The organism is Neisseria weixii, from assembly GCF_002327085.1.
Taxonomy (GTDB): Bacteria; Pseudomonadota; Gammaproteobacteria; order Burkholderiales; family Neisseriaceae; genus Neisseria; species Neisseria weixii.
This window is the reverse complement of sequence record NZ_CP023429.1, coordinates 403700-461370: the sequence shown is the minus strand read 5'-3', so window position 1 is coordinate 461370 and position 57671 is coordinate 403700. Positions and strand designations below refer to the sequence as shown.

At 48.2% G+C, this 57671-nt stretch carries 52 protein-coding genes, 5 pseudogenes and 2 riboswitches (2 of these 59 running past the window's edge); of the genes and pseudogenes, 22 read left to right on the top strand and 35 right to left on the bottom strand.

The genetic code is table 11. The features are described from left to right. The 4 genes from rpoH to CGZ65_RS02355 all read left to right on the top strand — a co-directional run. Positions 1-802, top strand: the 3' portion of a protein-coding gene (gene rpoH / locus CGZ65_RS02370; RefSeq protein WP_096296070.1) for an RNA polymerase sigma factor RpoH. Its footprint begins 62 nt before the window's first position; the window shows 802 of its 864 coding nt (coding positions 63-864); its start codon lies off the left edge, out of view; it ends in the stop codon at positions 800-802. 186 nt (positions 803-988) lie between these two features. After that, positions 989-2242: a glutamyl-tRNA reductase gene (hemA, locus tag CGZ65_RS02365; RefSeq protein ID WP_096294671.1), complete on the top strand. Its 1254-nt coding sequence runs from the start codon at positions 989-991 to the stop codon at positions 2240-2242. 117 nt (positions 2243-2359) lie between these two features. Next, positions 2360-3481 (top strand): ABC transporter transmembrane domain-containing protein, encoded by a 1122-nt coding sequence (locus tag CGZ65_RS02360; RefSeq protein ID WP_096294670.1) that lies wholly within the window; start codon positions 2360-2362, stop codon positions 3479-3481. Further along, complete coding sequence (locus CGZ65_RS02355; RefSeq protein WP_198345327.1) at positions 3478-4035, top strand: ATP-binding cassette domain-containing protein; 558 nt, start codon at positions 3478-3480, stop codon at positions 4033-4035. The genes CGZ65_RS02360 and CGZ65_RS02355 overlap by 4 nt, the downstream gene beginning before the upstream one ends. A 357-nt stretch (positions 4036-4392) precedes the next feature. On the opposite strand, the gene argF is transcribed toward CGZ65_RS02355, so the two are convergent. From argF to CGZ65_RS02320, 7 genes and pseudogenes are all read right to left on the bottom strand, one after another. Then, a complete protein-coding gene (gene argF / locus CGZ65_RS02350) occupies positions 4393-5388 on the bottom strand; it encodes an ornithine carbamoyltransferase (RefSeq protein ID WP_096294668.1) in 996 nt (331 codons plus the stop codon). 82 nt (positions 5389-5470) lie between these two features. Beyond that, positions 5471-5977, bottom strand: a pseudogene (locus tag CGZ65_RS02345) (methylated-DNA--[protein]-cysteine S-methyltransferase); the annotation flags it as partial. Positions 5978-6056: 79 nt separating this feature from the next. After that, positions 6057-7189: pseudogene (gene dapE / locus CGZ65_RS02340) on the bottom strand (succinyl-diaminopimelate desuccinylase). A gap of 144 nt (positions 7190-7333) precedes the next feature. Beyond that, a complete protein-coding gene (locus tag CGZ65_RS02335) occupies positions 7334-7951 on the bottom strand; it encodes an HI_0552 family protein (RefSeq protein WP_096294666.1) in 618 nt (205 codons plus the stop codon). 101 nt (positions 7952-8052) lie between these two features. Beyond that, positions 8053-8514 carry a hemerythrin domain-containing protein gene (locus CGZ65_RS02330; protein ID WP_096296069.1) on the bottom strand — a complete coding sequence of 154 codons (462 nt, stop codon included), beginning with the start codon at positions 8512-8514 and terminating at the stop codon, positions 8053-8055. Positions 8515-8682: 168 nt separating this feature from the next. Next, positions 8683-9261 (bottom strand): azurin, encoded by a 579-nt coding sequence (azu, locus tag CGZ65_RS02325; protein ID WP_096294665.1) that lies wholly within the window; start codon positions 9259-9261, stop codon positions 8683-8685. A 234-nt stretch (positions 9262-9495) separates the two neighbouring features. Then, positions 9496-9924 (bottom strand): DciA family protein, encoded by a 429-nt coding sequence (locus CGZ65_RS02320; protein ID WP_096294664.1) that lies wholly within the window; start codon positions 9922-9924, stop codon positions 9496-9498. A 153-nt stretch (positions 9925-10077) separates the two neighbouring features. Between CGZ65_RS02320 and secA the strand changes: the two genes are divergently transcribed. From secA to CGZ65_RS02305, 3 genes are all read left to right on the top strand, one after another. Next, positions 10078-12834: a preprotein translocase subunit SecA gene (gene secA, locus CGZ65_RS02315; protein WP_096294663.1), complete on the top strand. Its 2757-nt coding sequence runs from the start codon at positions 10078-10080 to the stop codon at positions 12832-12834. A 233-nt stretch (positions 12835-13067) separates the two neighbouring features. Continuing rightward, a complete protein-coding gene (aroC, locus tag CGZ65_RS02310) occupies positions 13068-14165 on the top strand; it encodes a chorismate synthase (protein ID WP_096294662.1) in 1098 nt (365 codons plus the stop codon). A 155-nt stretch (positions 14166-14320) separates the two neighbouring features. Beyond that, positions 14321-14779, top strand: a complete 459-nt coding sequence (locus tag CGZ65_RS02305) for a ProQ/FINO family protein (RefSeq protein ID WP_096294661.1) — start codon at positions 14321-14323, stop codon at positions 14777-14779. Between the two features lie 96 nt (positions 14780-14875). Here CGZ65_RS02305 and lpxH read toward each other — a convergent pair whose 3' ends face one another. The 5 genes and pseudogenes from lpxH to rpsT form a co-directional block, all read right to left on the bottom strand. Continuing rightward, positions 14876-15583, bottom strand: a complete 708-nt coding sequence (gene lpxH, locus CGZ65_RS02300; protein WP_096296068.1) for a UDP-2,3-diacylglucosamine diphosphatase — start codon at positions 15581-15583, stop codon at positions 14876-14878. 110 nt (positions 15584-15693) lie between these two features. Next, positions 15694-17502: an aspartate--tRNA ligase gene (gene aspS / locus CGZ65_RS02295; RefSeq protein WP_096294660.1), complete on the bottom strand. Its 1809-nt coding sequence runs from the start codon at positions 17500-17502 to the stop codon at positions 15694-15696. A 103-nt stretch (positions 17503-17605) separates the two neighbouring features. Then, entirely contained in the window at positions 17606-18304 is a 699-nt protein-coding gene (locus CGZ65_RS02290) for a DUF502 domain-containing protein (protein WP_096294659.1), read from the bottom strand. Positions 18305-18464: 160 nt separating this feature from the next. Beyond that, positions 18465-19609, bottom strand: a pseudogene (locus CGZ65_RS02285) (phospholipase A). A gap of 244 nt (positions 19610-19853) precedes the next feature. Beyond that, on the bottom strand, positions 19854-20117 hold the full coding sequence (gene rpsT, locus CGZ65_RS02280) for a 30S ribosomal protein S20 (RefSeq protein ID WP_096294658.1): 264 nt from the start codon (positions 20115-20117) through the stop codon (positions 19854-19856). 306 nt (positions 20118-20423) lie between these two features. Between rpsT and CGZ65_RS02275 the strand changes: the two genes are divergently transcribed. Further along, complete coding sequence (locus tag CGZ65_RS02275) at positions 20424-21566, top strand: extracellular solute-binding protein (protein ID WP_096296067.1); 1143 nt, start codon at positions 20424-20426, stop codon at positions 21564-21566. 123 nt (positions 21567-21689) lie between these two features. Here CGZ65_RS02275 and gcvP read toward each other — a convergent pair whose 3' ends face one another. From gcvP to gcvT, 7 genes are all read right to left on the bottom strand, one after another. Next, a complete protein-coding gene (gcvP, locus tag CGZ65_RS02270; protein WP_096294657.1) occupies positions 21690-24539 on the bottom strand; it encodes an aminomethyl-transferring glycine dehydrogenase in 2850 nt (949 codons plus the stop codon). A gap of 102 nt (positions 24540-24641) precedes the next feature. Continuing rightward, entirely contained in the window at positions 24642-25658 is a 1017-nt protein-coding gene (locus CGZ65_RS02265) for an MFS transporter (RefSeq protein WP_232507490.1), read from the bottom strand. Then, a complete protein-coding gene (locus tag CGZ65_RS13680; RefSeq protein WP_232507489.1) occupies positions 25628-25795 on the bottom strand; it encodes a hypothetical protein in 168 nt (55 codons plus the stop codon). The genes CGZ65_RS02265 and CGZ65_RS13680 overlap by 31 nt, the downstream gene beginning before the upstream one ends. A 139-nt stretch (positions 25796-25934) precedes the next feature. Beyond that, positions 25935-26486, bottom strand: a complete 552-nt coding sequence (locus CGZ65_RS02260; RefSeq protein ID WP_096294656.1) for a DNA-3-methyladenine glycosylase I — start codon at positions 26484-26486, stop codon at positions 25935-25937. Positions 26487-26966: 480 nt separating this feature from the next. Beyond that, entirely contained in the window at positions 26967-27350 is a 384-nt protein-coding gene (gcvH, locus tag CGZ65_RS02255; RefSeq protein ID WP_096294655.1) for a glycine cleavage system protein GcvH, read from the bottom strand. 39 nt (positions 27351-27389) lie between these two features. Further along, positions 27390-27518: a hypothetical protein gene (locus CGZ65_RS14545; protein WP_269768620.1), complete on the bottom strand. Its 129-nt coding sequence runs from the start codon at positions 27516-27518 to the stop codon at positions 27390-27392. Between the two features lie 59 nt (positions 27519-27577). Then, the gene (gene gcvT / locus CGZ65_RS02250) at positions 27578-28678 is read right to left on the bottom strand and encodes a glycine cleavage system aminomethyltransferase GcvT (protein ID WP_096294654.1); all 1101 of its coding nucleotides are present in this window, start codon (positions 28676-28678) and stop codon (positions 27578-27580) included. Positions 28679-28735: 57 nt separating this feature from the next. Then, a riboswitch (glycine riboswitch) is annotated at positions 28736-28900 on the bottom strand. Next, positions 28901-28996, bottom strand: a riboswitch (glycine riboswitch). It abuts the riboswitch before it with no gap. Positions 28997-29257: 261 nt separating this feature from the next. On the opposite strand from gcvT, the gene CGZ65_RS02245 reads away from it, so the two are divergent. From CGZ65_RS02245 to CGZ65_RS02230, 5 genes are all read left to right on the top strand, one after another. Beyond that, positions 29258-29740, top strand: coding sequence for an Lrp/AsnC family transcriptional regulator (locus tag CGZ65_RS02245; RefSeq protein ID WP_096294653.1), 483 nt, complete (start codon positions 29258-29260; stop codon positions 29738-29740). Between the two features lie 98 nt (positions 29741-29838). After that, positions 29839-30411 (top strand): DUF1415 domain-containing protein, encoded by a 573-nt coding sequence (locus CGZ65_RS02240; RefSeq protein ID WP_096294652.1) that lies wholly within the window; start codon positions 29839-29841, stop codon positions 30409-30411. Between the two features lie 8 nt (positions 30412-30419). Next, on the top strand, positions 30420-30779 hold the full coding sequence (locus CGZ65_RS02235; RefSeq protein WP_198345366.1) for a YbaN family protein: 360 nt from the start codon (positions 30420-30422) through the stop codon (positions 30777-30779). Between the two features lie 326 nt (positions 30780-31105). Next, entirely contained in the window at positions 31106-31513 is a 408-nt protein-coding gene (locus CGZ65_RS15040) for a sodium:proton antiporter (RefSeq protein WP_415906964.1), read from the top strand. After that, on the top strand, positions 31441-32523 hold the full coding sequence (locus CGZ65_RS02230) for a sodium:proton antiporter (RefSeq protein WP_415906963.1): 1083 nt from the start codon (positions 31441-31443) through the stop codon (positions 32521-32523). The genes CGZ65_RS15040 and CGZ65_RS02230 overlap by 73 nt, the downstream gene beginning before the upstream one ends. Positions 32524-32613: 90 nt before the next feature. On the opposite strand, the gene CGZ65_RS02225 is transcribed toward CGZ65_RS02230, so the two are convergent. From CGZ65_RS02225 to CGZ65_RS13135, 7 genes are all read right to left on the bottom strand, one after another. Next, entirely contained in the window at positions 32614-34227 is a 1614-nt protein-coding gene (locus tag CGZ65_RS02225) for a type I restriction-modification system subunit M (RefSeq protein ID WP_096294650.1), read from the bottom strand. Further along, positions 34224-35366 carry an AAA family ATPase gene (locus CGZ65_RS02220; protein WP_096294649.1) on the bottom strand — a complete coding sequence of 381 codons (1143 nt, stop codon included), beginning with the start codon at positions 35364-35366 and terminating at the stop codon, positions 34224-34226. The genes CGZ65_RS02225 and CGZ65_RS02220 overlap by 4 nt, the downstream gene beginning before the upstream one ends. 48 nt (positions 35367-35414) lie before the next feature. Further along, positions 35415-36749 carry a restriction endonuclease subunit S gene (locus CGZ65_RS14540; protein ID WP_096294648.1) on the bottom strand — a complete coding sequence of 445 codons (1335 nt, stop codon included), beginning with the start codon at positions 36747-36749 and terminating at the stop codon, positions 35415-35417. A 21-nt stretch (positions 36750-36770) separates the two neighbouring features. Then, positions 36771-37409 carry a Fic family protein gene (locus CGZ65_RS13150; RefSeq protein WP_198345393.1) on the bottom strand — a complete coding sequence of 213 codons (639 nt, stop codon included), beginning with the start codon at positions 37407-37409 and terminating at the stop codon, positions 36771-36773. Then, on the bottom strand, positions 37409-37909 hold the full coding sequence (locus CGZ65_RS13145; protein WP_198345326.1) for a Fic/DOC family N-terminal domain-containing protein: 501 nt from the start codon (positions 37907-37909) through the stop codon (positions 37409-37411). Before CGZ65_RS13145 ends, CGZ65_RS13150 begins: the two co-directional genes overlap by 1 nt. A gap of 145 nt (positions 37910-38054) precedes the next feature. Continuing rightward, complete coding sequence (locus tag CGZ65_RS13140) at positions 38055-39125, bottom strand: type I restriction endonuclease subunit R, EcoR124 family (RefSeq protein WP_415906973.1); 1071 nt, start codon at positions 39123-39125, stop codon at positions 38055-38057. Between the two features lie 2 nt (positions 39126-39127). After that, entirely contained in the window at positions 39128-41014 is a 1887-nt protein-coding gene (locus CGZ65_RS13135) for a type I restriction endonuclease subunit R (RefSeq protein ID WP_198345324.1), read from the bottom strand. A gap of 175 nt (positions 41015-41189) precedes the next feature. On the opposite strand from CGZ65_RS13135, the gene CGZ65_RS02200 reads away from it, so the two are divergent. Beyond that, the gene (locus CGZ65_RS02200) at positions 41190-42131 is read left to right on the top strand and encodes a transposase (RefSeq protein WP_096294647.1); all 942 of its coding nucleotides are present in this window, start codon (positions 41190-41192) and stop codon (positions 42129-42131) included. A 169-nt stretch (positions 42132-42300) separates the two neighbouring features. On the opposite strand, the gene CGZ65_RS02195 is transcribed toward CGZ65_RS02200, so the two are convergent. Further along, positions 42301-43212 (bottom strand): LysR family transcriptional regulator, encoded by a 912-nt coding sequence (locus tag CGZ65_RS02195; RefSeq protein WP_096294646.1) that lies wholly within the window; start codon positions 43210-43212, stop codon positions 42301-42303. A gap of 155 nt (positions 43213-43367) precedes the next feature. Between CGZ65_RS02195 and CGZ65_RS02190 the strand changes: the two genes are divergently transcribed. The 6 genes and pseudogenes from CGZ65_RS02190 to CGZ65_RS12650 all read left to right on the top strand — a co-directional run. Next, positions 43368-44492, top strand: coding sequence for an alpha/beta hydrolase (locus CGZ65_RS02190; RefSeq protein WP_096294645.1), 1125 nt, complete (start codon positions 43368-43370; stop codon positions 44490-44492). A gap of 168 nt (positions 44493-44660) precedes the next feature. Beyond that, positions 44661-45002, top strand: coding sequence for a cyclophilin-like fold protein (locus CGZ65_RS02185; RefSeq protein ID WP_096296066.1), 342 nt, complete (start codon positions 44661-44663; stop codon positions 45000-45002). Positions 45003-45090: 88 nt separating this feature from the next. Next, on the top strand, positions 45091-45744 hold the full coding sequence (locus CGZ65_RS02180) for a DNA alkylation repair protein (RefSeq protein WP_096294644.1): 654 nt from the start codon (positions 45091-45093) through the stop codon (positions 45742-45744). A 332-nt stretch (positions 45745-46076) separates the two neighbouring features. Then, positions 46077-46553 carry a hypothetical protein gene (locus CGZ65_RS02175; protein WP_096294643.1) on the top strand — a complete coding sequence of 159 codons (477 nt, stop codon included), beginning with the start codon at positions 46077-46079 and terminating at the stop codon, positions 46551-46553. Beyond that, positions 46550-46984: an IS630 transposase-related protein gene (locus tag CGZ65_RS15035; protein ID WP_096296065.1), complete on the top strand. Its 435-nt coding sequence runs from the start codon at positions 46550-46552 to the stop codon at positions 46982-46984. The genes CGZ65_RS02175 and CGZ65_RS15035 overlap by 4 nt, the downstream gene beginning before the upstream one ends. A 27-nt stretch (positions 46985-47011) precedes the next feature. Further along, a pseudogene (locus CGZ65_RS12650) lies at positions 47012-47416 on the top strand (transposase); the annotation flags it as partial. A 113-nt stretch (positions 47417-47529) separates the two neighbouring features. Here the strand turns inward: CGZ65_RS12650 and CGZ65_RS02160 are convergent. From CGZ65_RS02160 to ccoN, 8 genes and pseudogenes are all read right to left on the bottom strand, one after another. Next, positions 47530-49113 carry an L-lactate permease gene (locus CGZ65_RS02160; RefSeq protein WP_096294641.1) on the bottom strand — a complete coding sequence of 528 codons (1584 nt, stop codon included), beginning with the start codon at positions 49111-49113 and terminating at the stop codon, positions 47530-47532. Between the two features lie 506 nt (positions 49114-49619). Beyond that, positions 49620-50252: a 7-carboxy-7-deazaguanine synthase QueE gene (locus tag CGZ65_RS02155; RefSeq protein WP_378595558.1), complete on the bottom strand. Its 633-nt coding sequence runs from the start codon at positions 50250-50252 to the stop codon at positions 49620-49622. Beyond that, a complete protein-coding gene (gene queD / locus CGZ65_RS02150; RefSeq protein WP_096294639.1) occupies positions 50252-50674 on the bottom strand; it encodes a 6-carboxytetrahydropterin synthase QueD in 423 nt (140 codons plus the stop codon). The genes CGZ65_RS02155 and queD overlap by 1 nt, the downstream gene beginning before the upstream one ends. A 69-nt stretch (positions 50675-50743) precedes the next feature. Continuing rightward, a pseudogene (gene queC / locus CGZ65_RS02145) lies at positions 50744-51402 on the bottom strand (7-cyano-7-deazaguanine synthase QueC). A gap of 215 nt (positions 51403-51617) precedes the next feature. Then, a complete protein-coding gene (ccoP, locus tag CGZ65_RS02140; protein ID WP_096294638.1) occupies positions 51618-53018 on the bottom strand; it encodes a cytochrome-c oxidase, cbb3-type subunit III in 1401 nt (466 codons plus the stop codon). 30 nt (positions 53019-53048) lie between these two features. Then, positions 53049-53213 carry a cbb3-type cytochrome oxidase subunit 3 gene (locus tag CGZ65_RS02135; RefSeq protein WP_096294637.1) on the bottom strand — a complete coding sequence of 55 codons (165 nt, stop codon included), beginning with the start codon at positions 53211-53213 and terminating at the stop codon, positions 53049-53051. A 4-nt stretch (positions 53214-53217) separates the two neighbouring features. Continuing rightward, the gene (gene ccoO, locus CGZ65_RS02130; protein WP_096294636.1) at positions 53218-53829 is read right to left on the bottom strand and encodes a cytochrome-c oxidase, cbb3-type subunit II; all 612 of its coding nucleotides are present in this window, start codon (positions 53827-53829) and stop codon (positions 53218-53220) included. Positions 53830-53852: 23 nt separating this feature from the next. Continuing rightward, positions 53853-55283 (bottom strand): cytochrome-c oxidase, cbb3-type subunit I, encoded by a 1431-nt coding sequence (gene ccoN / locus CGZ65_RS02125; protein WP_198345323.1) that lies wholly within the window; start codon positions 55281-55283, stop codon positions 53853-53855. Between the two features lie 339 nt (positions 55284-55622). Here ccoN and CGZ65_RS02120 point away from each other — a divergent pair, with 339 nt between their 5' ends. Together CGZ65_RS02120 and CGZ65_RS02115 are read left to right on the top strand one after the other, a co-directional pair. Beyond that, a complete protein-coding gene (locus tag CGZ65_RS02120) occupies positions 55623-57374 on the top strand; it encodes a M61 family metallopeptidase (protein WP_096294634.1) in 1752 nt (583 codons plus the stop codon). 55 nt (positions 57375-57429) lie between these two features. Continuing rightward, positions 57430-57671, top strand: the 5' portion of a protein-coding gene (locus CGZ65_RS02115) for a TIGR01244 family sulfur transferase (RefSeq protein ID WP_096294633.1). It continues 199 nt past the right edge of the window; 242 of the gene's 441 nt are visible here — the first part of the coding sequence; the start codon lies at positions 57430-57432; the stop codon falls past the right edge of the window.

Below are 57671 nucleotides of genomic sequence, written 5' to 3'. Positions count from 1 at the left end.
TCATACCGTGAACAATATTCCGATGCTTTCTGCCGAAGAAGAAACCCAACTGGCAGAACGCCAACAAAAAGGCGATTTAAACGCCGCCAAACAATTGATTCTTTCCCACTTGCGCGTGGTGGTCTCCATCGCCCGCGGTTACGACGGCTACGGTCTGAACCAAGCCGACTTGATTCAAGAAGGCAATATAGGCTTGATGAAAGCGGTGAAACGTTACGAACCAAGTCGTGGCGCACGCTTATTCTCATTTGCCGTACATTGGATTAAGGCTGAAATCCATGAATTCATTCTCCGCAACTGGCGCTTGGTTCGTGTTGCCACCACCAAGCCCCAACGCAAACTGTTTTTCAATTTGCGCAGCATGCGTAAAAATCTGAATGCCTTATCGCCAAAAGAAGCACAAGACATCGCCGATGATTTGGGCGTGAAACTTTCCGAAGTCTTGGAAATGGAACAGCGCATGACCGGTCACGACATCGGCATTTTGGCCGACAGCAACGATGACGAAGACAATTTTGCCCCAATCGACTGGCTGGCAGATAATGAAACCGAGCCAACCCAGCAAATCGCCAAGCAAGCCCATTACGCGCTGCAAACCGATGGTCTGCAAAATGCCTTGGCGCAACTGGACGACCGTAGCCGTTACATCGTTGAAAGCCGTTGGCTGCAAGACGATGGTGGTTTGACCTTGCACGAGCTGGCCGCCGAATACGGTGTATCGGCCGAGCGTATCCGCCAAATCGAAGCCAAAGCCATGCAAAAATTGCGCGGTTTCTTAGCTGAAGAAGCCAAAGCAGTTTAAAATCTAAAATCAAAGGCCGTCTGAACATTTCAGACGGCCTTTTCCATCCGTTCAATCAGTTAACCCAATCATTTTCTGCTAAAATTTAATAACCACGCAGATTGCGGAAGCCGCAAAACATTCTTTTCAAAGCCAACTTACGCTATAATAACCCCTTCACGCACACTCCCTATTCTTCACATTCCCATGCAACTTACCGCCGTCGGACTCAACCATCAAACTGCGCCTTTGAGCATACGCGAAAAGCTGGCTTTTGCTGCGGAAAGTCTGCCTGCTGCCGTGCAAAGCTTGGCCGGCAGCAATGCGGCCAAAGAAGCGGTCATTTTGTCTACCTGCAACCGCACCGAGCTTTATTGCGTCGGCAACACCGAAGAAATCATCGAATGGCTGGCGCAATACCACGGCTTACCCGCCGATGAGATCCGCCCTTATCTGTACACCTTCGACAGCAACGAAACCGTGCGCCATGCCTTCCGCGTGGCCTGCGGCTTGGATTCGATGGTATTGGGCGAACCGCAGATTCTCGGCCAAATCAAAGATGCCGTGCGCATCGCGCAAGAACAAGAGAGCATCAACAACAATCTGAATGCCTTGTTCCAAAAAACATTTGCCGTCGCCAAAGAAGTGCGCACTGACACAGCCGTCGGCGAAAACTCAGTGTCGATGGCTTCCGCTTCAGTAAAAATGGCCGAGCAGATTTTTCCGGACATTGCCGATTTAAATGTGCTGTTCATCGGTGCGGGCGAAATGATTGAGTTGGTAGCCACTTACTTTTCCGCTAAGAATCCGCGCCTGATTACCGTGGCCAACCGTACCTTACCGCGCGCGCAGGAATTGTGCGACAAACTCAGCGTCAATGCCGAGCCTTGTTTATTGAGCCAATTGCCCGATATCATGCACGAATACGACGTAATTGTATCGTCCACCGCCAGCCAATTGCCGATTGTCGGCAAAGGCATGGTCGAGCGTGCATTAAAGAAGCGGCACCATATGCCCGTGTTCATGCTCGATTTGGCCGTACCTCGCGATATTGAAGAAGAAGTCGGCGAATTAAACGATGCCTATCTCTACACTGTGGACGACATGCAGGACATCGTACAAAACGGTAAAGAAGCACGCCAAAAAGCTGCTTCTGCCGCCGAAGCCATGGTGGAAGAAAAAGTCGGTGAATTTGTTGAATGGCAGAAAAGCCGCCAAAGCGTGCCGCTGATTCGTGCATTGCGTGACGAAGGTGAGCGCGCCCGTCGCCAAGTGCTGGAAAACGCCATGAAACAATTGGCCAAAGGCACGGCGGCTGAAGAAGTATTGGAACGTTTATCCATACAGCTGACTAACAAACTGCTTCACTCGCCTACCCGCGCGCTCAACAAAGCAGGTTCTTCCGATACCGATCTCATCGATACCGTTACACAAATTTACCATTTGGACAATCACGAATAAATCATTAAGGCCGAAACCTTTGTCCCCAGATTTGAGTGCAGTTCGAAGGTTAGAGCAGCACAGAAAGCGCAGACATCACAAAGATAGGCAAGCTTTCGAGCAGCGTATCACGAAGAAATGTGCCAAAGATGGGAGTTTGCAAAGGTTTCAGGCCGTCTGAACCTTTCAGACGGTCTCAGTATTCCTACCGCTTTACACATGAACATCATTTCCCTCATCTACCGCCAATACCGCAAACCTTTTCTGATTATGTTCGGTCTGACCTTGCTCTCGGGACTGTTCGGCATCGGCGTGTTAATGTTTATCAATACTTATCTGTTGCAAAGCGGAGAGAGCGCACTCGGTGGCTTGATGTGGCCGTTCGGCTTATTACTGCTGGCCTATTTGGTGGTGGCCACTTGGTCGCAAATCCGCTTGTCGCGCATCGGTCATCAGTTTGTATTTGAAATGCGCACGCAGCTTCTGAAGCGGATTATGGATTCGCAAGAAGCGCAAATCCAGCTCACAGGCAAACCGAAACTGCTGGCCAGCCTGTCCAACGACATCCGCTCACTGAGCATGGCGTTTACCCGCTTGCCGGAATTTACACAAGGCGTGTTGTTTACCGTCGGTTGCAGTCTGTATTTGGTGTGGCTGTCGCCCAAGCTTTTTCTGGTTACCGCTGTCGTGTTACTGCTGATGATTGCAGGCACCAATCTGATTGTAAAACACGTGTTCCAAAGCTTCCGCAAAATGCGCGGCTTTGAAGACGAACTCTACACCCATTACGAAACCAGCCTTGACGGTCATAAAGAGCTGACGCTCAACCGTTATCGCGCCGAACGTTTCTACCGTAAAGACTTTACCACCGCTGCACAAAACAACCGCAGCTGGGCGGTGCGTGCCGACAGTCTGCATGCCTTGGCCATTAACTGGGGCAACACCGCCATGCTGGCGGCAGTGGGCATTATTTTTTATCTGTCGGTCTATCATCAATGGGCAAGCTTGGCCGATGCGGCAACCGTCACCATGACTGTCTTATTTATGCGCTCGCCGCTCTCGCAAGCCATAGGGGCATTTCCCATGCTGATGAACAGCAAAGTCGCACTCGAAGCGCTGAATAATCTCGGTTTAACAGAATACCGGCCGGGCTTTCACAGCGGCAATCTCATGCCGTCCGAATGGAAAACCATCCGGTTGGAAAACATCACCTATGCCTACCCGAACAAGGCGGCCAATCGTTTGCGCTGCAGCCGGTGAATCTCACGCTCCGCCGCCATGAAACCGTGTTTCTCATCGGTGGCAACGGTTCGGGAAAATCAACACTGTCGATGATTTTGGCCGGTTTGTACATTCCGACTTCGGGCAAAATATTTGTGGACGACACCGAAATCACCGGACACAACCGCGATGCCTACCGCCAGCTTTTTGCCAGCGTGTTCACTGATTTTCATTTGTTTGACCAATTAGTCGGCAATATGGGCGAAGACGCTTCGGCCGACATGATTGCCCGTTGGCTCGACCGCCTCCAGTTGGGCGACAAGGTAAAACTTGAAAAAAACCGCATTCTCAACAGTAAGTTATCGCAAGGCCAGAAAAAACGTCTCGGCCTGCTGGCTGCAGCGCTTGAAAACCGCAGCATGCTGATTCTCGATGAATGGGCTGCCGACCAAGACCCGCATTTCCGCCGCGTGTTTTACGAAAAACTGCTGCCGCTTTTGCAACAGCAAGGCTGCACCGTCTTCGCAATCAGCCACGACGACAAATACTTCCACCATGCCGAACGGATTATCTCGATGAAACAAGGGTATTGAGCGAGTTTGATGCCGAAGAAGCGGTGAAAGTGGCGGATGAACACAGCCGAGAAGGTTGAGGCTGAGACCTTTGCAAAACCTCAAGAATTACCAATAAAAACCTTAGGCCGTCATTCCCGCGCAGGCAGGAATCCATCACAACATCTAAGAAACCTATTTTATTCAACAATTTGCTATGATCAAAAATGGATCCCCCTTCGCGGGGAAGTGTAGCGGACTTGCGCAACTAATGAAGGTTTTATGGTTTGATTGGTGGTTGATGAGGTTTTTCAAAGGCCTCAGCCCGTCTGAAAGCCAATAAGTAAAAGGCCGTCTGAACAATCATTATTCAGACGGCCTTGAATTCATTCTTAAACCTCACTCACCCAACGCAGCCACCATCACCGCTTTAATCGTGTGCATGCGGTTTTCCGCTTGGTCGAATACGATGCTGGCTTCGCTTTCAAACACGTCTTCGGTCACTTCTACGCCGTTTAAGCCGAAGGTTTCGTAAATCCATTCGCCGACGGTGGTTTCGCGGTTGTGGAAGGCCGGCAGGCAGTGCATGAATTTCACTTGCGTATTGCCTGAAGCGGCCATCAATTCAGGCGTAACACGGTAGGCTTTGAGCAAATTGATGCGCTCCTGCCACACTTCTTTAGGCTCGCCCATGCTCACCCACACATCAGTGTGGATAAAATCCACGCCGTTGACCGCTTCTTCGGCATTTTCGGTCAGCAGGATTTTCGCGCCGCTTTCTGCCGCCACCGCTTTGGCTTGCGCCACAATGTCTTCAGACGGCCACAATGCTTTCGGTGCACCGATACGCACGTCCATGCCCAGTTTCGCACCTAAAATCAGCAAAGAATTGGCCATGTTGTAACGCGCATCACCGACATAAGCATAAGCCACTTGGTGAAGCGGTTTGTCGCTGTGTTCCTGCATGGTCAGCGCGTCGGCCAGCATTTGCGTCGGGTGGAATTCGTTGGTCAAGCCGTTGAACACCGGTACGCCGGCGTATTTGGCCAATTCTTCGACAATTTCCTGCCCGAAACCGCGGTATTCGATACCGTCGTACATACGGCCCAACACGCGTGCGGTGTCTTTAATGCTTTCTTTATGGCCGATTTGGCTGCCGGTCGGCTCGAGATAAGTCACACCCGCGCCTTGGTCGCGTGCCGCCACTTCAAAGGCACAACGTGTGCGGGTGGATGTTTTTTCAAAAATCAGGGCAATGTTTTTGCCTTTCATCCGCTGCACTTCTTTGCCTGCTTTTTTGGTGGCTTTGAGTTCGGCGGCAAGGTTCAAATAATGCAGGATTTCGTCTTGGCTGAAATCAAGCAGCTTCAAAAAATGGCGGTTTTTGAGGTTCATTGCAGTCTCTCTATTGTCAATGTTTTCAAATGATTAAAATCTTTTTCAGACGGCCTGATCGCAAAACAAGGCCGTCTGAAACTTAAAACAGTGTTCCCTGCTCCATGCCGCTTTCCAAATCCAGCAAAAACCGTTTGCGCGCCATGCCGCCGCCGTAACCGACCAGCTTTCCGTCGCTGCCGATCACGCGGTGGCAGGGAATCAGAATCGATACTTTGTTTTGCCCGTTGGCAGCGGCAACCGCACGGATGGCTTTCACATTACCCAACTGCTGCGCCTGCTCCTTGTAGCTCAAGGTCGCGCCGTAGGGAATAGTCAGCAGCACCTGCCAAACCTGCTTTTGAAAATCGGTGCCGACCATGTGCAGCGGTGTGTTGAATGTTTTCAGACGGCCTGCGAAATACTCGGCCAATTCATGTTGAAATTCATCATGATACACACTTTTTTGCCAACTGAAATTGGCTGACAAGGCTTGGTGCAGATGAGTCAATTCGCGCTGCAATTGGTCTTGATCGGCAAATTCGAGCAGACACAAACCTTCGCTGCTGAACACGGCCAGTATTTTGCCGATGGGCGTATCCAGCCGCGCCACGTTTAAAGTGGCGGTGTAATCGTCGCAATGGGCAAAACGCAAATCGGCAGGGTTCATTTCAGACGGCCTTCACTTCCTATTTCAACAATTCCGTCATCATGCCTTCATAAATCGCGGATAACTTTGGAATATCGTCCAGCAATACGTTTTCATTGAGCTGATGAATGGTGGCGTTGCTCGGACCCAATTCAATCAATTCAGCGGCAATGGCTTTAATGAAACGGCCGTCTGAAGTGCCGCCACTGGTCGACAATTCGGCTTCCACGCCGCATATTTGCCGAATCGTGGCTCGTGCTGCGTCGGTCAAACGGCCGGCTTGGGTTAGGAACGGCTGACCGGAACAAGACCATGCTAAATCGTACTGCACGCCGCAACGGTCGAGAATGTCTTGCACGCGCTGCTTCAGGCTCTCTTCGGTGGATTCGGTCGAAAAACGGAAATTGAATTTGACGTTGAGTTCGCCCGGAATCACGTTGGTGGCACCGGTGCCGCCGTTGATGTTGGAAATCTGGAAGCTGGTCGGCGGGAAATAATCGTTGCCCTCGTCCCATACTTCTTTTGTGAGCGCGAGCAAGGCCGGGGCAAAGGTGTGCACGGGATTCACCGCCAAATGCGGATAAGCGATGTGGCCTTGTTTGCCTTTAACGGTCAAATTGCCCGAAAGCGAACCGCGGCGGCCGTTTTTCAGCATATCGCCCAATACTTCCGTCGCGGTCGGTTCGCCGACAATGCAGTAATCAATCAGCTCGCCGCGCGCTTTCAATACATCAACCACTTTGGTGGTGCCGTCGTGCGCGTCGCCTTCTTCATCGGAAGTAATCAGCAGCGCAATGCTGCCCTGATGGTCGGGATGCACCGCCACAAATCGCTCGCAGGCGGTGACGAAACAGGCAATGCTGGTTTTCATATCAGCCGCGCCGCGCCCATACAAACGCCCTTCGCGCTCGGTCGGCTCAAACGGCGGCGAATCCCATTTTTCCAAAGGGCCGGCCGGCACCACGTCGGTGTGTCCGGCAAAACACAACACCGGCGCGGTGTTGCCGCGGCGCGCCCAGATGTTTTTGGTGTCGCCGAAATTCATTTCTTCGATGGTAAAACCGATTTTTTGCAGGCGTTCGGCCAAAAGCTGCTGGCAGTTTTGGTCATCGGGGTGACGGACGTACGGGCAATGAGTTGCTTGGCAAGTTCCAAGGATTGGGTTTCAGTCATTTTATGCTTTATTTTCAATGGCATTTTTGAGATTAAGGCCTTCTGAAAGAAAACGCATTCCGTATTTCAGACGGCCTGAGAATGCTGGTGATGATAACGAGATGCGCTTTATCTGGCAACCCGCAACAGGCCGTCTGAAAACAGTTATTTAAAACAGGCTTCATACAGCGGAGTCAATTCTTCTATCGCATCCACAATCCATCGCTGCACGTCTTGCTTGCCCAAATCCGCGCGCTTGATGTGTTTGCCGATGCAGAAAAAATCGTCTTCATTGTGCAGGCGGATGTTTTCAGACGGCGTGCCGGCTACGGTGGCGTAATCGGCATATTCGTCTTCCGCACCGTGCCAAATATCGAAAGCAGCGTATTTTTGCGCGTTTAATTCATCCAACCATTGGTTGTATTGCAGCAAGGCAATGGGCGACACGCCGGCTTTGTAGCAATGCCAATCAAGGCTGACGGTGAGACGGCGGCGGTTGAGCAACACGGAAATAATCGCGGCGGAATCTTGGTATTGCGCGTATTTGAAATAAGCGAAAAAGTGCGCGCGCACCTGCCAGCCGTTACACCAGCGCTCGATGTGCGGCGGTGCGAAGGATCCGCCCAAGTCATCGGCCACACGCCCGATAAGCTCGCGCCAAATCTGCCAATGGTGTTTATACGCGGCTTTGATCGGCTCAATCATTTCCGGCGCATGTTTTTTCATTTGGGCAAACTGATAAAAAGGGATGTCGAAAAGTTCGCTGCTTTGAGGAGTGAGCATGGTCATTCTCCTTAATTGGATAAATAAACGGTTTGCGCTTTCAGACGGCCTATTAAGGTGATTTGATGCCGTCTGAAATCATAAACGGGGTTTTCAAAGCTTTATTGGCGTCTTCTCGCGGCCATAATTTCTCCGATTTCGGTCAGCTTTTCTTTGGGAATAAAGGTTTTGCCCATTTCAAACAACGGTTCTTCAATGCCTAAATGCACATCGTATCCGGCGGTAAAGCGCTGCAATACTTCGGTGTCTAACTGATGATCTGCGTCGGCCTCCAATCGGGCAAACTCATCCGCCACCGCCGACCAGTTGGCGTGCAGGCTTTCGTGCTGGCGCAATAATTCGTCAATACTCTCCTGCGCTTGCGGGGCGTATTGCAGCAGCAAAGGAAAAAAGTTCTCTTCTTCATCCTCATGATGCAAAGGCGCCGCTACATTGAAATATTGGCTGATTTGACGTATGGCTTGCAGCACCACATCGTTGCGGCCGTTTTCAGCAATATAATCGGGCAACATGTTGACTTGGCTGCAAAAACGGCGCACTTTGTCATGACAGGCATAGAGCATGTCGATGGGTTGGGCAAAAGTCACGCTTGGGTATTGAACAGGTTCATGGCAGGGTTTCCTTATGTTCAGACAGCCTATCGGATTAGGCTACGCTTTTTTGGGGTCTGCGAAAGTAAAACAGCCCGCAACAAGGCAGGCTGTTCGATTCAAATCGGTTACACAGAGATATTAGTCAACCAAAGTGATGGTACCGTTCATCAAAGCACCGTGGCCCGGGAAGGTACAAGCAAATTTGTAGCTGCCGTCCGCCAATTTGGCAGGGTCGATTTTGATGGTGTCTTCTTCACCGCCACCAAGCAGTTTGGTGGCGGCAACAATACGTTCGTCATTTGGTTTTACATATTCAGCGTCAGGACCTGCAGCCACGCCGTCTTTGAATACGCCGTCTTGGTCTTCAGCTTTAGTAATTACCAAGTTGTGACCCATGCTGGCTTTAGGCTGAGTACCAACGTGTTTGAGAGTGATGCTGAATTCAGAACATGCTTTGCTGACTTGGATGTCTTTGATGTTGAACTGCATAGCGTCGTTAGATTCAACCACAACCCCACAGTTACCGGCAGCAGCGTCAGCCGCAGGGGCAGCGGCTTCTGAAGCCGGAGCAGCTTCAGCAGGCATAGCTTCAGCAGGAGCAGATGCTTGAGCAGCAGGCGCAGGCTCGTTAGCAGGTGCAGCCGGAGCGGCAGGTTCTTGTGAGCAGGCAGCCAAACCAATAACGGCGGCAGAAATCAGAGCCAAATAAGCTTTCATGTAATATCTCCTAATGATGAGAATTGAATGATGAGAATGTTTCAGTTATCCAAAATATTTGTGCCGGAAGACGCCATGCCTTCTGTAACAAAAGAGAAGTATGCGACTTTATTCTGCTCCAAACTTTGATTTAAATCAAAGTTCAAATAAAGATTTACACCTACTTACAAAATGAGAATTTATTTTATTTAATTAGGCTATTTTTTCATTCTGAAATTAACTTTCTTTAACAAATTATCCTTGTCCATAATGCTTTTTGGCCAGTTGTTCCAAGCGTTCGGCCAACTTAGGGTGCTGCTCCTGCAACTTGGCTGCGGTGTCTTCAAAACTCTGCAAAGCGGCTTCGCTTAACCGCAAGGTATTTTTGCGCTCGGGTTTGGGCGGCTTAGGCAACACCCTCACCTGCACATCGGCAATATCGGCGCGCAACAGCTTCAATTGCGGCAGCAACGAGGGCAGAATCATTTTCAAGCGCGAAGAAGCCATATTATTGGCCGCCAGCAAAACCAGCCTGCCGTTTTCGACACAGGCCGTCTGAAAATGCGCGCGCAAATTGGCAGGCAGGATATTTTTCACTTCCTGATCCAACCTGTGCCACTGTTGCGCTTGTTGCAACAATGCCTGCAAATGTCGGTCACGCTTGCCCAATTGTTCTAAATTCATGTTTCAGACGGCCTTTTTATCGGTTATTTTGTCAACGAATATTGAAATACGGTAAAACCGTCTTTATTTCAGACGGCATTAACACCTTACACAATCGCTTGTGTTAAAATCCAGCTTTCGCCATTCATTATTTTTAGGCGCAGGAACCAATTCATGCTGACAAACATTGCAAAGAAAATCTTCGGCAGCCGCAACGACCGCTTGCTGAAACAATACCGTAAATCGGTCGCAAAAATCAATGCCCTTGAAACCGACATGCAGGCTTTGAGCGACCAAGCATTACAAGGGAAAACCACAGAATTCAAACAACGCTTGGCCGACGGTGCCACTTTAGACGATATTTTGGTCGAAGCATTTGCCGTCTGCCGCGAAGCCAGCCGCCGCGTATTGGGCATGCGCCACTTTGACGTGCAACTCATCGGCGGCATGGTACTGCACAACGGCAAAATCGCCGAAATGCGCACCGGTGAAGGTAAAACCTTGGTCGCCACTTTGGCGGTTTACCTCAATGCCTTATCCGGAAAAGGCGTACATGTTGTAACCGTCAACGATTATCTGGCCGCGCGCGACGCAGGCATTATGGAGCCTTTATATAATTTCTTAGGCTTGAGCGTGGGCGTGATTGTATCCGACATGGAGCCTTTCTACCGCCAAACTGCTTACGGCTCCGACATCACCTACGGCACCAACAACGAATTCGGTTTCGACTACCTGCGCGACAATATGGTCACTGACCAATACGATAAAGTTCAGCGTGATTTGAATTTTGCCGTAGTCGATGAAGTCGATTCCATCTTGATTGACGAAGCACGTACTCCGCTGATTATTTCCGGCCAAGCCGATGACAATGTGCAGCTTTATCAAGTGATGGACAGCGTTCCGGCACAGTTAATCCGCCAAGAAACCGAAGACGGCGAAGGTGATTACTGGGTTGATGAAAAAGCACACCAAGTGATTTTGAGTGAAGCAGGTCACGAACACGCCGAGCAGATTCTGACTCAAATGGGCTTGCTGGCCGAAAACGACTCGCTCTACTCTGCCGGCAACATCGCACTGATGCACCACCTGATGGCCGCATTGCGCGCGCATACTTTGTTCCACTTGGATCAGCATTATGTGATTCAAGACGGCGAAATCGTGATTGTCGATGAATTCACAGGCCGTCTGATGGCCGGCCGCCGCTGGTCGGAAGGTTTGCACCAAGCCGTTGAAGCCAAAGAAGGCGTGGAAATCAAGCGCGAAAACCAAACCCTGGCTTCCATTACATTCCAAAATTATTTCCGACTCTACGCCAAGCTGTCAGGTATGACCGGTACCGCAGATACTGAAGCTTTCGAATTCCAAAGCATTTACGGCTTGGAAACGGTCATTATTCCGACCAACCGCCCGATTCAGCGTAAAGACTTCAACGACCAAATTTTCCGCTCGACCGACGAAAAATTCGAAGCCGTGGTCAAAGACATTCAGGAATGCTACGCCAAAGGCCAGCCGGTATTGGTGGGCACGACCAGCATCGAAAACTCGGAACTGGTGTCGCGCCTCTTAACCAAAGCCGGCCTGCCGCACAACGTTTTGAACGCCAAAGAACACGAACGCGAAGCCTTAATCGTGGCGCAAGCCGGTAAAGTCGGCGCGATTACGGTGGCCACTAACATGGCCGGCCGTGGTACCGACATTGTGTTGGGCGGCAACTTGAAGCATCAAATCGACGCCATCCAAGCTGACGAAAACTTGAGCGACAAAGACAAAGCCGCACAAATCGCCGCTTTGGAAAACGGCTGGCAAGCCGAACACGACCAAGTGGTCGCTGCGGGCGGTTTGCACATCATCGGCACCGAACGCCATGAAAGCCGCCGTATCGACAATCAATTGCGTGGCCGTGCCGGCCGTCAGGGCGATCCGGGATCGAGCCGTTTCTACCTGTCGTTTGAAGATCCATTGTTGCGACTGTTTGCCCTTGACCGTGCCGCCGCCATTCTCAACCGTTTGGCGCCGGAACGCGGGGTCGCCATCGAACACGGCATGCTGACACGTCAAATCGAAGGTGCGCAACGCAAAGTCGAAGGCCGCAACTTCGATATGCGCAAACAAGTATTAGAATACGATGACGTGGCCAACGACCAGCGTAAAGTGATTTACCACCAACGCAACGAAATCCTGACCAATAAAGACGTTATCGATTTAACCAAAGACATCCGTGCCGAAGTCATCAGCGATTTGGTCGATGCCCACATGCCGCCGGATACCATGGAAGAACAATGGGATTTACCGACGCTGCAAAGCAAATTACTGGCCGATTTCCGCCTGAATGCCGACATCGCCGGCTGGTTACAAGCCGACAATACTTTAGATGGCCAAGATGTGAAAGAGCGTTTGATTGACCACATCGAAACCGAATACGCTGAGAAAGTCGAATTGGTCGGCGAGCAGCAAATGGCCGATTTCGAACGCAATGTCATGTTGCAAGTCATCGACAACCAATGGCGCGAACATTTGGCGGCGATGGATTACCTGCGTCAAGGCATTCACTTGCGCAGCTACGCGCAAAAAAATCCGAAGCAGGAATACAAACGAGAAGCCTTCGCCATGTTTGAAAACCTGTGGAGCGGCATTAAGCACAACATTGCATCGCTGCTGACATCGGTGCAAATCGAGCGCAACGACACCCCTGCCGAAGACTTTGCCGCCCAACCAATCACCGATATGCAGGAAATGCATTCCGATGCGCCTGATATCGAAGAATTGCTCGGCGAATCGAAAAGCGATTTGGCCGCCGGTGCCTTCAATCCGGCCGGCAACGACTTCAGCCCGGAAGCCCTTGCCGCCAAAGGCCAAATCATTCACCGCAACGACCCATGCCCATGTGGTAGTGGCTTGAAATACAAACAATGTCACGGTAAATTGAGCTGATTGATTAAAAATGAATCAAGGCCGTCTGAAAATATTTTGCGTTTTCAGACGGCCTTTTTATCGCGGTAAAGTGTGTTTTATTTTGCTTTAAAGAATCATTATGCTCAAAAACGATATTTTTAATGTATCGTATCAATTTACCCAATCAGGCCGTCTGAAAACAAAATCCGTTTCAGACGGCCTTTATGTTAAAATTCAGCCCATTCGTTTAACAACATTTTTAGAGCAGAATTATGGCAGGCAACACTTTCGGACAACTCTTCACCGTCACCACCTTCGGCGAAAGCCACGGCCCCGCTTTGGGATGCATTATCGACGGCTGTCCGCCCGGATTGCCGCTCACAGAAGCCGACATCCAAGCCGACCTTGACCGCCGCAAACCCGGCACCAGCCGCCATGTAACCCAGCGCCGCGAAGCCGACCAGGTGGAAATCCTATCCGGCGTGTTCGAAGGCAAAACCACCGGCACACCGATTGCCCTGCTGATTCGCAACACCGACCAGCGCAGCAAAGATTATGGCAACATCGCGCAGCAATTCCGTCCCGGCCACGCCGACTACACCTATTGGCACAAATACGGTACGCGCGACTACCGTGGCGGCGGCCGCTCTTCCGCCCGTGAAACCGCTGCCCGCGTAGCCGCCGGTGCGGTGGCAAAAAAATGGCTGAAGGAGCAATTCGGCACCGAAATCACCGGCTATGTGACCCAAGTCGGCGAAAAAGCCATCCGTTTTGAAAACTTAGCCTTCATCAGTCAAAACCCGTTCTTCGCCGCCAACCAAAGCCAAATCGAAGAATTGGAAGACTATATGGACAGCGTGCGTAAATCTCTGGATTCTGTCGGCGCGAAGCTGCACATCGAAGCGAAAAACATTCCGGTCGGCTTAGGCGAACCGGTGTTTGACCGCCTTGATGCCGACATCGCCCACGCTATGATGAACATCAATGCCGTTAAAGGCGTGGAAATCGGTGCCGGTTTTGATTGCGTGACACAACGCGGTAGCGAGCACGGTGACGAACTCACAGCAGAAGGCTTCTTGAGTAACCACGCCGGCGGTATTCTCGGCGGGATTTCCACCGGCCAAGACATCCACGTCAACATCGCCATCAAGCCGACCAGCTCGATTGCCACGCCGCGCCGCAGCATCGACATCGACGGCAAGCCGGTCGAAATCGCCACCCACGGCCGCCACGACCCTTGCGTCGGCTTGCGCGCCGCACCCATTGCCGAAGCTATGTTGGCCTTGGTGCTGATGGATCATGCCTTGCGCCACCGCGCCCAAAATGCCGATGTCAGCGTCAACACGCCCGACATCGCCCGTTTCAAATAATCCACATGTTCAGGCGGCCTAGTAGGATAAATCAGGCCGTCTGAACAAATTCACACACAAAAACTTCGCCTAATCAGCCACTTTATACTACAATGGCAAGCATTTGCCGTGTACTAGGGAGCGCACGGCTTCAGATTGACAGGAATACAGACAACATGACACAAGAAACCGCTTTGGGCGCCGCACTCAAAACCGCCGTCCAAACCATGAGCAAAAAGAAACAAACCGACATGATTGCCGATCATATTTACAGCAAATACGACGTATTCAAGCGCTTCAAACCGCTGGCTGTCGGTATCGACCAAGACTTAGTTGCCGCCCTGCCGCAATACGACGCCAGCCTGATTGCCCGCGTATTGGCAAACCACTGCCGCCGTCCGCGCTATCTGAAAGCATTGGCTCGCGGCGGCAAACGCTTTGATTTGAACAACCGTTTCAAAGGCGAAGTGAGCCCGGAAGAACAAGCGATTGCGCAGCAACACCCTGCCGTGCAGCAAGCCATGGCCGCGCAAGCCGAACGCCAAGCAGCCAAAGCCGCCGAACAAGCCGAAGTGCCTGCCGCTGAAACCGTGGCGGAAGCCGCTCCTGCTGCTGAAAAACAAACCGAAGCTTAATCACGCTTTTTCTAATATATAAAAAGGCCGTCTGAAAATTTTCGATTTTCAGACGGCCTAACATTTGTATTTATAAAGATTAACTGATTCTTCTCATTACTCTCTGACGAATTCAAAGCCTTGTTCATCCACGTTTAATACCGAAGCATAATCGGCTTTCCAATCGCCTAACACAATACGGGTAAGATCCTCATTTACATGGATATTTTCCCGATGGGTATGGCCGTGAATCAACAGCGACACACCATATTGCCTGGCGATTTTCGCAGTAAACTCAGGATTTACGTCCATGATTTCAGCCGATTTTTGCTGTTTGTCCTGCTTGCTGGTGTGGCGGATTTTATGGGCGATTTTCAAGCGTACCGACAACGGCAGCATCAAAAACAGCTTCTGCCGCCATTTCTGATGCACTTTTTTGCGAAACTGCTGATAACGCACATCATCAATACACAAAGTATCGCCATGACACAGCAAAGCTTGTTGCCCGAATAAACCCACCACTTGATAATCAGGTAAGAGCTTCATGCCACATGCCTGCGTAAAACGTTCGCCAATCATAAAATCACGGTTGCCGTGCTGAAAATAACAGGCCACACCTTGATCGCTTACATGGCGAATGGCTCGTTTCACCGAATCAATCAGGGGCGACGTTTCATCATCGCCGACCCAAAAATCAAACAAATCGCCCAAAATATACACCGCCTGCGCCTGCGGTGCTTTCTCCTGCATAAAACGCAGAAACAACGCCGTCAGCTCGGGGCGTGATTCGCTCAAATGTACATCGGCAATAAAATAAATCGGCATGGAAGGGTTCATAAAATCAATTTCAGCCATTATAAATTTTCAGACGGCCTGTGTATATAAAGGCCGTCTGAAAGAATCACTCTTTCAGACGGCCTTCAATCAAGCGGGAATTAAGCTTCTTTGTTGTCGGTGGCTTTTTGACGCAAACGCAGGCTCAATTCGCGCAATTGCTTGTCGTCCACCACGTTTGGCGCGTTGGTCAGCAGACATTGCGCACGTTGGGTTTTCGGGAAGGCAATCACATCGCGAATCGATTCGGCGCCGGTCATCAAGGCCACCAAACGGTCGAGACCGAAAGCCAAACCACCATGCGGCGGCGCGCCGAATTTCAGATTATCCAGCAGGAAGCCGAATTTTTCTTGCTGCTCTTCCGGCGTAATCTTCAGCGCGGCAAACACTTTTTCCTGCACGTCAGCACGATGGATACGGATTGAGCCGCCGCCGATTTCCCAGCCGTTCAACACCATATCGTAGGCGCGTGCCAAGCAGTTTTCCGGTTGGCTTTCCATCAGGTTTTCATGGCCTTCTTTCGGCGCGGTAAACGGATGGTGTACGGCGGTGTAGCGGTCTGCTTCATCATCGTATTCGAACATTGGGAAGTCAACCACCCACAAGGGTTTCCATTCATCGGCAAAATAGCCGTTTTCTTTACCGTGTTCCAAGCCCACTTTGATGCGCAATGCACCGATGGCTTCGTTCACGATTTTGGCTTTGTCGGCACCGAAGAAAATGATGTCGCCGTTTTGTGCTTCGGTTTGGGCGATGATTTGTTTCAAGGCGTTTTCAGACAGGAATTTCACAATCGGTGATTGCAAGCCGCTGTCTTCGCCGTTGCTCAGGTTGGTCACATCGTTTACCTTGATGTAGGCCAAGCCTTTGGCACCGTAAATGCCGACGAATTTGGTGTAATCGTCGATTTCTTTACGGCTCAATTTGGCACCGCCCGGCACGCGCAAAGCCACCACACGGCCGCCTTTCATGTCGGCTGCGCCACGGAAAACTTTAAATTCTTCCGTTTTCATCAAGTCGGTCAATTCGGTGAATTTCAGGCTGATGCGCAAATCCGGTTTATCGGAGCCATAATAGAACATGGCTTCGCTAAACGGCATACGCGGAAAATCAGCCAATTCTACGCCGATGGCGTCTTGGAATACTTTTTTGGCCATCGCTTCGGTGATATCCATGATTTCGTCCTCGTTCAAAAACGAGGTTTCCAAGTCGATTTGGGTAAATTCGGGTTGGCGGTCGGCACGCAAGTCTTCATCGCGGAAGCACTTAGTAATTTGGTAATAACGGTCGAAACCGGCCACCATCAGCAATTGCTTAAACAATTGCGGTGATTGCGGCAATGCAAAAAACTCGCCCGGATGCACGCGGCTCGGCACCAGATAATCGCGCGCACCCTCAGGGGTCGAACGGGTCAACATCGGCGTTTCAATATCGATAAAGCCTTGGTCGTCCAAGAAACGGCGCACGCCCATGGCCACTTTATAGCGCAGTTTGAGGTTGTTTTGCATCACCGGACGGCGCAAATCAATCACACGGTTGGTCAGGCGCACGTTTTCGCTGATGCTTTCATCGTCGATTTGGAACGGCGGCGTGGCAGCAGTATTAAATACTTCGATTTCTTTGGCCAAGATTTCGATTTTGCCGGATACCATTTTGTCGTTGGTCGTACCTTCCGGACGGTTGCGCACGCGGCCGGTAATGCTCAACACGTATTCGTTACGCGCAGAATCGGCGGTTTCAAATGCCTCTTTGGTATCCGGATCAATCACGACCTGAACAATGCCTTCACGGTCGCGCAAGTCGATAAAAATCACGCCGCCGTGGTCGCGACGACGATGCACCCAACCTTTGACGGTTACGGTTTGGTCTAAATATTGCTCGCTGATTAAGCCGCAATAATTGGTACGCATAAAATCACCTTTTTGTGTTTGATTTAATTTGTTTTGAAATGGTTATGCCGTCTGAAAGTTTCAGACGGTCCGAGATCTTTGCAAAGGTTTCGGCCTGTATTACTTACTGTTCAGTAGCTTCTGATAAAGGCTTGCCCGCATCATCCGCCAATACTTTAGGCACATGTTCATCAGGCATTACCATACCCAGCGAAATCACATATTTCAGGGCTTCGTCCACGCTCATATTGAGCTCGCGGATGTCGCTTTTTTTCACCATGATGTAATAGCCGCCGGTCGGGTTGGGCGTGGTCGGCACATACACCGAAATGTATTCATCACCTTGCGGTAGCGATGCTTTTACCGAATCGGGAATATGGCCGGAAACAAACGCCAGCGTCCAAATATTCGGCTGAGGGAAAGGGATTAATACCGGCGTTTTAAACGAGCGGCTGCCGTCGGACAGCAAAGATTCCGATACTTTTTTCACGCTGGAATAAATCGATTTCACCACCGGAATGCGGCCGAGTATGCCGTCCCAAGCGGAAATGATGCGTTTGCCTAAAACGTTGGCACCGAAAAGGCCGGTGACAAACAACACGACAATCGCCACAATCACGCCCAAGCCGGGAATATTAAAACCTAAGAAATGCTGCGGCTGCCAATATACCGGCAAAAGATTAATCAATTGGTCGGCGGCGGTGATGATGTAGGTAATCACCCAAATGGTGACTGCAATCGGCAACCACACCAAAATACCTGTAATCAGGTATCTTTTTAATGATTTAGCAATTGTACCGCTTTCCGCTGGTTGTTCTGCCATGTTTTTCTATCCGTCAAATACGCAATATGACCGCCCAAACGCGCTATTATACGCGCTTGGGCGGTAAGAAACGAGTGTTTTTCATGGTTTGCGGCATAAACGCTTATGCTTGCATGAGTCATGCGCACAAGCCTGCTTAACTGCTGTTGCCAACCGTAGTTTAAATGCCGTCCCAATCGTTGAACATCAAGCCGAAACCGATGCCGTTTTGCTTGTGGTTGTAGTCAATCAAGCTCTCACCATACCCATGAAAACCGCGCACCACACCTTTGAGCTTGCCTTTAAGCGGAAAGGTGTACGCGGCTTCGACCGCACCGTGGCCGGTTTTCGGGTTGTAACGCAATACGGAATAGACGTTTTGCTTGTCGTTGAGACGGTATTGCACTTTTAAATCACCATAGCCCATGTAATCGGAAATATCCGGATTATCGTCTTCACCGCCATTGGCATCGGTGCGTAACCAAACGCGCGGAATCACGGTCAATCTATCCCATTCCATACCGGCCATGGCATAAATACGGTTCCACGAACGCGACTCGGGCGGCTCTGACCATTGGATTGATGGGCAAAGCCGGCGCCAACCATGCGCAATTTACCGCCAAACGGCAAATCGAGCTTCACCGGCTGGGTCAGGAATACTTCCGGCTCGTAATCGGTATTGCGAAACGGCGCCGATTTTCTGCCCTGGTTGTACAGCTGCCAATCAGATTTTTGCGTATAGCCAAACCACAAATCCGCACGCGTTTTAAACACGTCTTCCATCAGCTTGCTTTTGAACGACACTTGCATTTTCGCTTCTAACCGCTTCTGCTCGGTAAACTTTTCTTCCGCGGTTACACCACGTGAAGGCGATTCCGGATAGTAATTCGGGCTGGAATTGTACCAAGCAGGCATCAGATACATCGGATTATGTTCACGAACAGAAAGCAAGCCGCGCGCATCATTAGCATCTAAGTCAAACATCATGCTCAAAGGCGTATAGGCGTCGGCAGCATCTCGCAAAGCCGATTCGGAAAGCAGTTGCTCATCGGTCTTCTCGTCAAAAACAATAGTGGTTTCTTTATTTTCGATGCTGGCATTAACCGTTTGCGCCAAATCCACAGGCTGCTTGGTATCTAAGGTATCTGAGGCTACCATAGGCTGCGATGGCGGCAACTGTGCGGCATAAATTTTATCGTAACAGGCCAAACGCATAGCGTTATCGACTATGGCGGCGCATTGCAACGCAGCCGCATCCAAAGCCCAAGCGGCAGGTGTAGCCAATATGCAGCCCGCTCCTCCCCATAAATAATGTTTCAACATCATGTTCACCGTTTACGTCAATCAGCATAATCTGCCGGCTTTTCGCTTGGCCGAATTATCCGAATCAACCCGATATGTCGCGTTATTTTTCAGACGGCATTCATTTAATTAAGGCCGTCTGAAAAAATAATCACTGTGTGTAAGATGCAGCAATGCCCCTGAAATACCTTTACGGTCAGGGGCAGTCGCTTAGTGCAGGTGTCGCCACCTACAGAGTTGCCGCCTTATGCGGCTGGCTGCAAAAGATTTAAGCCAAGGCTTTCACTTTAGCAGACAAACGACTCTTGTGACGGGCAGCTTTGTTTTTGTGGAACACGCCTTTATCAGCAATGCGGTCAATAATTTTTACTGATTCGCGGTAAGTTGCTTGAGCGGCAGCTTTGTCACCAGCTTCAACAGCTTTCAACACTTTTTTGATTGCAGTGCGGAATGCAGTACGCAAGCTAGCGTTGTGGGCGCGTTGTTTAACCGACTGGCGGGCACGTTTACGGGCTTGTGCGCTGTTTGCCATATTAAATATCTCCTGAATGAAAAATAAATTCTGTAAACGCGCAATTTTAAAGACGATTGCCCCTATATGCAAGTCTTTTCTCTGTAAACTTACCGATTCGCTCCGTGAGTTCGCCCAAAAGCCACACCGCTCCGTGGCCACACTCTTGCCTTTACGAAGCAATCAATAGAATTTTTTGCATAAATTGCCCGATATGGCTTTGATTTTCATCAAGCTTACATTACAATGGCCTTGCAGCTTGCCGGGGTGTTTATGGGCAAGCCTGTTTCTTTTTATTTCAACTCTTTCATCAGGAAACCAACCCGTATGAAAAAATCCGTATTAGCCGTATTGGCCGCATTGTCACTGGCCGCGTGCGGCGGTGGCGAGAAAAAAGCCGAGCAACCTCAAGCAGGCAGCGCGCCTGCTGCCAATGCTGAAGCAGCCGCTACCGACACCTTAAACATCTACAACTGGTCAAACTACGTGGACGAAACCACCGTCGAAGACTTCAAAAAACAAAACAATTTGAAGCTGACCTACGATTTGTATGAAAACAACGAAACCCTAGAAGCCAAAATGCTGACCGGCAAATCAGGCTACGACCTCGTTGTACCGGGTATCGCCTTTTTACCGCGCCAAATCGAAGCCGGCGCCTACCAAAAAGTCAATAAAGACCTGATCCCAAACTACAAAAACATCGACCCTGAGCTGCTGAAAATGCTGGAAACAGCCGACCCGGGCAACGAATACGCCGTGCCTTACTTCTCAGGCGTGAATACTTTGGCCATTACCGCCAAAGGTAAAGAGCTGCTGGGCGGCCAACTGCCTGAAAACGGCTGGGATTTATTGTTCAAACCGGAATACACCAGCAAACTGAAATCATGCGGCATCGCCTTGTGGGATACGCCGTCTGAAATGTTCCCGATTGTATTGAACTACTTGGGCAAAGATCCTAAAGGCACCAGCACCGACGACATCAACGCCGCAGCCGAAGTATTGAAAGCCGTGCGTCCTGACGTGAAACGCTTCAGCCCGTCAGTAATTGACGAATTGGCACGCGGCGACGTGTGCTTGGCAGCCGGTAATGGTGGCGACCTGAACTTGGCTAAGGCCCGTTCGGAAGAAGTCAACAACAATGTCGGCATCGAAGTATTGACCCCTAAAGGCATGGGCTTCTGGATTGAATCTTGGTTGATTCCTGCCGATGCGAAAAACATCGAAAACGCCCACAAATACATCAACTACACGCTGGATGCCGACATTGCAGCGAAGAACGGCATCGCCGTCACCTTCGCCCCTGCCAGCTTGCCTGCACGTGAGAAAATGCCGAAAGAGTTGGTAGAAACCCGTTCGATTTTCCCAACCAAGGAAGACATGCAAAACGGTTTTGTGATGCCGCAAATGAGCGCGGATGCGAAGAAGCTGACCGTAAACCTGTGGCAAAAAATCAAAGTGGGTTCTAATTAATCCGCTTCGTTTTTGCTTAATCCGCTTCGTTTTTGCCAACTAAAAATGCCGTCTGAAAATATTGTTTAAGACGGCATTTTTTATGATTCAACATAAGGCAGGTTCACACCTGCCCTACCCGAATCAATCCTCATACGCTTCCATCGGCGGGCAAGAACACACCAAATGGCGGTCGCCATACACATCGTCCACACGGTTCACGCTCGGCCAGAATTTGTTTTCGCGCACATAAGCCAGTGGGAATACGGCTTCTTCGCGGCTGTATGGATGCGTCCATTCTTCGGCGGCGACGTTAAACGATGTATGCGGCGCGTTGACCAGCGGATTGTCGTCTTTCGGCCAGTCGCCGTTTTGCACTTTCAACACTTCCTGCTTGATGGCTTTGAGTGCGGCGATAAAGCGGTCGAGTTCAGCTTTGCTTTCCGATTCGGTCGGCTCGATCATCAGCGTACCGGCCACAGGGAAGGAAACGGTCGGTGCGTGGAAACCGTAGTCCATCAGGCGTTTGGCGATGTCGGTTTCGGTTATACCGCTTTCAGCTTTGAGCAGGCGTAAATCGACGATACATTCGTGCGCCACGCGGCCGTTTCTGCCGGTGTAGAGAATCGGATAGTCTTCGCTCAAGGCTTGGGCTACGTAGTTGGCATTGAGCAGCGCCCATTCGGTGGCTTGGCGCACACCTTGTTTGCCCATCATGGTGATGTACATCCAAGTAATCGGCAAAATCCCTGCCGAACCATACGGCGCGGCGGATACGGCGCTCATGCCTTCGGTTGCACCTTCTACCGGCGCGACAACGTGGCTCGGGGCAAACGGTGCCAGATGGGCTTTCAAACCGATTGGTCCCATGCCCGGACCGCCGCCGCCATGCGGAATGCAGAAGGTTTTATGTAGATTCATGTGCAACACGTCCGCCCCCACTTCTGCCGGCTGCATGATGCCGACTTGGGCGTTCATGTTCGCGCCGTCCATATACACTTGGCCGCCGTTGTCGTGGATAATGCGGCAGATATCACGGATGCCTTCTTCGTACACGCCGTGGGTGGACGGATAGGTAATCATCAGCGCGCCGAGATGGTCTTTGTTTTGCTCGGCTTTTTGCTGCAAATCGGCCACATCGACGTTGCCGTTTTCATCGGTTTTGACCACGATGATTTTTATACCGAGCATGGCGGCGGTGGCGGGATTGGTGCCGTGCGCCGATTGCGGAATCAGGCAGACATTGCGCTCGGCGTCGCCGTTGGCTTCGTGGTAGCGGCGGATGGCCAGTAAGCCGGTGTATTCGCCTGAAGCGCCGGAATTCGGTTGCAAACTGATGGCATCAAAACCGGTAATCGCTTCGAGCTGGGTTTGCAAACCTTGCAGCAATTCGCGATAGCCTTCAGTTTGTTCGCTCGGGGCAAACGGGTGCAGATTGGCAAATTCCGGCCAGGTAATCGGAATCATCTCGCTGGTGGCATTGAGCTTCATGGTGCAGCTGCCGAGCGAAATCATGCTGCGGTTCATCGCCAAGTCGCGCTCTTCCAGCTTTTTCAGGTAGCGCAGCATTTCGTGTTCGGTGTGGTAGCGGTTGAATACTTCATGCGTGAGGATTTCGTCTTGACGCAACAGGTTTGCTTTCAGACGGCCTGTAACTTCGCCGCGGCAATCAATATCGGTTTTGCCGGTAAACAAAGCAATCAATACCGCCAATTCGCCCACGGTCGATTCTTCGCTAAAGGCCACTGCGATTTGGGTTTCGCCTACTCGACGCAGGTTGTAGCCTGCGTTTAAGGCATTTTGATAAACCTCAGCCGCTTTGTCGCCGCACTCAACCAAAACGGTATCAAAGAAGGTTTCATGCACAACTTGCAGACCGTCTGAAACCAAGGCATCGGCAAACGCGGAAGCCAGCGCATGAATGCGTTGGGCAATTCGTTTCACACCTTCAGGCCCATGATAAACCGCATACATGCCGGCCAAATTCGCCAGCAAAGCTTGCGCGGTACAGATGTTGGAAGTGGCTTTTTCGCGGCGGATGTGCTGCTCGCGGGTCGATAAGGCCATGCGCAAGGCCGGTTTGCCTGAAACGTCTTTCGATACGCCGATAATGCGGCCGGGTGCCGAGCGTTTGAATTCGTCTTTAAAGGCAAAATACGCGGCATGTGGCCCACCGAAACCCATCGGCACGCCGAAACGCTGGGTGTTACCCAAGGCAATATCGGCACCCATTTCAGCAGGCGATTTCAGCAAGACCAAGCTCATCACATCAGCAGCCACCGCCACAATCGCGCCGGTTTCTTTCAGACGGCCGATTACATCGGTCAAATCCACCACATCACCGTCTTTGCCGACATATTGCAACAAAGCACCGAAATATTCGCCCTCTGCCGCTGCGGCAAAATCGCCCACCACCAATTCAAAATCAAAATATTTGGCACGCGTTTTCATTACGTCCAGCGTTTGCGGATAGACGCGTTCATCGACAAAAAAGCGGTTGGATTTAGACTTGGCCACGCGCTTGGCCATCGCCATCGCTTCGGCGGCTGCGGTCGCTTCGTCCAACAAAGACGCGCCGGCCACTTCAAAGCCGCTCAAATCGATACACACCTGCTGGAAATTCAGCAGAGCCTCCAAGCGCCCTTGCGCGATTTCTGCTTGATACGGCGTGTAGGCGGTGTACCAGCCCGGATTTTCCAACACATTACGCACAATCACATTCGGCAAACGGGTCGGATAATAACCTAAGCCGATGTAGGATTTGTTGATTTTGTTTTTCGCTGCAATTGCTTTGATTTTAGCCAAGGCTTCGGCTTCGGTCAGCGCTTCAGGCAAATCAAGTTCAGACGGCATACGGATAGATGGCGGCACGGTATGATCGATAAAATCCGCCATGCTTTTTTCGCCGAGCGCCGCCAACAGCGCTTCTTGGTCGCGAAAGCTGATGTGGCGCGCGGAAAATTCGTTTTTATCGAATAAGTCATTTAAATTCATAGTAATTCCTCTATTGTTAAACGGATTTATACCCCGATGAATGTTGATCACACGGTTTGTCCAGGCCGTCTGAAATCATAATGGCCAAACAAAATTCTTATTTCAGGCGGCCTTCATGCCTTTAAACACAATACCGATGGCGAGCACCTGCACCGCCAATAACGCCCACACCACACCATGCCAATCAGCAGCCTTAAATGCCAAACCGCACAGCCACGCACCGAACGTGCCGCCGCTGTAATACGCCATGTAATACAAGCCTGAAGCCAGCGAGCGCCCCTCTTTTACATTGGCCGCAATGTAATTGATGGTCGCTGCCTGCGTAATGAACACGCCTGACGACATCAACACCAGCCCGACGATAATCAGCGGCAAATCGGTTGCCAAAGTCAGCAGCACACCGGTCATCGATACACCAACCGCCAGCAAAATCGTTTTTACGCTGCCAAAATGCGTCATCAGCCTGGCCGACAAAGGCGTAATCACCATGCCGATAAGATACACGGCAAAAATATTCGCCAACGCGCTGCTGCTCAAACGGTAAGGCGCGTCGGCCAGATGCAGATTGATGTAGGTAAAGCAGCCCACTAAGGAAAACAACACGCAGCCGCCCAGTGAACACGCCGCAAACACATAACGGTTGTGTAAATGCGATTTCAGCATATTCAAGGCCGTCTGAAAATTCGGTTTCGGCACAAAATTCTGCGATTTGGGCAGCTGCCTCCACACAAACACTGCGCAAGCCAAGCTCAACACCGCCATTACATAAAACGCCGTGCGCCAGTCGAACCACTCCGTCAGATAGCCCAATAAGAAACGGCCGAGAAACCCGCCCAATACCGTACCCGACACATACATGGTCATCAACTGCACGACTTCGTTTTGGGTAAACTCTTCGCCGATATAGGCAATCAGCACCACCGTAATCCCCGGCACCGCCAAACCCTGCAAAAAACGCAACAGCGTAAACACTTCGATATTCGGCGACCACGCCAGCAGCATGGTCGGCAAGGCCAGATAAATCAGCGACCCGACCACAAACAGCTTACGCCCGAACGCATCCGACAACATGCCCATAAACGGCGACATCAAAGCCACACCCAACACCGCCGCCCCCACCGACAATCCGCCTGCACCGCCGTAGCGTTCAATTCCGCCATCAACACGGGCAACACCGCCTGCACGGAATACACCTGCAAGAATGCCGACATACCGGTCAGCAAAATAGCCGTTTTCAACAGGCCGTTCAGTTTCATGATGGGTTTCTTCACATGTGTTTTTATGTTTTGATTTTATTCTATTTATTTGAATTATCTTATCTTTTACCAACCTCCGTCTCAATGAAAGCCGGCCAATTTATGGTGGCGGGCCGTCTGAAAGTGTGCGCCGCCCTTTTCAGACGGCCTCTGCCCACTTCGCTCCGGCCGCCAATGTTTGCCGATAAATCGGGCAATGCTCGTCATGCGCGCCTTTTAAATAACCGGTGCTCATCAAAAATTCGCCGACAATTTCGCCGCCGGCAAATTTGAAATGCTGCTTAAACAATTTTACCCACGCCGCTTTATCACGCGGATGATGGGCATCGAGCCAGTTTTTGAATGAACCGTATTCGGCCTGCAAATGCAACACCGCGCGCGCATTGTGAATCACCGCATTGATTTTCAAACGGTTGCGCACAATTCCCGCATCGTTCAACAGCCTTTCGACATCGTGTTCATCAAACGCCGCCACTTTAACAATGTCAAAACCGGCATAGGCCGTATGAAACGCCTGCTGCTTTTTCAGCATCAATGTCCAATTCAAACCAGCTTGATTGATTTCCAAAATCAATCGGCCAAACAAAGCATTGTCATCGCCAACCGGAAAACCGTATTGATGGTCGTGGTAATGTTTGTTCGGGTCGTCGGTATCGGGCGGCAGACTGTTGGCAAAATCGCAGTAGGTCATGGGGATTCTTTAATGCACAAAGGCTGAAGCCTTTGCAAAACTGATGAATCATTAATAAAAACCAAAACCGCCGTCATTCCCGCGCAGGCGGAAATCCATCTCAGAATTTAAGAAACCTATTTTATTCAATAGCTTGTCATGCCCGAAAATGAATTCCCGCCTGCGCGGGAATGACGGCGGTTTTATGTGTGCTGGCTTTTGAAGGAATCTTGCAAAGGTCTCAGGTGTAGAAAATTGTCGGGTTATTGACACTTTTTATGCAAAACAGCTTTTATTTTTTGCCTAAATGATTGTTTTAGGATTGTTGAGCATTATCAAGAACCATGCGGCGTTACCGTGCCTTTCGGCACTCTTGACAACACTCGAAAATCCCAAAATGGGTCTTCAAGCAAAAAAGCAAAAGTGTAAACAACGCTAGGATTTCCTACATCAGGCCGTCTGAAAAAGAAGTTTCGTTTTCAGACGGCCTTTTACAGCGGATTAGTTGACTTCGTTGGCGTATTGCTCGGCAGTCAGCAAGCTGTCGAGATCGGCCGGATTAGCCGGTTTGATTTTAAAGAACCAGCCTTCGCCGTATGGGTCGCTGTTGGCGGTTTCCGGAGCGCTTGGCAAATCATCGTTGACGGCCACGATTTCACCGGCAATCGGTGCGTATACATCAGATGCGGCTTTCACCGATTCCACCACACCGGCTTGCTCTTCAGCCGCCAAATTAGCGCCGACTTCAGGCAACTCGATAAACACTATGTCGCCCAACAATTCTTGCGCGTGATGGGTAATGCCGACCGTCACCGTGCCGTCTGCTTCGGTGCGCAGCCATTCGTGGCTGGCAACATATTTCAATTCTGCTGGGATATTGCTCATTTTGTGTTCTCCAAGAGTAGGTTAGATTAAAATCCGACATTATTTTTTACATTTTCCAGCCGCTTCGCTGTAACTGCCGCCCTGATCCAGGCAGCGATCCTTGGCATCGCAACCGGCCAAATTCAGGAATGCTGAAACATCATTAAAAAAAATAATACTTTGTTCCACTTCATATATACCGTTCATTATCTTTCAGACGGCCTCACGAGGCTAAGCCGTGCGAGCCGTCAGGCAAACTGTTTCTGACCGTTGCGCACAAACGGCAGTTTCAATACGCGCACATCGACTTCCTTACCGCGAATCAACACTTTAGCCACTTCGCCGTCAAAGTCTTTCGGTACGCGGGCGATGGCAATGGATTGTTTCAGGCTTGGGGAAAACACGCCGCTGGTGGTGATGCCGTTGCCTTTGTCGGTCACGACTTCCATACCTGCGCGCAACACGCCGCCTTTATCCAGCAGCAGGCCGACTTGTTTCACCGCCACGCCTTTTTCTTTCAGCGCAACTAAAGCAGCCTTGCCGACAAAATCGCGGGTTTCATCTTTTAAATCAACCGTCCAGCCCATACCGGCTTCAAGCGGGCTGGTGTCGTCGTCCATATCGTTGCCGTAAAGATTCATGCCTGCTTCCATGCGCAAGGTATCGCGTGCGCCCAAACCGCAAGGCTGCACACCTGCCGCCTGCAGGGCTTTGAAAAATTCAGGGGCTTGGTTTACCGGCAAAATCACTTCCACGCCGTCTTCGCCGGTGTAGCCGGTGCGGGCGACAAACCAATCATCGCCGAAATCGTGGCCTTGGAATGGTTTCAGTGCGCTCACCTGCTCCGCCCATTCCGGTTTGACGCTCAATAATTTCTCAACTGCTTTCGGACCTTGCACCGCCAGCATCGCCAAATCGGTGCGCGGCGTTAAGTTTACGCCGAATGCTTGGCCGATTTTTTGGAATTGGGCGCTGTCTTTTTCGCGGGTTGCGCCGTTGGAGACGATGCGGTATTGCGTTTCGGCTTCGTTCATGCGATAGACGATTAAGTCATCAATGACGCCGCCGTGGTCGTTTAACAAGGCAGAATATAAGGCTTTGCCGACAAAGGCTAATTTATCGACATCATTGGCCAATAATTTGCGGAAAAAGGCTTTGGCTTGTTCGCCGGCCACGTCGGTAACCAGCATATGGGATACGTCGAACATACCGGCATCAGTGCGCACGGCTTCGTGTTCGGCGATTTGCGAACCATAATTCACAGGCAATTCCCAGCCGGCAAAATCAACCAGCTTGCCGCCTGCTTCGATGTGGTTTTGATGAAAAGGGGTGATGTTGGGGGCAGTCATATCAAGTTCTCCAGTATATTTTAGCGTCATCGCACGTTGCTGTTTTTATCTGCGCGCATGACCCTATCTGTCCTTGAACCTGAGATTTTCGGCGCCGTGTCGTTCCGACCGCAATCTGCTCATTGCGTGCCATTTGGCAACGGATGTCTGAATGGTGGCTCAGACGGCCTTCTCCCCTTCGGTGGGCATGATGTGACATCGTACCGCTCTCCAGATGTTTTATTTCAACGAGCAGTCCTTTTACCTGAGCGATTTAAGGGCATCTGCGCCTTCGGTGGCTGCCTGTAGTTGTCAGCAGCGCTCTCCTGCACGTTTTTTGATTATGGCGTGATTCTTTTTCCGGGGCAAGCATTCTTTGGGATTATTTTTACACAATCTATCAAAATATGATTATTAATAGGTTTGATAAATTAATTTTCCGAAAGTACGCTGTTTTAACACAGATTATTTTTGAAAAGTTTCTTTTCTTGAACTATTGTATGTTAAGTTTATTTAGCTTAAGATTACAGCAGTCGCTTTGTTTTCTGTTTCAAAACAATCAAGCGGCATCATAATCTAAAGCATAAAGGGAACCAGCTAATGGGTCAAATCACTCTGGATAAAACAGACCTTAAAATTTTGCAGGTTTTGCAGGAAAACGGCCGCTTGACCAATGTCGAGCTTTCCGAACGTGTCGCCCTCTCTCCTTCTCCGTGTTTACGCCGTCTGAAACAATTGGAAGATGCCGGCATCATCCGCAAATACGCCGCATTGTTGTCGCCGGTTTCCGTCGAACTGGGCTTGCAGGCGTTTATCCGCGTCTCCATCAGCAAAGCGGCTGATGCGCGTGACGATTTCTCGCAAGCGGTGCAAAACTGGCCGGAAGTATTGAGCTGCTTTGCGCTGACCGGTGAAACCGATTATCTGTTGCACGCGTTTTTCACCGATATGAATTCTTTCTCGCATTTTGTGCTGGATACATTGTTGTCACACCACGGCGTGCAAGACGCGCAATCGAGCTTTGTGTTGAAAGAAATTAAAAACACCACTGCCCTGCCGCTGTCGCATTTGCAGCAAGATTAATCTTTGCGCCAATATAACAAGGCCGTCTGAAACTCGTTCAGACGGCCTTGTTATTTGCTATAATTGAGAATTACTCTTATAAACACCATCTCCATCTAATGAACACGCCAAGCACCGAAACCGTTATCAAGCACACCAAACAATGGCTGGAAAAAGCCGTGATTGGTTTAAACCTCTGCCCTTTTGCCAAAGCGCCATATGTCAAAGACCGCGTACGTATTGTGGTCAGCGAAGCCAAACATTTAGACGGTTTCTTAGAAGATTTAGACCGTGAATTACAACGTTTGGGCAATACTTCGGCCGAAGAATTGGAAACCACTTTATTGGTGCATCCGGCCTTATTCGGCGATTTTCTGCTGTTTAACGATATGCTCGACATCGCCGATGAAGCAGTCGCGGATAACCGATTGGAAGGCGTGATTCAGATTGCGCCGTTTCACCCTGATTTCCAGTTTGCCGATACCGAAGCCGACGACATCAGCAACTACACCAACCGGTCACCTTACCCGACACTGCATCTGATTCGAGAAGACAGTATCGCTAAAGCAGCCGAAGCCTTTCCCGATGCGACGGCAATTTTTGAGCGTAATATCGCGCTACTGGAAAACATGGGCCAAGAAGGCTGGAATCGATTGGATATTCCGCGCTGCCCGTTTCATCAATCTGAATAAACCTCATGATCATCCGTTATATTTATTGGCTTTGCGGCGCACTGGCTTTGGCCTTGGGCGTGCTCGGTATTTTTCTGCCCGTTTTGCCGACCACGCCTTTTGTCTTACTGGCGGCGGCGTGCTGGGCAAAAGCCTCTCCGCGCTTTCACCGCTGGCTGCACCAGCATCGCTATTTCGGCCCGATGGTACAAAACTGGGAGCGCAACCGCGCAGTGCCGCGTAAAGCAAAAATATTGGCCGTGGGTATGATGACGTTTTCCTGTCTGTTTTTATTTTGGCAGTTTCCTGAACGCTGGTGGATAGGCGCGGCTTCTTCCACCTTTTGCGTCTGCGTGGCCATCTGGATGATTCGCTTGCCGGAAGCATAAAATCAGCCTGTTCTCCGACGGCCTTATTGTCGAATCCTTGCAAAAAAGTGTTAAAAGCAATTTAACAATATTTTCTGATAGTATTTTATTATATAGTTAACATTTCATTAAACTGCTGTTTTAAAGAATTTTTCTCTCTATGCCAAAAGAATTGGGCAATTTCACAAAAAATTTTCGGTATATTTATTTGATTCGCACTAATACTTTAGTCTAGTTTCTGGCACTATTTTCCTTTACAATCGTTTGCAACAAGCTTGAAGCTTAACGTGCAGTGTCGTGATGTTCAGACGGCCTGAAGTTTTACCACGATAAGAAAAAGGAAACATATGCGCCTGCCTCTTTTCTCCCTGCCTATGCTGATGATGCCGGCGTTTGCACAAGCCGCCAACTTCAGCGGCGACTCGCTGAGTCTGCTTTGGGGTTTGCCCTTCGCAGCCATTCTGCTCTCCATCGCTTTAGGTCCTTTAATGATGCCGAAAATTTGGCATCATCATTTCGGTAAAATCACCGCTTTTTGGACGGTACTTTTTTTGGTTCCGTTCGTGCTTTATTTCGGCTTCACCGCCGGTATTCAAGTGGTGGCACATGCCATGGTGGAAGAATACATTCCGTTTATTCTGCTGCTTTTTGCGCTGTACACCATTTCGGGCGGCATTTTAGTATGGGGCAACTTGCACGGTTCGGCCAAACTCAATACCATCCTGCTCGCCATCGCACCGCCTTGGCATCAGTGATGGGTACCACCGGCGCAGCCATGCTGCTGATTCGCCCTCTGTTGAAAGCCAATGACAACCGCAAACATAAAGTACACGTGGTCGTATTCTTTATCTTCTTGGTGGCCAACATCGGCGGCGGCCTGACCCCATTGGGTGACCCGCCTTTGTTCTTGGGCTTCTTGAAGGGCGTTGACTTTATGTGGACGGTCATACACATGTTGCCGCCGGTGCTCATCAGCGTAGTGATTCTGCTGACCGTGTTCTACTTTCTCGACCGCCACCTGTATTTAAAAGATGACGAAATCGTGCCGCATGATCCCTCACCGGACAGCAAGCTGCAAATTTTTGGTAAAGTGAATTTCATTTTGCTGTTGGGCGTAGTGGGTGCCGTTTTGATGTCGGGCATTTGGAAACCGGATCATCCCGGCTTTGAAATCTTCGGCAGCCATTACTTATTGCCAAACTTGGTGCGCGATTTGATTCTGCTGTCTTTAGCAGTGATTTCATTGCTCATCACACCGAAACAAGTGCGTTCCGGTAATGAATTCAACTGGGAACCGATTGCCGAAGTGGGTAAACTGTTTGCGGGCATTTTCATTACCATTGCACCGGTATTGGCGATTTTGAAAGCCAGTGAAAACGGCGCATTGCGCGGCGTGGTATCGATGGTGCACAACGCGGCGGGCGAGCCGCTCAACACCATGTATTTCTGGATGACCGGCCTATTATCGGCCTTCTTGGACAACGCCCCGACCTATCTCGTGTTTTTCAACATGGCCGGCGGCGACGCGCAATCTCTGATGACCGGCCCGCTGTTCCACACCTTGCTCGCGATTTCGATGGGTTCGGTATTCATGGGTGCCCTCACCTACATCGGTAACGCGCCAAACTTCATGGTCAAAGCCATCGCCGAACAACGCGGCGTGAAAATGCCGAGCTTCTTTGGCTACATGTTGTGGTCGTTCGGTATCCTGTCACCATTGTTTATCCTCCACACGCTGATTTTCTTCGTGTACGAAATTTTCTAAAAGTTAATAATCAAGGCCGTCTGAAGTATTTCCTTTCAGACGGCCTTTTTTAATTCGGCAATATACGTTCAGACGTCATATTTAAAGTATTCAAGGCAAAAGCGGCAATCCTAATTCCTTCAAAAACGCATTATGTTTTTCGGTTGCTGTTTTGATTTTTTCGTCCAATGTCATTAGGTTTTGGTGATTGGCGATTAAATCAATTTCAGGTTCGGCGGCAACATTGCTGACATAACGGGCAATATTCAAATTGCCGTCGTTTTCGTCAATTTCCTGTATAGGAACCCGTCTGGCGTAGCCTTGTTCTTCTTTGCGGTATTGGTAGTAATCCACAATTTTATCAATATGTTCATCATTCAAGCGGTTTTGCCGTTTGCCTTTTTCAAAGGCATCAGCGGCATTGATAAACAAGACATCGTCTTCTTTTTTGCATTTTTTCAATACCAAAATACAGACTGGAATGCCTGTGGAATAAAACAGGTTGGCAGGCAGCCCGATGACCGTATCAATATGCCCGTCTTTGAGCAGTTTTTTGCGGATTTTTTCTTCTGCGCCGCTGCGGAACAATACGCCGTGCGGCAGGATAATCGCCATGGTGCCGTTGTCGCTTAAAAAGTGGAAGCCGTGCAGTAAAAAAGCAAAATCCGCTGCTGATTTTGGTGCCAGCCCATAATTTTTAAAGCGGAAATCATTTGCTAACTCTTCCTTGGGTTCCCAGCGGTAGCTGAACGGCGGATTGGCAACCACAGCATCAAAGGTCAATTTATTGGCAGGATTGGTTTCGTTCAATATTTCCCAATCATTGAGCAAAGAATCGCCGTGGTGAATGGTAAATTCCGTATCTTTTACGCCGTGCAGCAGCATATTCATGCGAGCCAAATTGTAAGTGGTGATGTTTTTTTCCTGCCCGTAAATTTTGCCGATATGCCCGTTGTTTTGTGCCATTTGATGGCGTACATTTAACAGCAGCGAACCTGAACCGCAGGCGAAATCCAGCACGTTATCCAGTTTTATTTTGCTGCCGCCGGCTGGGTTTTGGCTGTCCAGCGTAACAATGCGGGATAAAATGGTGGAAACCTGCTGCGGCGTATAAAACTCACCTGCTTTTTTGCCTGAGCCTGACGCAAATTGAGCAATCAAATATTCATAGGCATCGCCCAATGTATCGCTGCCAGTGGAAAATTCGCTGATACCCTCGGCAATACGTTTCACGATTTCAACTAATTTGGTATTTCGTTCGTCATAATTTTTGCCGAGTTTTTCCGAATTGAGATTGATTTCGGAAAACAGTCCGCCAAAAGTGCTTTCAAAAGATTCATTCTCGATATATTTAAAACCCTTTTGCAAAGTATCAAGCAGTTCATTGCTTTGAATGCGTGCCAACTCAGCAATGTTGCCCCATAAAAATTCAGGCTTGATGACATAATGCACTTTGCGGCGCATCTGTTTTTCAAAATCGGCAACAAAATCGGCATTTTCGTCATACCACACGGCAAGCGGCGTGCGTCCATTTTCTTCGACAGACTTTGGATAATCTCTACCCAGCTCTTTTTGAGCAGCAAGTTCGTAATTGTCGGATAAGTAGCGTAAAAATAAAAATGACAGCATATAGTCACGGAAATCATCGGCATTCATCGCACCACGAAGCTGGTCGGCAATTGCCCATAGGGTTTTGCCTAATTGGTTGAGTTGTTCTTGGGTCATTGGTGTGTTTCTCTAAATGAATTGGGTATTAAGTCTGAATGAAAAGGATAAGTTTCCAACAAAGTTTTTAAAACGGTTTTAAATTTTTCTTTATTATCAGGCAACATTTCTTTGGGTTCAAAAACAGAGTAACCTCCGTGATTTAATACTGGGATCAGGCGTTCATAATCAGCATCTTTAAGCTGAATACATTTTTTAAACCCTGCAAAACCGTGAAAATTTGCTGTTTTCTCCATAATATTTCGTAAAATGTTGAAATGATATGGATATATCGGCTCATTATTATCCAATGTATCTTTTAATACTTTCAGCATTGCAACATGATACAGGCTAGCAGTATCACCTTCCAATTTCAGGAAAGTGTATTGGTCAGAATTGTTTTTTGACAACAAATATCTAGGTGCTTTATTCAATTCATTACACAATACATTAAAAAATAAGCCGTGATGAGTTGAAATCACAAACTGAATATCTTTTTTTGCATCGTAATTTTCTGTTTTATAACTTTTCAGCATCGCAGCTAAATTGTGCGCCACTGATACCGCATAATTATCGTCCAGTGATGAAATCGGGTCATCAATATAAACATATTTGACCCATTGATATGGCGATCCTTCTTGTTTATCCAAGCTCAATTGCAAGATTGCCAAGAAAAAACACCAAATAAAAATATGTTCTTCACCACGTGAAACCTTGATATTGTCATCAGGATTTTCAGGACGGAAAAAAGCAACTTCCCAACGCTCTATGTTTTCTTTACGGCTTTCTTTGCTGATTCTAAAATCAAAATCCACATATTTTTGCAACAATGGGCGGATTCGAGTATCCAGTTCCAGCTCCCAAATACCGTCAAAAAAGCGGGATGAATCGTTTAATACCAATACTCGGTCAGTATCGTTTTCCAAATCATTATCCCAAAAGAACAAATCCTCAGTAAATGCATTAAAATACAGAGTATCCCGTTGAACGCTCTGCCTGCCAAGATCTTTAAATGCCATTGATAAGCGGGTTTTTCCCATGCCGTTATGGGCAAAAATCAACTGGCATTTGGATTGTTGTTTTCTCAATCGTGTTGCCAAATCATTTAAATCGGCTAAATCCTTAAACGGATCATCTTTTTGTTCGTTATTCTTAGACATTGCTATTTTTGTGTTTTTGAAAATTTTTCCCCAAATTTCACCGCTTGTTTATTGCAGCGTTGGAAACAACTGCTGCATTAAGCCTTTTTTGTGGGCTTTCAGGCTGCCTATATGCTGGTTTTGTTCGCTGATTAGGCTATCTAATGATGACAGGCAATCAGCGATGGCTTGTTGTTCTTCGGGAGATGGTGTCGGCAACTCTATTGCAAATAATTTATTGGGTGAAATTCTTTTCAATGTATTACTTGTTCCTGTTCTTTCTATCTTAAAGTCAATGTAATTTGCTTCTAACCAATACATAAAGAATGTTGCATTACTTTCTGGCTTAAATGAAAATGCTGGTATATCGGAAGAAGAGCAAAATCCATCTAATTCTTTAGGGATTATTCCAAAAGCTCCATTTAGAAAATCAATTTTTGAAAAAATAAAATCCCCTGCTTTACGATAAAAATAATTAGCTCCGCCAGTCAATGTGTCTGTTCTTTCATTCTTGACAATACCAAGCGTATGTAATTTGACTGTCAAGACTTTATCTTTATTAAAAAAGTCAATTTTTTCATTTTTGATATTTTTATCAAATAAACTACCCAACTCAACAACCTCCCAACCTTTACAATTCTTAAATTGCGGAAATCTCAGTTTCGGATACACTACTGCTTGCTTGCTTGCTTGCTTGCTTGCTTGCTTGCTTGCTTGCTTGCTTGCTTGCTTGCTTGCTTGCTTGCTTGCTTGCAGGTCATTGTGGCTTGGGAACAGCTGCTGCATCAAGCCTTTTTTATGCTGTTTTAAGGCGGCAAGTTTTTGTTCCTGCAATTCAATCAGTTCATCAAGTGAAGACAAGCAATCGGCGATTTTTTGTTGTTCTTCTGGGGAAGTTGGGATTGCTACAACATAGTTTTCCAATAAACTATTTTTTAAATTGTTAATATTTCCCCCACCGATTGAAAGAGATACAAATTTTTCATAGTCATCGGTTTTTAATAAATATTTTGGAAATGTAGAATAAGATCTAAAAATTGAACAAAATGCACCAACTGTTATACTCTCTAAATAATTACCTTTATATTCAGCATTCTTTCCTACTAAAGCCTTACTTCCATTAGACATACATATAACAACATCTCCTGTTTTTAGAAGCAAGTTGGTTTCACATTCCTTTCTTACATACACTAAATCTTTATTTAAAACCAATTGATTATTCTGTATATTACTTGAACGTAAGACTAGCAATCCCTCATTTGAGATATCAGATGCAGAGTAAGTTAATCCTCTGATAAAAATACCTAATGTACCTAATCTTTGCTTTTCCCACCCCGATGCCATCTGAAACTCAGGAAAACGCAATTTGGGCATAATTTTGTGGCTGTCTTCTTGTTTGTTCATTTGTCTATACTCTTTAATTGGTTAGAAAATATCCAAATAACGTGTCATTGCGTACATGCGACTACGTTTGTTACCCGTCATTTCCTGTAAGATGCCTGCTTTTTCAAATTCTTTGAGTAATGTATTTGCCGTAGAGGGTGATATGCCTAAACTTTGCTCTATACTTTGTGCCGTTTGCACAGGTTGGGTATAAAGCAACTTTAACAGATTATCCGCTGTTTCTGCCCGCTTGCCCATTGTCATTACTGCTGCCTGCATTTCTTGTTGCAATGCCAAAATTTGACGGAATGTCTGGCAGCCTTTTTTGGCTGTTTCTTCTACGCCGTTTAAAAAGAACAGCACCCAGTGTAATAAATCATTACGCAGACGTACTGCCATCAAAGCATCGTAATAACTGGCTCGGTTGCGTTCAAAAAAATCAGAAATATAGAAAGAAGGTTTTTCCAGTACGCTATGACTGATTAAATACAATGGAATCAGCAACCGCCCAACACGCCCATTACCATCTAAAAACGGGTGAATTGTTTCAAATTGATAATGGCTAATCGCAATACGGATAAGATGAGGAACAAAAATTTCATCGTTGTGCCAAAATAATTCCAAATCCCCCATCAATTCCGCAACATTGTCATAATGTGGTGGAATGAATGCCGCATCCATCAGGCTAGAACCGCCAATCCAGTTTTGACTGCTGCGAAATTCCCCGGTAATTTTTCTCTGCCTCTTACACCACTCATTAGCGTATGGTGTGTTTCTTTCAGTAAGCGGTTGGATAAGGGAAGTCTTTTCAAGCTGTCTACGGCTTGGTTCATTGCTTTGATGTAGTTTTGCACCTCTCGCCAATCGTCTCTTTTTTCAGGCAAGATCTGTTCTTCTGGCATTAAAGCTTCATCAAGCTGGGTTTGTGTACCTTCAATTTTGCTTGATGTTTGTGCTTCTTTCGTAATATGCATCTGAATAAATAGATCTATATCCGGCACAATCAGAGAAAAGGCATTCAGCTCGCCCAGTGCTTTGGTTGCCCGCTCGAGCATCATGTTGATTTTGGGTTCTTCCCATATCCAAGAGGTGTTGATATGGGTTGGCTCAAAACTTTTGTATTGATAGCGGTTTTGCCATTGCCCAGCGATAAAGTTTTCTATTTTTTGTGTTGATGTCATCGTACTGCCTCAAAACTTTGAGTTTTTCCTAGAATAACACAAGCTCTTATTTTGAGAAAACGCTTTTTCTCAAAATAAGGAAGTTTGTTATTTTGAGAAAATCGCTTTTCTCAAAATAAGCATGTCCGTTATTTTGAGAAAAGTGTTATTCATAGGCTTTCAAGCCTGAAATTTCTTTGCCTTTTGCCATATTTTTAAGCAAAGGGACAAGATCTTCCATCAATGCCAGTTCTTTGACACGGCGGTCTTTCCAGCTTAACTCCAACGGTTCGAGCAGGTCAGTAAGTTTTTCGCCGTCAAAAATCATTCGGGTAAGAATTTCATCAATAAAAGCGGATAGGGCTTCGCCTGCAATGCCGTGTTTTTGTGAAAGAGCGGTTAGTTTTTCATTATTTTTTGCCTGCCTGAATGCCTGATAACCTGCTTTGACTTCTTTTTCACTCAAAGCTTCGCCTACTTTCAAGCTGTCAATATAGGCAATGATGTCATCTTTTTCTTCCATTAAATCGCTGCTGGCAGCAATCAGTTCAACCAGCTGATTACGGCTCATTTGCTGTTTTCTTGGCTTGCTACTGTTGTCGGCAATCAACTTCATAATGTAGTCATAATCAATTATCGTTGATGAAAACAGCACAAATTCAAAATCCAGTTGCTCCAATTCAGGTGCAAGCGGTGCTTTTTGCCCAGCCATTTGCGATTTGATTTGCTGTGCCATATCCAGATACACGCCTTTAAAGGCACGTTGAGTATCATTCGGCAAAATACTTTCAATGATTTGCTGCTGTTTTTCGCTTAAATCGGTGTATTGCCCAAGCTGAGTTTTATAGCGTTGTATGTCCTTGAATAAATTGATAAAACTAGCACGTGCCGTGTCGCCTTTTAAGTTGTAGGCTTCAGATGGCTCACACGCCAAGCTTTGTGAAGACATAAAATTTTGCAGTCGTGTCATTGCATTTTGTAGTTTGTCTATCACGATTTCAGCAGGGTCAACAATCCAGATTTCTTTGGCACGCTCTTGATCTTGCCCCGAAAAGCGTTTGATGGCTTCATCTACTTGTGCTTGCTGTCCACGAAAATCCAAAATATTGCCATAGGGTTTGGCTGAGTTCAAAACACGGTTGGTGCGAGAAAATGCCTGAATCAAACCGTGATATTTCAGGTTTTTATCTACATACAGCGTGTTCAGGTATTTACTGTCAAAGCCTGTCAGCAGCATATCTACCACAATAGTGATATCAATTTTGTCTTGGTGCGGATAATCTTTGTCGGATACTGATGGTCTTTAATTCGTTTTTGAATATCCTGATAATACAAGTCAAATTCATTGATGCTGTGATTGGTGTGGTATTGCCAGTTGTAGTCATCAATAATGGCTTTTAATGCAGCTTTTTTGCCGTTCGGATCGCTTTGGTTGTCCTGCTCTTCCTGTGGTAGATCTGCCTGAATTTGGGCAATATCTTTATTGCCTTCGGCAGGCGGAGAAAAAACGCAAGCGATATTAAGCGGTATAAAATCAGGGTTGTCCGCCTGCCATTTTGCCTGCGTTTGTTTAAAGATACGCTGATATTCCACCGCATCATTGATGGAGGCAGTAGCAAAAAGGGCATTAAAACGGCGACTGTCTGTGGCAGCATCGTGTTTGCTTAAAATGGAATCCACAATTGCTTGCTTAGTTACAGGATGATTCACCGGCACACTCGAATTACCCTCTGCTTTGTAATAATCAATGTGGAATTTCAATACATTACCGTCATCAATGGCGTTGGTAATGGTGTAGGCGTGAAGCTGCTGTTGAAAAATATCTTCGGTGGTTTGATAAAAAGCATCAGTGCCATCAATGCGTTTATAGCTGGCGTTTTCTTCAAAAATCGGCGTTCCCGTAAATCCAAACAGTTGGGCATTAGGGAAAAAGTTTTTAATCGCCTGATGATTTTCACCAAACTGACTGCGGTGACACTCATCAAAAATAAATACCATACGTTTGTTTTTCAGGCTGCCTAATTGGGTTCGGTATGCCCCATTTTCTTTGAGTGCCAAGCCCAATTTCTGAATAGTGGTTACAATCACTTTATCGGCGTAATCATCAGACAACAAGCGGTTTACCAAAGTATGCGTATGGGTGTTTTCTTCTACGCAACCTTGCTGAAAGCGGTTAAATTCTTCCCGGGTTTGACGGTCAAGGTCTTTTCTATCCACCACAAACAGGCATTTGTCAATATCGGGATTATCTTTGAGCAAAGTAGAAGCTTTAAATGAAGTCAATGTTTTACCCGAACCTGTGGTATGCCAAATATAGCCGTTGCCACGATTTTCGCGAATACAGTCCACAATCGCTTTGACGGCATAAATCTGATACGGACGCATCACCAACAGTTTCTGTTCACTTGCCACCAAGACCATATAACGGCTGATCATTCTGCCCAAAGTACATTTTTCCAGAAATTTATCGGCAAAATCGCTCAAATGGTTGATTTTACGGTTGGCTTCATCTGCAAAACGGTACACAGGCAAAAAGCGTTCATCCGCAGCAAAAGCAAAATGTTTGTTTTGATTGTTGGCAAAATAGTAGGTACTGCTTTCATTGCTGACAATAAAAAGCTGCATAAAACACAGCAGGCTGTTGCCGTAGCCGTTGCCTGTATCGTTTTTGTATTCAATGATTTGCTCAATGGCTTTTTTCGGCGGGATTTGCAGGGTTTTGAGTTCAACCTGCACCACAGGAATGCCGTTAATCAGCAAAATCACATCATAACGGTGATGACTGTTCCCGGTATTGATACGCAGTTGGCTGATGACTTCGTAATCGTTTTTGCACCAGTCTTTGATATTGACCAGCGTGTAATTGAGCGGTGTCTCATCTTCACGAATAAAAGTATTGGTTTGACGCAGAATTTTGGCGGCAGCAAAAACATCAGGGGTGATGATTTCCAGCTTCAAGCGTTCAAATTCGCTGTCGGTCAAACGCACGCGGTTGAGCTTTTCAAATTTCTCGCGGAAATTTTGTTCCAATGTTTGTTTATCTTTAATATCGGGGCGGTGCGTATATTTTAAGTCAATCAGTTTTTGGATAAATTTTTGCTCAATCGCAGATTCGGTATAGTTCATGATACATGCTGTAAGGTTAAAAAAACTTGAGTAATCTTAACATGAAGCTAAAGGTTAATAGAAGCAGCAATAACCAAGGCCGTCTGAAAGCATTCCTTTTCAGACGGCTTGAGACCTTTGCAAAAACCCCAAAACTCCCCTAAATTCCCCTAAAGAATTCAGAGGAGTTTTTTTTATGAGCAGCTTCTTCCACCAACAAGCCCGAATCATGACGGGTAAACATACCGACAGCTGCCCGTTGCTCAAAATTAACCGGCTGCCCGATTGGCAGCCCGTCGGACAACTGCCCAACCGGCAAAAGACCCGTTACATCCGCGGCCACCGCGGCCGCCCCGCCTATCCGCTGCCGCCCGTGCTCAAAGCCGTATTGCCCGGCCAATGGCACAGCCTTTCCGATCCGGAATCGGAACGCTGTCTGGCTACCCGTCCGGATTTCTGCTTCTTCTGCGGCTTTGATAAACCCGCCTTACCCGACCACAGCACCCCCTGCCGTTTCCGCAACCGGCCGGCACAGGATGACGCCTTAGCCCGGCTTCCCGAACTGATTAACCGCCGGCTGACCGAAAAAGGCTTAAAAACAGAGAAAGCCCCGGCAGCAGTGATTGACGCCGCCATCATCCAAACTGCCGGCGGCAAACAGCGTCAGGCTGTCGAAACCGATGAAAACGGCATCACTGCCGAAACCCTGCCCGGCAAAGACAAGGATGCGCGCCGGGTGAAGAAAGAGGGCAGATTCACCCCGGCCGACGCCCGTGAGTGCAACCATTTCGAACCGCTGCCGGAAGGCACCGCACCCGGAACAACCGTCTATGCCGATAAGGGGTATGACAGTAAAGCCAACCGGGAGCATCTGCAAAGCAAACGGCTGTCCGGCGGCATGATGCGTAAGGCACAGCGGGGCAAACCTTTAACGGAGCAGGAGAAACAGCGCAATACGCAGCTGTCGGAAGTGCGCTGTGCGGCCGGGCAAACCTTCGGTACGCCGCACCGGAAATCCGGCTGTAAAAGAGCGCGTTATTTCGGTTTACGGAAAGTACCGGCGCAAAGCCATTTGAAAGCGGTGTGCCTGAACCTGCCAAAGGCAGCCGGCAGGCTTCGTGTGCCTGCTGCTGCCTGAAAAGGGCAATGTGCACCCGATAAAGGGGCTGATTGGGGAAATACGGACGGGAAACACGTCTGAAAATGAAAAAACGGTTACCTGATTGTTCAGGTAACCGTTTGGATGGGACGGCCGGTATTTCGCAAAGGTCTCGGCTTTTTTTATTCGGAAAAAAATTTAAACGACCTCAATCACGCTGAAACCTCGCCGCCAAAATTTCTGCCAACATATCAAACACCACACGCACCCGCGTCGGCGTAACGCTGCGTTGCGGCCGGTAAAGATACGCCACCCATTTTTGTTTTGGAATATCGGGCAATAATTCCACCAATTCGCCCTGGCGCAAATAAGGCTCACACAACCAATCGAGCACATAAGCTACCGCCCTGCCCGAGCGCGCCGCCGCCAGCGTGTTGTGTACAGTATTACCGATGCACACCGGTTTGGCCGGAAACAAACTTTGCTGATCGTTGAAATACCATGCCCAATAGCGGCCGTTGTTCAAATCATGCTCGGCATTGAGCGGGTAGCGTTTTTTCAAATCGTCCAAATCTTTCGGCAACCCGTATTCAGCCACCAATTCGGGCGCGGCGACAATCCGTTCCTGAACGCTGCCCAATTGCTTCACAATCAACAAACTGTCTGTCGGTGCTTGGCCTATGCGCACACCAATATCAATTTGCGCCTCCACCGCATTGACCCGCACGGTATTTTTCTGCCAGTCCAACACCAGCTTGGGATAGGCTTTCAGACGGCCTAATAATTCGAGCAACACATTCTCTTCATCAGGCAAATCCGGCACCGTCACCCTGACCATGCCGCCCATCTCTTCTTCTTTCCGTTTTTTGGCGGGGACAAACACACGCTCGCTTTCATCCAAAAGCTGCTGCGCCTGCGGCAGAAATTCTCGCCCGAAATCGGTCAATTTGGTTTGGCGCGTGTTGCGCTGGAAAAGCGGCTCGCCCAAATAATCTTCCAATTCCGCAATGACGCGGGTTACCACCGGCGGCGACACGGCCAAGCGGTTGGCGGCTTCTTTAAATTGCAGCGTTTCGGCGGCGGTGCAGAAAATTCGCAAGGCTTCAAGTTTGTTCAACATGATTTCTATTTTAGAAATTATCAAATCCAGTTTTATGAATATACATGAAATTAACTGCGGCCTACAATTGATTCATCGATAAGGCCACGCTTTTCAGACGGCCTACTGATTATCTTAAAAGGCCGTCTGAAAAACATTATTCCATAAGACAAAACATGAAACGAAACAACCTCAAAACCCTTGCTTCTTCCCTCATCGCAGGCGCATTAATGTTATCCGGTGCAGCTTCGGCTATAACCATCACCTCAATTAAAGGCGTAGAAACTATGCAACTGACACAAGAATGGGACAAAGTTTTCCCCAAATCCAACCAAGTCGAACACCACAAAGTCACCTTCAAAAACCGCTACGGCATTACCTTGGTCGGTGATTTGTATGTACCGAAAAATGCCCAAAGCCGTCTGCCTGCCATTGCCGTGAGCGGCCCGTTCGGCGCAGTAAAAGAACAATCCAGCGGCTTGTACGCGCAAAACTTGGCCGAACGCGGCTTTGTCACGCTCGCTTTTGACGGCTCCTACACTGGCGAAAGCGGCGGGCTACCGCGCAACGTGCCTTCGCCTGAAATCAACACCGAAGACTTCAGCGCGGCGATTGATTTCTTAGGCCTGCAAAACTTCGTCGACCGCGAAAAAATCGGCCTGCTCGGTATTTGCGGCTGGGGCGGTTTCGTGTTGAATGCCGCCATTGCCGACACGCGCGTCAAAGCCGTCGCCACCAGCACCATGTACGACATGACCCGTGTAGCGGCCAACGGCTATGAAATCACACTCGACCCCGACGGCCGATACGACCGCATTGCCGCGCAAAATGCCGAGACGCGCTACAAAATGAAACAAGACATGAACAACGCCCGTTGGGAAATGGCACAAAACGGCTATGCCACCCTGCTGCCTGCCAACAACCTGCGCAAAGAAGATTTCACCGCCGACACCGCGCAATTTATCCGCGAATATTCCGACTTTTACACCACCCAACGCGGCTTCCACCCACGCGCCGTCAATTCCGATCCCAAAGGCTCATGGACGGTAACCGGCATGCTGCCGCTGATCAACATGCCGATTCTGCAATACGCCGCCGAAATGCGCACACCGGCCTTAATCGTACACGGCGAAAAAGCGCACAGCCGCTACTTCAGCGAAGATGCCTTCAAGTCTTTAGGCAGTAAAAACAAAGAGCTGTATATCGTACCGGATGCCACTCATGTGGATTTATACGACAACGAAGCAGGCAAAATTCCGTTTGATAAATTCGAACAGTTTTTTAAAGCCAATTTGAAATAAGCAACATGCCGTCTGAAAGAATATACTTTTCAGACGGCATGTATTTTCAGGCTACCTGAAACCCTATTGGATTGGAAAAACAATGAAAATATTACTGCTGTCAGCCGCCCTGCTTCTCAACGCTTGCCATGCGCAAACGCCCAATCACCGCCTGCACAGGAACAAACCATGAAAACACCCACCGCCCAATCTGCCCGCATCATCGTCAATCATCAGCCTTTTGAGATAGAACTGGCAAACAACCCCACCGCCCAAGCGTTCGCCGAATTACTGCCGCTTGAATTATCCATGAAAGACCATTTGGGCAATGAAAAATTTGCAGCCCTGCCCAAATCATTGCCGAGCGATGATAAACGCGCAGGACAAATCCATGCGGGCGATGTCATGCTTTACCAAGGCAAGACGCTGGTGGTATTTTACGAAAACTTCCATAGCAATTACCGCTATACGCGCATCGGCAGAATCACCCAAACAGATACTTTGCAAAACGCTTTGGGAAGCGATGGGTGAATGTTTCTGTTGAATCAGGCCGTCTGAAAGATTAATTTCAGACGGTGTTTCGGCAGAAATCGGCATTCCGCTGTCACAGAAAACAATTATGTTAGAACAACTTATCATTCAACTGTACCAAAAGAAAAATACCCGGCAAGCTGTACAGATGGCGGCGTATATGAGGAATCAGTTCCCGTTTTTAGGTATCCGAACGCCCGAACGGAAAAAATTGTGCACCGCCTATTTCAAGCAGGAGAAAGCGAAAAAGCATATTGACTGGCAAGCTGTCGAACGCCTTTGGGCATTGCCGGAGCGTGAATTTCAATACATTGCCGCCGATTATTTGCGCATCATGCAGTCGTTTTTGACCGAGCAGGATTTGTCCCGTTTGCAAAAACTGGTCATCACCAAATCGTGGTGGGATACGGTGGATAACTTGGATCGAACCATTGGAAATATCCGCTTTCCCTGCCAAACCGTCGATGACGCAATGTTGGCGTGGAGCAAGGCGGACAATATCTGGTTACGCCGTGTGGCCATTAACCATCAGCTTTTACGCAAAGAGAACACTAAACCAGATCTGTTAAAACGGATTTTACTGAACAACCTCAACCAAACCGAGTTTTTTATCAATAAGGCAATGGGCTGGATTTTGCGTGATTATTCCAAAACCAATCCCGAATGGGTGCGGACGTTTATCGCCGAAAACAAAGCAGGCTTGTCCCAATTGACTATCAGAGAAGCAGAAAAGTATTTGTAGCCCTGTAGGTACGGTTAAGCCGCCGCAAACGGCGTAATCATACGACAGACTGTGAATGTTTAAAAAAAGCCATGCGCCCGGCAAGCGTGCGTACGGTTACGCTTTGCTTGGGCAAAGCTGACCCGTATCTAAGGCAATAACGCCATGGTTTGGCGTGAACAGGCCGTCTGAAAGTGATGTTTCAGACGGCCTGTTTGTTTTTGCATGGCTCACAAGCAGTCAAACTTTCCCGGAATTTTGTAAAGGGAAAAGGATACATGTTAAAGTAAATTCACAAACCTGCGACGGCACCCGCTTGTAGTGCTGCTGAAAACACGGTAAGGAAGACGCCTATGTCCGACAATTTGTACACCAAACTTATTGCCCAAGCGACACTCGCCCCGTCAGGACACAACACCCAGCCTTGGCGGTTCGACATACAAGACGACGGCACAATTTGCATAACGCCCGATTTACGCCGCGCCTTGCCGATTGTAGACGGCGACAACAGAGAGCTTTTTATCAGCTTGGACTGTGCCGCCGAAAACCTTGCACTTGCCGCGGGCGAGCAAGGCTATGCAACCCAAGTCCACAGTAACGAAACCACGGGCAGCATCCGCATTCATTTGGAAAAACAAGCCGTTGAACCTAATCCGCTTGCCGCCCAAATTGCACGCCGCCAACCCAACCGCAGCCTGTATTCCGCCCGGCGCATTCCTGATGACGTGGTTGCCCGCTTGCAGCAAATACCCGCCGAAGCGGGCACGCACGTCTGTTTATACGCCAACGGAACCCCTTCTTACGCCGAAATCGGCAAATATAGCAAATAAACATATTCTCCGATACAATTCCCCATGGCCTGTTCAGAAGACTTCAAACAACCCGTACTCAAAAAACTCCGTCAAGGACGGTTCGCAGAGCCGCAAAAGAATCCGGCATCACCATCTCCACCATCACGCTTTGGAGACGCCCTCCGGCTCCCCAAGCCCCTCCAAAGCAACGGAAAACCCGCAAAATCAGCGCCCAGGCACTGCTCGAAGATGTCGGGCGTTATCCTGATGCCTATTGCTGTGAAAGAGCGCAACGCTTTGGCTGTTCCCATACCGCCATACACAAAGCATTAAAGCGATACGGCATCAGCTGCAAAAAAAAGACCAACCGCCATCCGAAAGCCGGCAGAAGGCTCAGAAAAAACTTCCTGAAGTTACTGCACCGCTACATCCGCCGTAACCGTCCGGTTGTTTGTTCAGACGGGAGCTGATTCGGAAAATCCTGTTACCGGCCTTACGCTTATGCGCCAAAAAGCCGGCGTTGTTATGCGCTTCATGATTGGCAGGGGCATCATCAGACCAATGCCGTTGGAGCGTTATTTCACGGCAAACTGTTTGCCGTCGGGCTGTTTGGTTGCAGTATTGACCGCCGGATATTTGACGCTTGGGCGGAGCGGGTTTTGATTCCGGAGCTGCCGCAAAACAGTGTGGCGGTGATGGATAATGCGGCGTTTCATAAGGGTAAGGCAGAAGCCTTGCTGAAGGAAAAGGGGCATACCGTGTTATGGCTTCCGCCCTATAGTCCCGATCTGAATCAGATAGAGAAAAAGCGGGCTTGGATTCGGGCTTGGATTAAAGGTGTTGGGAATCGGCTGAGAATGGCGGATGTGGATTGGCTATTTCAGGCGTGTATCGATAAATAAGTTTATTTGCTATATTTATTCCCTTCTCAAAATTTCATCGGCCAATCATATCCAAAATAAAAAATGCCGTCTGAAACTGTTCAGACGGCATTTTGATGGTTTTAGTAACCCGATTACATGAAGAAAATCAGCGCTGCCAAGACGGCAATCACCCCATAAATCGTCATAGGAATCACAGTTTTCTTAATAATTGCGCCTTCGGATTTGTCGATACCCAATACACTACACACGGCAATAATGTTGTTGATGCAAACCATATTGCCCATAGCACCACCGACCGACTGCAAAGCCAAAATCAGCGTCACCGACAAGCCGGTATCCAAGGCGATTTGCTGCTGAATCGGACCGAAGGTCAGGTTGGATACGGTATTCGAACCTGAGAAGAATGCACCGATGGCGCCCAAATAAGGCGAGAAGTAAATCCAGTTGTCACCGGCCATCGCCGCAAATTCTTTACCGATGATTTTTACCATCGAATCATCGCCGCCGACCATCATCAGTTTCACCATAATCAGCGCGCCCATCAAGGCAAGCAACGGTTTTTTGGTTTGGTTGAAAGTGCCGACATAGAATGCCCACGCATCTTTGAATTTGGTTTGATACAGCAGGATACAGATCCATACGGTAATCACAAACGGAATCCAAGCAGGGACATACAGGGTTTGGTATTTTTCCGATACGGCTTCGCCGAAAATATTACCAAACACAATCGTCAGCGATTGGGTAACGGTAATGTCGCTCAATCCCGGCAGCGAGAAGCTGAACCACGGTTCGCTGCTGGTGAGCAAGCCTTTGATGCCAAGCTGTTTGATACGGGTAATGACCAACATCCCGATCAGCATGCCCAATGGCGCCAATGCTTTGGCAACTTGGACAAACGGTACTTTCTCGACATTCGTATCTTTCGGATAGTCTTTGCTCAAGCCCCAACTGTGATTGGCGGCAAATACGGAAATCAACAGACCAATCGCACCGGCCACCAATGATGGAAACTCTTCATTGATCATCGCCAAAGCCACGTAAGGAATGGTACAGGCCAAAATGCTGATGTACACAAAGACGATGTTTTTGCGGATTTCCGCCCACGGCACGATAAAGCTCAGACCGATGACCGGGATAATGAAACCGGCGAAGAAATGCATGATACCGGTTTGCCTACCGATTTCGAGAATGTTTTCCGGCGTCAGATTCAACGGAGCGAAGCCGAACCAGGTTGGCGTACCGACTGCACCGAACGATACCGGAACCGAGTTCATCACCAAAGTGAAAATGGCCACTTTCAAAGGATTGAAACCCAAACTCATCAGAATCGGCGCAGCAATCGCGGCAGGCGTACCGAAACCGGAAGCACCTTCAATCATAAAGGCAAACGCCCAGCCGATAATCATCAGCTGCGCCACCGGATTCGGGTTGATGTTGGCCAGCCATTTGCGGATTATGTCGATACAGCCGGTGGTTTCCATCATGCGGTTGAACATAATTGCGCCGAAAATCACGGTTATCGGCGTTAAAGTCGATACCAGGCCGGAAGCGGCGGTGGCGTTCAGCAGCATAAAATCATCGCCGAAATAGGCGATTTTGATCACATAGATCAACAGCGCCACAATCGGCAGCGCGATATAGGAAGGCATACTGTTTTTTTTCACCATCAGCCAAATCAGCAGGACGATGGGGAAAATACTGAGAAAAAGTGCCATACAAAAATCCTTGTATTACGTGTAAAGCATTCAATCAAGACAACCAAATAAAAAACGCTTGCCTTAATTCACTCTTAAACCTGCAGCTATTAAGGAAGCCTTGTTTAAAATTGGTCACACCAATTTACTTATTATGCCGATTACTTTACGTAATCCTATGTAAGCGGTCAAGTTTTTTCTGATTACTGTTAGATAAACCCATCAAAATGCAAAGAATTATTTGAAAAATTAATATATTATTATAAATACTTCAAAAGTATTAGATCGGATACGAAAATATTTTTAAAACCTGTCTGCTATGGTTAAACATAAATGTTGATGTATTTTCAACAATGAATTAAAAGTATTCATAAATATTATTTGATTATCAAATAATATTCATAAAATAATTAAAATTTCTGAAGAGATACTATAAAAGAACTACATCTCAATACTCATCTACCCTTAAACACACATCATGCCGTCTGAAATGTACTTCAGACGGCATTGATTATGAATTTCAGCGCTTATTCCATTTCTGCCCATTTATGTGTTTGCACACTTAATTGCCAATGTACAAGCGCATTGGTGCGGCTGTTGAGCAAACCTATTTGGCGGATGGTGTCGTAAATATTCATTTCGCCGTTTCGCTCGCAAGGCGACAAATAAAAATGCTCGGCCTGGATTTTCTGCTCGATTTGTTCGCAAAAGGCCAACACATCACCGTCGGCAACCACCCGCACTTCATCGGCCTTTTCAATACAGCTTCTGGCATATTTATCTGCGTAACATGCTTTTGGGCTGGTGGCGACAAAATCGATTTGCGGCGATACCGGATTGAGACCATTGGTTTCCATGCACAAATAATAACCTGCTGCTTTGAGCGCATTGAGCAAGGTATCCAAATGCGGCTGAATAGTTGGTTCACCGCCGGTAATGATGATGTTGCGCGCGCGGTGGTTTTTCAGACGGCCTAAAATCTCGTGCAGACTCATCATTTCAAAGCACAGATAATCCGTATCACACCACGAACAAGCCAAGTTACATTTGCCCAAGCGGATAAAAATAGCGGGCATACCGGTGTTGTATCCCTCGCCTTGCAGGCTTTCAAATATTTCAACAATACGGTATTGCGGATTAATAGGCTCAATTGATACCATCATGCTCCCTCATATTCAGCGCAGGAAGTTGGCGTTTCCCAGAGCTTGACGCTGCACACTTTTAAGCCGGCGTGCTTTAATCGCACAAACATCTCTATGCTCATGTTTTCGGCGGTGGTACGGCAATTTAAGCGCAAGGTTTTCATGTTCCAGCCGTCTAATAAAGCGGCGATTTGGCTTTCGCGCTCATTGCGGCCATCATAGATAAAGGCATGATCAAAGGGGGCGATGATTTCTTGTTTGACAATGGTTTTTAAATCAGTGAAATCCATCACCATGCCGTCTTTGGCACCGCCTTGAATCAGGCCGTCTGAAACGGTGATTTCGAGTTTGTAGGTGTGCCCGTGTACGTTTTGGCACTTGCCATCGTGACCATCAAGCATATGTGATGAATCGAAAGAAAAGATTTTGGTGATTTTCATGATGTATTCTTTGAGGCCGTCTGAGCATTCAGACGGCTTTTGTTATGGAGAGAATGAAGAAGAATGTGTTCAGACGGCCTGTTTGCCCGCCAGATATTCCTGCAAACCGCGTTCACGCAATACACAGCTCGGACATTCACCGCAGCCGCCGACCACACCGTTGTAGCAGGTATGCGTTTGCTCACGGACATAATCCAAATAACCCAACTCATCGGCCAGTGCCCATGTTTGTGCTTTGGTGAGATACATCAAAGGCGTGTGGATTTGAAAATCATAATCCATCGCCAAATTGAGGCTAACGTTCATGGATTTGACGAACACATCTCGGCAATCGGATAGCCGGAAAAATCGGTTTCGCAAACGCCAACAATGATGTGTTTAATGTTTTGACCTTTGGCATAAATAGCAGCATACATTAAAAACAAGGCATTGCGCCCATCGACAAACGTATTCGGCATGCCGTTAGCGGCCGTCTGAATGTCTGCGCCCTCTTCCATCAAAGCATTATGGGTAATCTGCCGCATCAGGCTTAAATCCAACACGGTTTGCGCAATGCCCAAATCTTGGGCAATCCAATGCGCACGTTCCAACTCGATGGAATGCCGTTGACCGTAGTGAAAAGTGATGGCTTGGACATTGGCGCGGCCATACGTTTGAATCGCCTGAAGCAGACAGGTAGTAGAATCTTGACCACCGGAAAAAATGACCAAGGCTTTTGGATTGTGCATATTGATTCCTAGTTTTGGTATCGCGGGAGGGTTACGAACCGCGTAAAATCATAAGAAAACCGTCTTTTCAGACGGCCTCTAAAATGGGTTGATTATAACCGATTTTTCAAACAACCTTGTAGGCTTTATACCTGATTCGCTTAATAAGGCCGTCTGAAAAACGGATGATTTAAGAAAAGAAAGCCACTCTTTCGAGTGGCTTTCTCATCAGAAGCTTAACCTTCCAATTTCACTTCTACACGACGACCTTGAGCGTCATTGCCTTGTGCGGCAGTAGTGTTTTCAGGTTTACGCAATTCGATGTTTTCTGCTTTTACGCCTTGTGCTTCAAAAAATGCCTGAACTGCTTGGGCACGTTTTTTAGATAATTCGGCATTCGCTGCAGCGTTACCGGTGCTGTCGGTATAACCGCTTACAACCAAACGCTTGCCTTCTTTAGCAGCTTTAACCAAATCAGCCGCTACCGTTTCCGCATTAGCAGCTACATCGCTTTTACCGGTTGCAAAGAAGAATACTGCGCCATCGTTTGCATTGTAAGTCACTTCAGCAACGTCAGCGGCCGGTGCAGCATTGTCAGTCGCAGCAGGTGTACTGGCAGCAGAAGCTGCTTCAGTTGCAGGAGCGGAAGCTTCGCTGGCAGCAGCCGGTGCCGGAGCGGCAGCTGGTTCTGCTTTTTTCGCCGGTGCTTTACCGTCTTTGTTAGACAAACCCCAAACATAAGCGGTCATGATGTGCAATTTATCTTTATCCAAGAAATTACCCCATGCCGGCATTTGATTGTGACGACCGCTGGTAATGGTTTCGATAATCGCTTTTTGCGTACCACCCCACAACCAAACGTCATCGGTCAGGTTAGGGCCTAAACTTTGAATACCCTGACCTTTGTCACCGTGACAGGTGAAACAGTTGGCCGGTGGGCCGCTAAACAAAGCCTGACCGCGGGCAGCACGTTCTTCATCATATTGGTCTTTACCTTTAGACAAAGACATTACATAGTGTGCAACGTCTTTCACGCGCTCCTCACCCAACTGCGGACCCCATGCAGCCATCACGCCGGTACGGCCTTTTTCGATGGTTTCAGAGATTTTCTCAGGCTCGCCACCCCACAACCAGTCGTGGTCTGTCAAGTTAGGAAAACCTTTAGAACCTTTGGCATCCGAACCATGACATTGGATACAGTAGGTATCAAACATGTTTTTACCGATTTGTTGTGCTTGCGGATCTTTCGCCACTTGTTCAATCGGCATTTTGGCAAACTTAGCATACAGCGGTTGGTATTGCTCGTTTGCTTTGGCTACTTCTTTTTCGTATTGGTTGTGACTGGTCCAATTCAAAATACCTTTCCAGTCGCCCACACCCGGATACAGCACCAAGTAAGCGGCACCGAAAATCCAAGTGAAGACATACAACCAAAACCACCAACGTGGCAACGGATTGTTATATTCTTCAATACCGTCCCATTCATGGCCTGTGGTTTCAACTTCTTCACCTTTTTTCGGCTGTTTCACCACATTTTGTGAGAAAAGCAGCCAAGCCAAACCGATAAAGCTGAGCAGGACAATGGCGGCAATGTATATGTTCCAGAAATTACTGGTAAATTGGGATGTTGTGTTCATTCTTTTGCTCCGTGACCACGGATTAACCGGTTATCGCCCGTTTTTATCAGACGCATCTTCATTATTATCAAAAATACTTCTGGCTGCTTCATCATAATTCTGCTTATTGCGTCGACTGAACACAATATAGATGACCAGCATGAAGCTGACAAAAATCAGCAGCGTGAAAAGTGAGCGAATCCAGTTAATATCCATGATGTTACCTTACGTTTTTCAATGCCAAGCCTAAGCCTTGCAAGTAGGCAATCACTGCATCCAGCTCAGATTTGTTAGCTAACATTTCCGGCGCTTTTTGCAATTCTTCGTCGCTGTAAGGCGTACCTACGGCGCGCAATGCTTTCATACGCGCCACAGTTGCTTCAGCGTCTACTTTATTGCGCGCCAACCATGGGAATGCCGGCATGTTAGACTCAGGAACCACATCACGCGGATTCAGCAAGTGGATACGGTGCCATTCGTCAGAATAACGGCCGCCAACACGTGCCAAATCAGGGCCGGTACGTTTCGAACCCCATTGGAACGGACGGTCGTAAACAGACTCACCGGCAACCGAGTAATGGCCGTAACGCTCGGTTTCTGCACGGAAAGGACGAATCATTTGTGAGTGGCAGTTGTAACAACCTTCACGCACATAGATATCACGACCCGCTACTTGAAGCGCATTGTAAGGTTTCACACCCGGAGCAGGTTCGATGACTGCTTTCGTGCCAAACAAAGGCACAACTTCAATCAATAAGCCGAAACTGATCACAATTACAGTGAAAATAATCAGAAAGCCGACTTTTTCTTCAGCTAATTGTTGTAATTTCATTTGGTAGCCTACTTTCTTGTTATTTAGTGGTGTTGTTGAGAAACCGCAGGAATCTCAGCTTCAACAGGTTTGCCACTGATTGCAGTACGGTAAACGTTGTACGCCATGATACACATACCAGCCAAATACATCAGACCACCTACTACACGGATTGCATAATAAGGCATGGTACGTTTTACAGACTCAACAAATGAGTAGGTCAAAGTACCGTCGTCATTCAACGAACCCCACATCAAACCTTGCATTACACCGGCAATCCACATCGCAGCGATGTACAACACCACGCCGATGGTTGCAATCCAGAAGTGTGCTTCGATCAATTTCACGCTGTGCATTTGGGTTTTACCAAACAGGCGCGGAATCAGGTAGTAAATCGAACCGATGGTCACAAAACCCACCCAACCCAATGCACCGGCGTGTACGTGTGCAACTGTCCAGTCGGTGTAGTGGCTCAAGGCGTTAACGGTTTTGATCGACATCATCGGACCTTCAAAGGTCGACATACCGTAGAAAGACAGGGAAACGATCAAGAATTTCAAAATCGGGTCGGTACGCAGTTTGTCCCACGCGCCAGACAAGGTCATAATACCGTTGATCATACCGCCCCAAGACGGCGCGAACAGAATCAGCGACAAGACCATACCCAAAGATTGTGTCCAGTCAGGCAATGCGGTGTAATGCAAGTGGTGAGGACCTGCCCACATGTAAGTGAAAATCAATGCCCAAAAGTGAACGACAGACAAACGGTAAGAGTAAACCGGACGGCCTGCTTGTTTCGGAACGAAGTAATACATCATGCCCAAGAAGCCTGCAGTAAGGAAGAAACCCACTGCATTATGGCCATACCACCATTGAACCATGGCATCGATGGCGCCGGCATACACAGGATAAGATTTCATAAAGCCGACAGGAATGCTGATGTTGTTCACAATATGCAGCAAGGCAACGGCTAAAATAAAGCCGCCATAGAACCAGTTGGCTACATAGATGTGTTTGACTTTACGTTTGGCGATGGTGCCGAAGAATACAATCGCGTAAGCCACCCATACCAAAGTAAGCAGGATATCGATTGGCCATTCCAACTCAGCGTATTCTTTACCTTGGGTAAAGCCCATCGGCAATGTAATGACTGCCGCTACAATAACGGCTTGCCAGCCCCAGAAGGTAAATGATGCCAACCAGCCGCCAAACAGGCGGGTATTGCAGGTACGCTGTACCACATAATAAGAAGTGGCAAACAGACCACAGCCGCCGAATGCGAAAATCACCGCATTCGTGTGCAATGGACGCAGACGGCCGAAGTGGAACCAAGGTCCGATTTCAGATAAATTCAGAGCCGGCAAGTATAATTGGGCAGCGACAATCACACCGACCAACATACCCACAATGCCCCAAACTACAGTCATGATGGCGAACTGGCGCACCACTTTGTAGTTATAAGTTTGTGTGTCCATGGGAGTCTCCATAAATTATGGGAATTGAAAATTTTTGTTTTACCTGCCCGAATGTTTCCTACGTTCCCACAAAAAACACTAAGGCAAAGTGTAAATTTTTTCTAAATTTAACATATATACAGGATTGAGCCAAGCAATATTACATTTATTCTACTCCGTCAACCTTACTCTTTTAAAAATAAATTTATTTAATAATCAATTAGTCAAATTAAACTCATTCCGGTAAAAGGTATTCAGATTTTTCAAGCATCGTTTTTTTAAAGGCTTTTTGATGTAAATTAAATATCTGACACTGCATATCAAAGTAATTCATTAATTTTAACAAACCAAGCAATAGATATGATTAATTACAAAATTTCCTTCCAGACCTTAAGCCATGAATATCAAATTACATTGAGTTTCAATCAAGACAATGATTTACCTATTGAATTCAGTCTGCCCAACTGGGTGCCGGGCAGCTATCTGATTCGTGATTTCTCCCGACACATCACGCAGCTAAGTGCTTCTTGTGATGGAGAGGCTGTTGCATTGACGCAATTGACCAAGAATAAGTGGAGCGCAAACGGTTCAAAAGGCGAGTGGCAAATTTGCTACACCGTTTATGCTTTTGATTTATCTGTTCGCGGCGCATTTTTAAGCACTGAGCGGGGCTTCTTCGACGGTGCCTGCCTGTTTTTGAAAATTCATGGCTTTGAAAACTTGCCGCACAGCGTTACTTTGCAAGATTTCCCCGGCCAATGGCAAATCGCCACGACCCTGCCCCAAACCGCCGCACGGCATTTTCAGACGGCCTCTTATACTAATTTAATCGACCATCCCGTCGAAATGGGCAGGATTGAATTTCTAGACTTCACCGCTGCCGGCATTCCGCACCGTATTGCCTTGAGCGGCTTTTACCGCGAGTTTGACCGCCGACGGTTTGTGAACGATATTCAAAAAATCTGCGAAACCGAATTGGCGATGTTCCCTGAACCGGCGCCATTTCAAGAATACCTGTTTATGCTGCACGTCGGCGGCAACATCTACGGCGGCCTCGAACACATCAGCAGCACCGCCCTTCTGGCTGACCGTAACAGCCTGCCGTCGCACAATATGAGCAACCCCAACGAAGCCTACACCCAATTGCTCGGCCTGTTCAGCCATGAATATTTTCATGCGTGGAACGTGAAATCGATTAAGCCCGAAGCATTTGTGCCTTACAATCTCAACCAAGAAAACTACACCGAGCAGCTTTGGGCGTTCGAAGGCATTACCTCTTATTATGATGATTTGTTCCTGGTACGCAGCGCCGTGATTGACAGCAATGCATATTTAAACCTGCTCGGCCAATCAATTACCCGTGTGCAGCAAACCAAAGGCCGTCTGAAACAGACCCTGGCCGAATCCAGCTTCACCGCATGGAACAAGTTTTATAAACAAGATGAAAACAGCAGCAACGCCATCGTCAGCTATTATCAAAAAGGCGCACTGGCGGCATTGTGTCTGGATTTGCTGATCCGCAAAAAAAGCGGCGGCAAACATTCGTTAGACAGTGTCATGCAGCAGCATTACCGCGATTGGATCAACACCGGCCAAGGTATTCCCGAAAAACAATGGCAAGTACGCTGCCGGCAAATCACCGGCTTGGATTTGCAATCGTTTTTTCAGACGGCCTTATACAGCACCGGTGACCTTCCCTTACAAGAATGCTTGGCACATGTCGGCGTGGCATTGGACTGGCAGCCTTTGCCGCGCAGCCACGGTGGCGGTTTGGCAGACGAAGCAATTTGCGTAAAACCGGCCGGTGATTTCGGCGCGCGTTTCAAACAAAGCGGGGACAGCGCTACGCTGACGCATGTGTTCAACGGCGGCAGCGCGGAAAACGCGGCTTTGTGTCCGCAAGACAAAATCATCGCGCTCAACGGTTATGCCTGCACCGACTTGGCCGCTCAATGGGCGCAATTGGCTGTCGGCGAACACGCCACGCTGCACTTTTTCCGCAGCGGCGTGCTGCAACAAACGCACATTACCGTGCAAGCCGCGGAAGCAGATACGGCTTTGTTGAAAGTCACTAATCAAGATTGGCTGGATAAATGGTTGTTTAACCGCTAAGCTTTCAGACGGCCTGATAAAAGCCGTCTGAACAATTGATAAAAGGAATGGAATCATGGCTATTTTGAAATTGAGCGAACAATTATACGTGTCGCCGCAACTGTCGGAACAAGATGCAGAAGAGGCCGCCCGTTTGGGCATTCAAACCGTTATCTGCAACCGCCCCGACGGCGAAGAAGACCATCAACCTTCTACCGCGCAGGTTCTACAATGGTTGGCGGCAGAAGGCATTACGTCTTTCAAGCACCAGCCTGTTACCGCGGCTGGTATTTCCGCCACCGATGTCGCCGTATTCCA

Excerpts from the sequence above, each read along its gene's own strand:
- CGZ65_RS13135 (WP_198345324.1), bottom strand. The coding sequence starts at position 41,014 with ATGAACTATACCGAATCTGCGATTGAGCAAAAATTTATCCAAAAACTG.
- CGZ65_RS02135 (WP_096294637.1), bottom strand. The coding sequence starts at position 53,213 with ATGGATATTAACTGGATTCGCTCACTTTTCACGCTGCTGATTTTTGTC.
- queD (WP_096294639.1), bottom strand. The coding sequence starts at position 50,674 with ATGAAAATCACCAAAATCTTTTCTTTCGATTCATCACATATGCTTGAT.
- azu (WP_096294665.1), bottom strand. The coding sequence starts at position 9,261 with ATGAAAGCTTATTTGGCTCTGATTTCTGCCGCCGTTATTGGTTTGGCT.
- gcvP (WP_096294657.1), bottom strand. The coding sequence starts at position 24,539 with ATGAATTTAAATGACTTATTCGATAAAAACGAATTTTCCGCGCGCCAC.
- ccoP (WP_096294638.1), bottom strand. The coding sequence starts at position 53,018 with ATGAACACAACATCCCAATTTACCAGTAATTTCTGGAACATATACATT.
- CGZ65_RS02290 (WP_096294659.1), bottom strand. The coding sequence starts at position 18,304 with ATGGCAGAACAACCAGCGGAAAGCGGTACAATTGCTAAATCATTAAAA.
- CGZ65_RS13140 (WP_415906973.1), bottom strand. The coding sequence starts at position 39,125 with ATGCTGCTGACAGGCTTTGACAGTAAATACCTGAACACGCTGTATGTA.
- CGZ65_RS02335 (WP_096294666.1), bottom strand. The coding sequence starts at position 7,951 with ATGCTCACTCCTCAAAGCAGCGAACTTTTCGACATCCCTTTTTATCAG.
- CGZ65_RS15040 (WP_415906964.1), top strand. The coding sequence starts at position 31,106 with ATGCGCCTGCCTCTTTTCTCCCTGCCTATGCTGATGATGCCGGCGTTT.
- CGZ65_RS13150 (WP_198345393.1), bottom strand. The coding sequence starts at position 37,409 with ATGGATGCGGCATTCATTCCACCACATTATGACAATGTTGCGGAATTG.
- CGZ65_RS02220 (WP_096294649.1), bottom strand. The coding sequence starts at position 35,366 with ATGTCTAAGAATAACGAACAAAAAGATGATCCGTTTAAGGATTTAGCC.
- CGZ65_RS14540 (WP_096294648.1), bottom strand. The coding sequence starts at position 36,749 with ATGAACAAACAAGAAGACAGCCACAAAATTATGCCCAAATTGCGTTTT.
- gcvT (WP_096294654.1), bottom strand. The coding sequence starts at position 28,678 with ATGACTGCCCCCAACATCACCCCTTTTCATCAAAACCACATCGAAGCA.
- aroC (WP_096294662.1), top strand. The coding sequence starts at position 13,068 with ATGGCAGGCAACACTTTCGGACAACTCTTCACCGTCACCACCTTCGGC.
- ccoO (WP_096294636.1), bottom strand. The coding sequence starts at position 53,829 with ATGAAATTACAACAATTAGCTGAAGAAAAAGTCGGCTTTCTGATTATT.
- CGZ65_RS02160 (WP_096294641.1), bottom strand. The coding sequence starts at position 49,113 with ATGGCACTTTTTCTCAGTATTTTCCCCATCGTCCTGCTGATTTGGCTG.
- CGZ65_RS02360 (WP_096294670.1), top strand. The coding sequence starts at position 2,360 with ATGTGCCAAAGATGGGAGTTTGCAAAGGTTTCAGGCCGTCTGAACCTT.
- CGZ65_RS13145 (WP_198345326.1), bottom strand. The coding sequence starts at position 37,909 with ATGACATCAACACAAAAAATAGAAAACTTTATCGCTGGGCAATGGCAA.
- CGZ65_RS02260 (WP_096294656.1), bottom strand. The coding sequence starts at position 26,486 with ATGACCTACTGCGATTTTGCCAACAGTCTGCCGCCCGATACCGACGAC.
- CGZ65_RS02200 (WP_096294647.1), top strand. The coding sequence starts at position 41,190 with ATGAGCAGCTTCTTCCACCAACAAGCCCGAATCATGACGGGTAAACAT.
- CGZ65_RS02320 (WP_096294664.1), bottom strand. The coding sequence starts at position 9,924 with ATGAATTTAGAACAATTGGGCAAGCGTGACCGACATTTGCAGGCATTG.
- CGZ65_RS02185 (WP_096296066.1), top strand. The coding sequence starts at position 44,661 with ATGAAAACACCCACCGCCCAATCTGCCCGCATCATCGTCAATCATCAG.
- ccoN (WP_198345323.1), bottom strand. The coding sequence starts at position 55,283 with ATGGACACACAAACTTATAACTACAAAGTGGTGCGCCAGTTCGCCATC.
- CGZ65_RS02240 (WP_096294652.1), top strand. The coding sequence starts at position 29,839 with ATGAACACGCCAAGCACCGAAACCGTTATCAAGCACACCAAACAATGG.
- CGZ65_RS02275 (WP_096296067.1), top strand. The coding sequence starts at position 20,424 with ATGAAAAAATCCGTATTAGCCGTATTGGCCGCATTGTCACTGGCCGCG.
- CGZ65_RS02180 (WP_096294644.1), top strand. The coding sequence starts at position 45,091 with ATGTTAGAACAACTTATCATTCAACTGTACCAAAAGAAAAATACCCGG.
- CGZ65_RS02155 (WP_378595558.1), bottom strand. The coding sequence starts at position 50,252 with ATGGTATCAATTGAGCCTATTAATCCGCAATACCGTATTGTTGAAATA.
- rpsT (WP_096294658.1), bottom strand. The coding sequence starts at position 20,117 with ATGGCAAACAGCGCACAAGCCCGTAAACGTGCCCGCCAGTCGGTTAAA.
- CGZ65_RS02305 (WP_096294661.1), top strand. The coding sequence starts at position 14,321 with ATGACACAAGAAACCGCTTTGGGCGCCGCACTCAAAACCGCCGTCCAA.
- CGZ65_RS13680 (WP_232507489.1), bottom strand. The coding sequence starts at position 25,795 with ATGAAACTGAACGGCCTGTTGAAAACGGCTATTTTGCTGACCGGTATG.
- CGZ65_RS02175 (WP_096294643.1), top strand. The coding sequence starts at position 46,077 with ATGTCCGACAATTTGTACACCAAACTTATTGCCCAAGCGACACTCGCC.
- argF (WP_096294668.1), bottom strand. The coding sequence starts at position 5,388 with ATGAACCTCAAAAACCGCCATTTTTTGAAGCTGCTTGATTTCAGCCAA.
- hemA (WP_096294671.1), top strand. The coding sequence starts at position 989 with ATGCAACTTACCGCCGTCGGACTCAACCATCAAACTGCGCCTTTGAGC.
- CGZ65_RS02195 (WP_096294646.1), bottom strand. The coding sequence starts at position 43,212 with ATGTTGAACAAACTTGAAGCCTTGCGAATTTTCTGCACCGCCGCCGAA.
- CGZ65_RS02245 (WP_096294653.1), top strand. The coding sequence starts at position 29,258 with ATGGGTCAAATCACTCTGGATAAAACAGACCTTAAAATTTTGCAGGTT.
- CGZ65_RS02190 (WP_096294645.1), top strand. The coding sequence starts at position 43,368 with ATGAAACGAAACAACCTCAAAACCCTTGCTTCTTCCCTCATCGCAGGC.
- CGZ65_RS02120 (WP_096294634.1), top strand. The coding sequence starts at position 55,623 with ATGATTAATTACAAAATTTCCTTCCAGACCTTAAGCCATGAATATCAA.
- CGZ65_RS02225 (WP_096294650.1), bottom strand. The coding sequence starts at position 34,227 with ATGACCCAAGAACAACTCAACCAATTAGGCAAAACCCTATGGGCAATT.
- CGZ65_RS02330 (WP_096296069.1), bottom strand. The coding sequence starts at position 8,514 with ATGCTCTATGCCTGTCATGACAAAGTGCGCCGTTTTTGCAGCCAAGTC.
- aspS (WP_096294660.1), bottom strand. The coding sequence starts at position 17,502 with ATGCGTACCAATTATTGCGGCTTAATCAGCGAGCAATATTTAGACCAA.
- lpxH (WP_096296068.1), bottom strand. The coding sequence starts at position 15,583 with ATGCCGATTTATTTTATTGCCGATGTACATTTGAGCGAATCACGCCCC.
- gcvH (WP_096294655.1), bottom strand. The coding sequence starts at position 27,350 with ATGAGCAATATCCCAGCAGAATTGAAATATGTTGCCAGCCACGAATGG.
- secA (WP_096294663.1), top strand. The coding sequence starts at position 10,078 with ATGCTGACAAACATTGCAAAGAAAATCTTCGGCAGCCGCAACGACCGC.
- CGZ65_RS02230 (WP_415906963.1), top strand. The coding sequence starts at position 31,441 with ATGGGGCAACTTGCACGGTTCGGCCAAACTCAATACCATCCTGCTCGC.